This window comes from Paenibacillus sp. BK720 (genome assembly GCF_011761545.1).
Lineage (GTDB): Bacteria > Bacillota > Bacilli > Paenibacillales > Paenibacillaceae > Pristimantibacillus.
On the sequence record NZ_JAASRQ010000005.1, the window covers coordinates 591,378 to 632,157 of the forward strand.

Below are 40,780 nucleotides of genomic sequence, written 5' to 3' on the forward strand. Positions count from 1 at the left end.
GGCGTAATAATACTCATAACTTTTTGAGCCGTTATGCCCCTGGCGATAAGAACAATCGAGCTGAGGCGGACCTCATGGGATCTTTCGAAGAAGTCGAACATATCCTCGATTCCTTTCCTTGCAGCCGCTTCTCCGATTACGACAAGCTGGATATGGCCGAAAAAGAGCCGTCTCGGGACCTTCCGCGATGCTTTGCGAAGCGCCCCGAACAGGGATTTATCCTGACTGCTGTAGGTCACGATGGGAAGAGCCCCCATGCCGGCCTGAGATACTCCTTGCGTAGATAAAGCCCCGGCATTCACGATTTGAAAGGATACGGAGTATTGATCCGAGTTCGGCACCGCATCCACGCCCATTCCAAGCACGATGGACATCTCCGTTAGCTCTCTGCTGTTCCAACATCCCGCGATCGGCAGGCATGCCGAGATGATCAGCAGCAACATAATGATTCGTTTCACAAGCCCGGTCCTCCTCGACAGTTTTGCAAAAATTCGGTTTAGTTTGGCCCGCGGTTCGACGTGGGCTGGAAGGAGGGTCTCATCCTTTTAAACGACCTGCGGAAGAAAGTATCCTTCAACTCTTCTTTCCTCATCGGGGCAAGCGGCGACAAGTACGGCTCGCCGAAAGACCGTAGTCCGCACATATGGGCGGTTAGCAGGATAGTGAACATTACGATGCCGAAAAAACCGAGGAAAGCGGAAAAAAACATCACCGCAAACCGTAATAGCCGGATAGACAAGGCGGCATTAAAGGCAGGCGTCGTAAAGCTTGATATACCCGTAAGCGCAACAACGATAACCATCGCGGAGGATACGATTCCGGCCTGCACAGCTGCTTGACCTAATACTAACGCGCCTACGATCGAAACAGCTTGTCCGATCGCCCGTGGCATCCTGATGCCGGCTTCCCTTAGAATCTCGAACGAGACCTCCATAATGAGAGCTTCGACCAAGGCGGGGAACGGAACGCTTTCGCGCTGCGACGCGAGCGACAGCAGCAACGGTGTCGGGATCATCTCCTGGTGGAAGGTAATCGCCGCAATATAGATGGAGGGGCCAAACATGGAAATAAATAAAGAAACATACCGCAGGAAACGGATTGCGGAGGATACGTCCGCACGGTGATAGTAGTCCTCCGCCGATTGGAAAAACATAAAGAAGGTCGTTGGAGCCACAAGCACAAAAGGGGTTCCGTCTACGAATATGGCAACCCGCCCTTCGAGAATATGAGCCGCTATCGTATCCGGCCTTTCCGTATTAAACATGGTGGGAAAAGGCGTAATGCTCTCTTCCTCGATCAAATTTTCGATATAGCCGGACTCCAGAATGGAATCGTAGTTGATCTTCCGCAGGCGCTTCCTAACCTCGTCAATAACCTCCTGCTTCGCGGTGCCGTTCAAATACATCACCGCGACATCCGTCTTCGTAACGGAACCAATCTTCATGGATTCCAGCCAAAGATTCGGATTCCGGATCCGTCTGCGTACGAGCGCGACGTTGGTGCCGATGCATTCGTTAAACCCTTCCTTTGGCCCGCGAATGACGATTTGGGAAGAGGGCTCCGTAACCGCCCGTACTTCTCCCCCGCGCGTTTCATAGCTAAGAGCTTCGCTGAATCGGTCCACGATCAAAACGGTATCGCCGGATAAAACAGCCAAGATCAGATCGTCCATCGATAAGACAGACTGAACGTTATTAACGGACAGGTCCAGATGCTTCATCTGCTGGAGAAGAGATCCGCTGCGCCGGTTCAAGTCCAAGGTGAGGGAGGCTACGGAATCGAAAAACAAATCATGAACAAGCTGTTTATCGATCAGCCCTTCCATGTAGACGGCTGCTGCCTTTATTTCCGGATTCTCCAGCCGAAATCTTTTGAATACCAGATCGGAGCTTGGACCTAAAGCCGATTTAATCCTTTTTAAATTCGATTCCAGATCCGTATTTACGGGATTAGTCATTATGGCCTGCCCCCCTGAGCTGTCGGAATGTTTTTTTTGCGAGATGCACGAGAAGAAGAAGCAAAGGCAGGGCAACCGTGACGATAAAAAGCATCAGCATGGACGAGGTTTGCCCTTCGCTCACGTGCTCTGGAAAGCTCCAGGCCGAGAAGATAGACATAAACAACACCACAATCCCGACGGGAGCAGCCAGCTTGGCGAGCGTATGAATCCGGAACAGATCGCCCCAGATGGCCATGACGGCATAGCTGTACAAGCTCATTTTGAAAAATACGCATATAATGAGCGTCAGCATGACAATCGCATCCAGCCTCTGCAAAAAATTCGCGATATTGACTACCGAAATCATGGTTAAGAGAGAAAAAGTAGAGCGGATATAAATGCTGTCTCCAAGAACGAGGAGCTGTACGGCCTGCGTCAGAGACAATACGAACCCGCTGAACAATATCGCGACCATTCCTGTTTTGCCGGCCTTTTTCTTATCCTTAAGGTGGGGCAGGACGGTTGAAAAGGCGAATAACTCGCCAAACGGGAATAATAAAATGGAGGGATACGCCGTTTTAAAGGCATTTTTCCAGCTCCCCCCGTTAATCGGAAAGATGTTGGAAAACTCAACTTCCCCTGAGAAAAAGACGGCCAGGAGACCGAAAATTCCAAGGATAATGATCACATACACGTAGACCTGGGCCAGGCGGCAAATGACTTCGATTCCTTTGCCAAGCACATAAATCATGACAAGGGCCATAGTTGCATTAATGATAAACAAAGGAGTCTCGTCGTACGCGGACGCAATTAACAGGTCGCCGGCTTCCCGAAGATTGCGGGAGGCATTATATATAAAATAGGCAAGAATAAAAAGGCTGATCGGCCAGGCAAGAACGGGACCAACGATCTTTCGGATATAAGCGCTGACGATAAGTTCGGGATATTGCTGATGGAGATACCGGTAGACCGAGTAGAGCAGAAGAGCGCCCGGAATCGCCAGAAGAACGGATAACCATGTCGCATGGTTGGAAGCAAGTCCGATATGGACAACGATCGCGGTTCCGAATTCGAATAAAATCATAAGGGCCATTAGCTGTCTGGAGCTTACGGTTTGTTGGTTTCCCTGCATGCGGAGTCCTCCCGGAATCTTTCCGCTAATTATTTCCATGCGGGTACCGGAATATGTAAACCGAGCAGACTTTGCCGGGATTGCAAACGTTGCGCTTATCCATTACAATACTGAATAAACGTTCAGTATCGAAATCGGGAGCTCAAGCGGGGTGAAGCAGCGTGAACAAGAAGCAGCAGCAAACCGAGCAGACAAAGAAGAAAATAGCGGATGCGGCGCGGAATTTGTTCGTGCAGAAGGGTTATAAAGCGACCTCCATCGAAGACATCGTCAAAGCGACGGGCTGCAGCGCGGGCAATATTTATTACCATTTCAAAAACAAGGAAGGGCTGTTCCTGCATCTAATCGAGGATTGGAACACGGAGTGGGAAGAGACCTGGCTGGCAAAGGAGCCGCAGTACAAGACCACTATCGATAAGCTGTACGGCATGGCCGAGCATCTGGCGCATGATCAGCTGAATCATCCGCTGACCAAAGCCGTTGACGAGTTCTTCAACAACGCGGAGAAAAATCCGGAGGTCGAAGAGCGCATTAACGAGATGGTTAAAGGTTATATTGACTTTAACCGGGATTTGCTGCAGCGGGGAATCGACAGCGGCGAATTCCAATCCTCGAATGTGACCGGCCTTGCGATTATTTTGGACAGTCTGATGTACGGCCTGAATCAGCACACGCGAACAATGGAACGGGAGGAAGCTTTGGCGGCTTACCGGCTGGCTATGGACGTGTTTTTGCACGGCATTGCCACGCCGGCCCGCTAGGCCTTTTTTTTCGCAATGATCTAGAATGAATATTCAGTATTCGAACAGCTTAGAAATCGGGGGAATCATAAGATGACTTTATTGCTTAAAAATCGGGGTGCTTTGCTTATCCTGATGTTTAATTTATTGCTAGTTTTCACGGGGATCGGGCTTGTTATCCCGATTATGCCGAAGTTTATGGAGACGCTTGGCATAACGGGAGGTATTGTTGGCCTGCTCGTGGCGGCGTTCTCGCTGACGCAGCTCCTGTTCTCGCCGCTTGCCGGGCGGTTGTCCGACAAATTCGGCAGGAAAAGGATGATCGTGTTCGGCATGCTTGTGTTCGCCTTCTCCGAAGCTTTGTTTGGGGTCGCGGAATCCTCGGTCTTATTGTTCGTATCCAGGCTGCTTGGGGGCATTAGCGCCGCTATGATTATGCCGGCCGTTATGGCTTACGCGGCGGACATTACGACCAAGGAAGAGCGGGCCTCGGGCATGGGCTTTATTAATGCGGCCATTACGACCGGCTTTATCATTGGTCCCGGCATCGGCGGCTATATTGCCGAATTTGGCATCCGGGCGCCGTTCTACGCAGCCGGGGCAGCAGGCGTACTGGCAGCCGTGATCAATTTGATTATCCTTCCGGAGTCTAAGCCCGTACAAGAGGAGCTAGCGGAAACTTCGGTGCCCGGGAAGGAAAAGCGCGGATTCGTTACACAGCTTCGTTATTCGTATCGCGAGCCTTATTTCCTGGCATTGATTATCGTCTTTGTCATGTCGTTTGGACTGGCGAACTTCGAAACGGTATTCGGATTGTTCGTCGATCATAAATTCGGCTATGGGCCTAAGGATATCGCCTTTATTATTACGTTTGGGTCCATTGCGGGCGCAGTCGTTCAGGTTACGATCTTCAGCTGGATTCTGAGGACGTTCGGCGAGCGGCGGGTCATCTCCGTTTGTCTTCTGTTTGCCGGATTGTTTATCGTCCTGACGCTTTTTGTTCACCAGTTCTGGATGGTGTTTGCGGTAACGTTTATTATCTTCCTGGCGATTGATATCCTGCGCCCGGCGATCAGCACGCAAATGTCGATGGTTGCGAAGGATCAGCAAGGTTACGTGGCCGGTCTGAACTCGGCGTTTACGAGCCTTGGCAATATTGCCGGACCAATCATCGCCGGATTCCTGTTCGATGCCAATATTAATTACCCTTATACGCTAGCTTGCGTCGTTCTGCTTCTATGCTTCGCGTTGACGCTAAGCGATAGAAAACGCAGCCTGCAAGGCGCGAGAACTTAACAGGAAAGAGGCTCGATTCGCTGATGTCGGTTTTTTTAAAACCGGTGTCAGCTTTTTTAATTTAACCCCGTTATCAAAAAAAATAGGAACTTATCCCAAAAAAAGAGGCGCTTACCCCCAATTAAGTAAGCGTTTACAATTTAGGTGTCGACAAGTTCAGCCGAGAGGGGGAAAGCTTACCGTTTCAAGCTTCGCAAGCATCCGCCGTCAGTCGCAATCAATTCATTGGGATGAATAGGATGGTGTCAGCATGGACAGTTCGAAGGGGATAAAAAGAAGAAAGACGGCTTCCTTATTGTTAGCCGGAACCTTGATGTTCAGCGGCGTTCTGCAGGTGATGCCGAGCAAAGCCTCGGCGGATTCGATTGCTTTTAACACGCAGTCGGGAGGCATCTTCGACGGAATGCCTTTGTTTGACGGGGTGCCTTCTCACCTGGACGCTTTCGTGGATACTTATTTTAACTATGTGGGCCTAGAAGGCGCCGCGTTATATGCAACGGGCATCCGCGATAACTACACGTTTGTGATGGACGATAATCCGATCAAGGGCAAGACGGTGCCGGGCGGCATTGCGGCCGCGGATAACGTATACGGCGTATCGACCGATTTTCCCGCTCTCGTTGGCCTTGGCCAATCGTGGAACAAGGGGCTGCTGACGCAAGTCGGGCAGGTGATGGGCAGCGAGAAAATCAGCCAGAACAACGTCAAGCAGGGCACGGCCAATATTCATAACGGTTCGAATGCCTCCAAGCCGATCGCATTTACCGCCTTGTCGGATTTGCGGATTAACCCGTTGAACGGGCGTTTCCCGGAAGGGTACGGGGAAGACCCGTATCTGTCGGCAACGATGATCGACAATATGGCGGCGGGGCTGTCCGGCACGGACCAGAACGAAAGCGACAACGGCTTCTGGATCCGGGCTATCGTAGGGACGAAGCACTTCTCCATGTACAATGCGGAATGGTTCCGGCAGTCCTCCAGCACCGCGGCGGGAGCAAGGGCCATCTACGAATACCAGACCCCGTCCGCGTTCAAAGGGCTGGAGTCCGGCTCCGTATCGGGTATTATGACTTCCTTCGGGCGCACAAACGGCATTCCGAATATTATTTCTCCTTATATGATTCTGGGCGACAAGGTTGCGCGGTACGGCATGTATTCGTCGCCGGACTTTAACGGGGAGCAGCATCTGTACAACGCAAGCTTCGGCAATGGCTACGATACGCAGTATACGCTTGACCGCAAGCATGCGCTGGCGCTTATGGTGCTGGGTCATTCGGAATCCGTCCGCGCCTCCGGTACCGACAAGACGGATGTCGTGACGCTTGCCAACGCGGTCAAAGAGGGGCTGTACGGCATCACGCTGCAGGATGTGCGGGACGCGGGCAGACCGCTTGTGAATCAGCTGGTCCGCGCGGGGATATTTAACGAAACGGGCGCAAACGGCATCCCGAAATATTATCCGTTTGCGAGCCAGGCGAAGGATGTATCGTCCAATCTTACGAGCTTCAACACCCAGGCGCATCAGGAAGTAGCTTTGCAGGCCGCGCGCGAGACGGTTGTTCTGCTCAAAAATACGGACGGCGCGCTGCCGCTCGATAAAACGAAAAAAGCGGCGGTTGTTGGGGCATACGCGGATATGCGCATGAAAGCCCAGTATTCGGCGAGCACGCCAAGCCTTCCGACTGCCGGCAAAACGCCGTTGTTCGCGATCCTGAGCACGATCGGCGCTTCCAAGGTGCAGTTCAATACCGGCGGCGAGGTTATCGCGCTGAAGTCGAAGGCTAACGGCAAATACGTGACTGCCGGAACGGCGGCAGGGGCTCAATTAACGGCGGACTATTCGACATCTGATAATACGTTCACCAACGCTCAGCTGTTCGAGGTCTATGATTGGGGCCAGCAGGCGGCAAGCCTTCTCTCCAAGGAGAACAGCCGCTGGGTTACCGCGCCAACAACGAACAATGCGGCGGTTGGCAATACGGCAACGGCAAACCTGCTGCTGACGGGCTCGGACTGGTCCAACCCGACGTCGGTCAGCAATAACAGCACGATTCCGGCTAAGCTGCGCATCGAAGGCAATTCGGACAATTCCGTCTCGATTATCTCCGGCGGATTGGCGTTTCAGACCGGCGTATACAGCGGCCGGTATGTGACTACTGCGGCGGACGGCAAGATGGCTACGGGGGCTGCGGCAATCGGAAATCCCGCGAATTACAATTCCCGCGGCACGGACGCCAAGTTCGAGAAAACAACGGTCAAGGAAGCCGGCGCGGATGCGGCAGCTTTGGCGGACACGCAGGATTATGCTCTCGTCTTTATTGGCGCGCATCCAAGCAACAGCGCGGCGGAAGGCAATGACCGCGCGGATCTTTACCTGGGCGCCAATGATTACAAGCTGGTCAAAAATGTTGCCGCGGCTTTCGCGGCCAAGAACAAGAAAACAATCGTTGTTCTGCTCGCCAGCTCGCCGGTCATCATGGAAGAAATTCAGAACGACCCTAACGTATCGGCGATTGTGGAACAGCCATATTCCGGCGAATTCGACGCGCAAGGTCTTACCGATGTGCTGTATGGCGACTACGCGCCAACCGGCAGATTGACGTCTACCTGGTATGCGGATATGTCGGCATTGCCTGCAATCGATAAATACTCGATTCCGGAAGGCAGCGCCACAACGCTTAGCCAGATCGATCCGCGTTACACCGTGGATATGTCGAATGCCGATCCGGTAGAAACGAAGCTGACGTATATGTATACTTCGGCGCCCGTTACCTATCCGTTCGGTTACGGTTTAGGCTATGCGGACTTTACGTACAAGGATTTCTCGGCTCCATCCAGCGCAAGCAGCGCTTCTCCGTTTAACGTATCCGTAGAGATTACTAACGAAGGCAGCATCGCAACTTCCGAGGTCGTGCAGCTGTACGCCCGGAAAAACGGCTCTGCTTACGGAGCCGAAGCTCCTCAGAAGAAGCTTGTCGGCTACGAGAAAGTATCCCTTACGGCAGGCGAGCACAAGGTCGTTACCCTAACCGTCGATCCTAAGGATCTAGCGATCTGGGATGTGAACAAAGGCGATTACATCGTTGAGGACGGCTCATATTCCCTGATGGTAGGCCATTCTTCGGACGATATTCGCTTTACGGGCAATATCACAATCGTGGGCGATCAGCTTGCATCGCTTTCGGCCGTAAGCAAGTTCAACGTCTTTGACCATGCGTTCGCGTCCAGCCATGTGGCGTATTCCGAAGCTTCCAAAGCACGGACGGTGGCTAGCCTTAGCGAAGATAAGATCGCCGGCGAATACTACACCGTTAATTCGAAGCAGCAGGGAGCATGGGTAGCTCTGCCTAAGACCGATTTTACGGGCGCCCAAAAGCTGGTTGCCAGCGTTGCGAGCAACAGCAGCGGCGGTCATATTACGCTTCGCGCGGATTCGCCGGCGAATGAGCCTTTTGCAACCATTGAAGTTCCGGTCACCTCCGTATCCGCGTATACCATGCCAACTGCGGCGGATCAAACGGTACGCGAGCTTGGCTTTGCGGAGGTGGAAGCGGCGATAGATAACGCCCCGGCCGGTCTCCATACGGTTTATGTAGTGTTTGATTCGCCGGATATCCGGATTGATACGCTGCAGGTCACAGAGAACGAGTTGACCATCAGCTCCCCGGCAGCGAATGCGGTGCTTCCAAGTGCGGAGGTAGGAGCTCCTTATGAACAGTCGTTGAATCTAAGCGCAATTGGCGGAACCAAGCCTTACGCATGGAGCGTAACCGGGCTGCCTGAAGGACTTTCCTTCGATCCTGCTACGGGCAAAATTACGGGTACGCCGGCGGAAGGAAGCGATAATGCCAGCCCGTATACCGTTACGATTACGGTAACCGATGCAAATAATACGGCAATTGCGGTGACCAACACCCTGGCCGTTCATCATGCGGGTGTCCTTACGGCATCCATTGCGGGGGCGAGTCAGGTCTATTCCAATGCTCCGTTCAGCCTGACGGTTGGATTAAACCATGTATCCGTTCCGCTGCTGGCACAGGATATCCGGATCAGCTACGATTCCAGCGCTATAGAATTCCTCAACGCGGAATCGCTGGTAGAGGGAGTCAGCATTGTTGGCACAAATACGGATGAACCAGGCATCGTGCGCATCCTGGCCGTCAGCGAAGGACCGGATCACGCGGTGACGGCTGCCGGCGACGTAATCAAGCTTAATATGAAAGCCAAGCAGGTATCGGGCAATAGGGCGGCGGTGTTTGCTATCGCCAGCGCGGAATTCTCCGATGCCGCAACCGAGATTGCGGCTGAAGCCGGCGATGCCTTAAGCGTTCAAATCCTGTACGTGAATACGCAAGCCTTGCTCGATATCATCACCGAAGCGCAAGCGTTCCACGATGCGGCGGTTGAAGGTACGGCTGTTGGCCAGTATCCTGCAGGATCCAAAGCCACCCTGCAAGCTGCCATTGACGCAGCGGCAGCCGTTGCCGCCGGAGCGCCAACCGAGCAGCAGGTGCAAGACGCGGCAGCGGCGCTTCATACGGCGCTTCAAGCATTCAAGCAGCTTGTCGTTACGCAGGTTGTCGGCGACGTCAACGGCGACAACAGAATCAGCGTGCTTGACCTTGCTCAAGTATCCGTCAATTACGGTAAAACCTCGCAATCCGCGGACTGGAGCTCCATTAAGCGGATGGACCTCAATAATGACGGCGTTATCGATATTTCCGATCTTGCTATCATTGCGCAAAAAATTCTGCAAGCTTAATTAAAAATCATAGGCAAGCAGGAGGAGGGAAAGTCCCTTCTCCTGCTTTTATGGGGGAGAAGAAAGATGCTGCGGAAATGGTTCCTCTCGACGTTGGTAGTAGGAATGTTGCTTGCCGGTTTGCCGGCTGCTTTAGTGTCTGCCGCTGCGGCTTCTTACGAAATTAGCGCCGACCAGACAAGCGTTGGCGTGAATAAGGCGTTAACCGTAACGGTAAAAGCGAGCGAGCTGAAAGACGTGTACGGTTACGAGATTGTTCTTTCTTACGATACAACGAAGCTTTCCTTACAATCCGCCAATAACCTGCTGCCCAAAAACAATGCAGCGGAACAAAACGGCTTTGCCATCTCTCCGATTAAATCCGGCAACAAAGTGACGTTCGCTTATACGAAAGTGGGCTCCGCTGCGGGCTCGGAAGGGTCGCAAGCGCTGGCCGCGTTTACCTTTGGCAGCCTTGCGGCGGGAAAAGCAACCGTCAAGATTGAATCGGTTAAGCTTGTCCGCACGGATCTGACCTCGGAGAAGCAAACGCCCGATAAAACGGTTCAGATTTACGTTTTGAATGCGAACAGGGAATTTAAGGACGTCGCGGCAGGCTTCTGGGCGAAGGATGCCATTACGCGGGCTGCCCAAATGGGCTTTGCCAACGGCTATCCGGACGGAACGTTTAAACCGCTCAAGCAGGTTACCCGGGCGGAGTTTGTTACGATGCTGGCGCGAGCTTTGGAACTGCCGGAAGCGGAGCGGCAGGGCACCGATTTTAAAGATAACGAAAGAATAGGCAATTGGGCGAAGCCTTCCATTGCAAGCGGAGTTGCCGCGGGTTGGATCAAGGGCTTCGAGGACGGTACCTTCCGTCCGGATCTTCCGATTACGCGGGCCGAAATGACGGTTATCGTCGCTCGCGCGCTTAAGCTGGACACGGCGCAGGCGCAGGCCGGGCAGCTGTCGTTCGCGGATGCGGCGAGCATCCCTTCATGGGCGAAGGATGCCGTAGCCGCGGCCGTGAAAGCAGGCCTCGTTAACGGCAGGGGCGGCAACAAATTCGTTCCCGCGGATTCCGCCAACCGTGCGGAAGCGGTAACGTTGATCTTACGAATGGCGGATTAGTCATTCAAATATAACCAAGCCATCATTGAAAACAATGGGGCGCTTTGGCACAATGACGATAGTGACTTGCGGGAAGAAGGCGTCTTTCATGAAGAGAATGGTCAGGATAGTAAAGAGTAAAGCGTTTATTGTCATTGCGCTTGTAATCGTGCTCGTTTTTCTAAACAATACAACGTATTTCGCAAAATCGTCTGGCGGCGAGCCTTTGCTGCTTGCTCACCGCGGAATGGCGCAGACCTTTACCATGGAAGACATTCAGAATGATACTTGTACGGCGGAGCGGATCTACAAGCCGGAATACCCGTACCTGGAAAATACGATTGCGTCGATGGAAGCCGCTTTCGAAGCCGGTGCGGATATCGTCGAGTTCGACGTACATATCACAAAGGATGACCAGTTTGCCGTGTTTCACGACTGGACTCTGGATTGCCGTACGAACGCCACAGGCGTTACCCGGGACTATACGATGGAACAATTAAAGCAGCTTGATATCGGTTACGGTTATACGGCCGACGGCGGAAAAACGCATCCTTTCCGGGGAAAAGGAGTTGGCCAAATGCCTTCGTTAACGGAGGTGCTGGAGCATTTTCCGTCTCAATCCTTTCTTATTGACGTAAAAAGCAATGATCCCGATGAAGGCCGGCTGCTGGCGCAATATTTGGGAAAGCTCCCGGAGGACCGCAGAAGCAATCTGGCTGTCTATGGCGGGGATGAGCCGATTGCAGCTTTGAAGAAAGAGCTTCCGGGTATGAGGGTTATGTCGAAGGCCACCATGAAGAAATGCCTGATTCCTTATCTCGCCGTTGGATGGACCGGGTATGTGCCTTCGGCATGCAGCCATACGGAAGTGCATATTCCCGAGAAGATTGCCCCCTTCTTGTGGGGATGGCCGGACAGGTTTTTGGATCGCATGGCAAAAGCGGATAATCGCGTCGTGATCGTTGGCGGCGACGGCAGCGAATTTTCCAGCGGCTTTGATACGGTGGAAGATTTAAAACGCCTGCCCGAGGAATATTCGGGCGTCATCTGGACGAACCGGATTGACCGGATTGCTCCCCGATATAACCGGTAACGGGGGAGGATTAAACAGCTTTGCTCTTTCGTTGAGCAGGGCTGTTTCTTTTTATGAATAAATCCGATTAATAAGGTTGGAAAAAGGAGAACAAGTTGAGCCCGGCTACATATGCTGATAGCAAGCAACACATTGTGGCAGCACGAGAGGGGCATGCGTACAGATGGGCAGAGAGTTTACAGCGCTGTTTGACGAATGGTCGGAATCTTACGATCGGACGGTTGCCGGGGAAGATGTGGAATATCGGGAGGTATTTGCGGGCTATGACCGCATCCTTGAAGCGGTAGCGGAGAGGGTTAGCGGAACGATTGTAGAGTTTGGGGTAGGCACGGGCAATTTGACGGAGAAATTGCTCAAGCGGAGCGATAAGGTGTACGGCATCGAGCCCTCGGAAGGCATGCGCCGGGAGGTGTCGAAGCGCGGACTGCCCATCCGGCTTCTGGACGGCGATTTTCTGGAGTTTCCTGAATTGCCGGAGCGAATCGACGCGATTGTCAGCACCTATGCTTTTCACCATTTGACGGATGCGGAAAAGGACCAAGCGATTGCCCTCTACAGCCAATTGCTTGCACCCGGCGGGCGCGTGGTGTTTGCGGATACATCCTTTGCCAATGCGGAGGAGCGTCACGAGATTGAACAATCTGCCCTTGAAGCGGGCTTCCCAAATTTATATAACGATTTGCGCACGGAGTATTATACCTCTCTCGATGTCTTGAATAAGCTGTTTACGAATCACGGTTTTACGGTCGGCTTCACCCGGCTCAACCGTTATGTCTGGCTGCTGGAAGCGGTCAAGCTGGCCTGAACGAATTGCACCTCTAGACGGGAACAGCAGAGGAGAGATGCTTGCATGGCTATTTACCGCAATGTCCGTGAGCTGATCGGAAATACACCCATTGTTGAACTGACGCGTTTCCCGTTACCCGCAGGGGTCCGGTTATTTGCCAAGCTGGAGCTGATGAATCCCGGAGGGAGCGTGAAGGACCGGTTAGGTCTGGCGCTGCTGCGCGATGCGGCTGAGCGGGGCGAGCTGAAGCCCGGAGGAACCATTATCGAACCAACGGCAGGCAATACGGGGATTGGGCTGGCGTTAGCCGCCGTTGGCACGGACTATAAAGTGATATTTGTCGTACCCGAAAAATTCAGCATCGAGAAGCAGACGCTGATGCGCGCGCTTGGAGCGAAGGTCGTCAATACCCCAACCGAAGAGGGAATGCTTGGGGCGATCCGCAAAGCGGAGGAGCTCGTATTGTCTATTCCGGGAGCGTATTCACCGGCGCAATTCTCGAATCCGGCGAACCCTTCCGCGTATTACGACACGCTTGGTCCGGAGCTGTGGCAGGAGCTGGACGGGAGAGTGGATGTTTTTGTGGCGGGAGCGGGAACGGGCGGAACGTTTATGGGAACGGCGCGGTATTTGAAGGAGCGGAGTCAGACCGTAAAGACGGCTATCGTCGAACCGGAAGGCTCGATATTGGCTGGCGGCAAGTCCGGGCCGCACCGGACCGAAGGCATCGGCGTGGAGAAGCTGGCTCCGTTTATGGACCCTTCCTATTTCGATGCGATCCACACCGTTACCGACGACATTGCGTTTGCGCGGGTGAAGGAGCTGGCAAGGCTGGAAGGCCTGCTTGTCGGCAGCTCCTCCGGCGCGGCGCTTGAAGCTGCTCTCAGAGAAGCGCAGCTTGCGCCATCGGGAAGCAACATCGTGACGATATTCCCGGACGGAAGCGAGCGTTATCTGAGCAAGCAGATTTACGGGGAATAGAGGAGGCGGCTTGACGTTGAAGCGATTAACGAAGCTGATTCACGGCGGAACGTCGGTTGATCCGCATACCGGCGCGGTTAACGTTCCGATCTATCAGACGAGTACGTATAAGCAGGAGGACGTCGGCGTTCACCGCGGTTATGAATATTCCCGCACGGGCAATCCGACAAGGCATGCGCTGGAGGAGCTGATCAAGGAGCTTGAGGGCGGAGCGCGGGGACTTGCGTTCAGCTCCGGCATGGCGGCGATTCATACGGTGCTGTCGCGTCTGGGCAGCGGGGATCATCTGCTTGTGACCGACGATGTGTATGGCGGGACGTTCCGGATTGTTACCCGGGTGCTTGCGCGTCTTGGCATTGAGGCCACCTTTGTGGACACGGCAGATTTGGATGCGCTGGAGCAGGCGGTACGGCCAAATACAAAGGCCTTGCTCGTCGAGACGCCGACCAATCCGCTCCTGAAGCTGACGGATATCTCGGCGGTCTCTGGCTGGGCGAAGTCGCACGGGTTAATGTTTATTGTAGACAATACGTTTGGCACGCCTTATTGGCAGACGCCGCTTGCGTTAGGCGCGGATGTCGTTGTACATTCGGCGACCAAATATTTGGGCGGGCATAGCGACGTTGTTGCGGGGCTGGTCGTTACGGCAGACGAGAAGCTGGGCGAGGAGCTGCATTATATTCAGAATGCCGTTGGCGGCGTGCTTGGCCCGCATGATTCCTGGCTTCTTATCCGCGGCATGAAGACGCTGGGGCTGCGAATGGAAGCCCATGAAAACAATGCCCGCGAGATTGCAAGCTTTCTTGCCGAGCATCCGGCTGTTCGAAAGGTCTACTACCCGGGCTTGCCGGACCATCCGCAGCATGAGCTGGCGAAGCGTCAGGCGCTTGGCTTCGGCGGGATGATCTCGTTTGACGTGGGAAGCACCGGGAAGGTAGCGGAGGTGCTGCGAAAGGTTCGATACTTTACGCTAGCCGAAAGCCTTGGCGCCGTAGAAAGCCTGATCTCGGTTCCGGCCCGGATGACGCATGCGTCCATTCCGAAGGAACGGAGAGAGCTGCTTGGCATTACCGACGGGTTGATCCGCATCTCGGTCGGCATCGAAGATCGCGAGGATCTGATCTCCGATTTGACCCAGAGCCTGGAAGGCTAGCGAAGCCGGTTTAGTTCCTATCGTACCACGCCTTAAGCCGGTCGCGGCACGAAACTTTCCTCTATATCGACGTTGTGTCCGACATGTTCCGAACCCGTAGCTAACTAGAGTCCGTCTTATATCGTTCTTAACGATGCCGTACATCGTTAAGCACTCCCCCGAATAGGTAAAACCAAAAGAAGAGGCTGTGCAGATCTTACCTGCACAGCCTCTTTGGCTATATCGGCCACCTCCCACAAGGATTTTCTTGGTTATTGTTCTTTATTTGACAGGTTAAAGGCAAACGAAGTGTTTGTATGTTCTGGAGAAATGCTAATGTTCGCTTTTGCTCGGGGATTCCTACTATGATAACTCTAGTTGAAAGGAATCCCCGAGCAACGGCGATCGGAAGAACATACAAACACGCAGTTTGCTCTTTAACCTAGGTAAGCTCAAATAAATACAATCCAAAAAATCCTGACACCCCACCTAAAAAAATGCGCCGTGATAAACGTCCCAAATTTCGTTTACAATGAAGGAAACATCTTATCGGGCCGATCGGCGGCCAAGGAGCCAAAGCGGATGCGATCCTTTTCCTTATCCTCGCTTCTAAGGCAGTACCGTCCCCGCAGACTTCGCACCCGAATTCTGCTGGCCGTAGTGTTATTGTCGGTGCCGCCGCTAATCATTCTTGGATATATTTCCTTTAATATTTCGAAAAATACGATCGTGCATAACCATTTGGACAATAACAAGCATAATCTGCAGGCGGCAAGCGAAGTGGCGGATCTCTTATTTCGCAACGTCATTAACATGCACCGGCTTATACTGGCGAATGATCAGCTTCGCGAGGAGCTGAAGGCAAGCGCGGCGGACGAAAGCCATGTGCTGGATATCCGGACCGCCAACCGCCTGCAAAATCTCGTTGTGCGCAATCTGATCGATACCCGTCATATCGACTCGATCTGCTTGTTTGACAAAGGCTTTCATTCCGTCTGCTACGGCAGCGTTGAAGCCAACGCGGGCATCTATGACGATGAGACAAGCCGGTCGGTGATCGGACAGACGGATTGGTACAAGCGTGCGGAAGCAGCTAACGGAAGAGAAGTATTTTTCAGCTATAACGTCCTTCAGTCCATTCATTCGGGGACTGCCGGGGCCTCGTTCTCCAGCGTAAAGCTGCTTCGTGATCCGGCGAGCTTCCGCGTCATCGGGCTGCTTATTATTAATTTGAAGAAAACGATATTCGAGCAGGCGATGGGGGATGACGGGGATTTTATCGTGCTGGATACGACAGGCAAGCTGTCCCGCAGCGTCTATGCCCAGAATGCTTCGATTGAGGAGATGATCGACCGCGAGGTTGGCGAGGAGGGCGTCCTGCGCGAGCTGCATCAGCATGGCTATTTGACGGTTGGTTACCGGAATGCGACAACCAATTGGACCTTTCTCCATATCGTCAAAACAAACGTGCTGCTGCAGGATTCAAACCGGATCGGCACGGTAACGATGCTTATTGCGGGCTTTATCGCGCTAATCGCGATTATTCTGTCCATGTTCGTATCGGGAAGCATTACCCGGCCGCTGCTGCAGCTGAAAAAAATGATGGTGGACTGGTCCAAGGGCTCGGGCGCCTCGGTTCAGGTTATTTCCTTCGAAGAGGATGAGGTCGGGGCGATTGGCGAAACGTTCCGCAAAATCTCATCCGAAAACAAACAGCTGAATGAAAGGCTTATTCATTCGCAGCTAAAGGAGAGGGAAGCGGAGCTTCGGACGCTGCAGGCGCAGATTAAGCCGCATTTTCTCTATAACACGCTGGATTCGATCTATTGGATGGCTATTCTGCAGAACAACACGGATATCGCGAAGATGACGGTCGCCCTGTCGGAGAGCTTCAAGATCAGCCTGAACAAAGGGAAGGAAACGATTCCGGTGTTCAAGGAGCTTCAGCATATCGAGCATTACATGACGATACAAAATCTCCGCTATAAGTCGCGGTTCCAATATATCGTGGATGTCGAGCAAGGACTGATGAGCATCGAGATTCTGAAGCTAATCCTGCAGCCGCTTGTCGAGAACGCCATCTACCACGGCCTGGAGCCGAAGGTTGGAGAAGGAACGATCCGGCTGACGGGCAGAATGGAGGACGGAACGGCCGTCTTCACCGTGGAGGACGACGGCGTGGGGATGGAGGATATCCAGGCTACGGAGACCGGGTACGGGCTTGTCAACGTCAGGGAACGCATCATGCTTTATTACGGTCACAGAAGCTCGTTAACGGTTCGGAGCGAACCGGGGAAAGGAACAATCGTCGAGATCCGGTTCCGGCCAAATGAAATCAGAGAGGGTTGAGAGTCATGTTAAAAGCCGTTATTTTCGACGATGAATATATCGTTACTAAGGGGCTTCAAATGATGGTTGACTGGTCCCGTTACGGCATTGAGCTGGCTGGCACAGCCGCCGACGGTCTCTCCGCTCTTCAGATGGTCCGCGAGCTTCAGCCCGATATCGTGATGACGGATATCCGCATGCCCGGCTTAACCGGCTTGCAGCTGATCGAAGAGATCGCGAAGGAAATGCCGGATACCGCGTGCATCGTGTTCAGCGGCTTTAACGAGTTCGAATATATCCGCAAGGCGTTAAAGCTTGGCGTTATTGATTATTTGGATAAGCCCATCACGCTTGAAAAAATCGACGAGGCGATCGGACGGACCATTGCCCGCATCGGCCATCAGCAGGAGCATACGCAGCTGAAAACCCAAGTGGCCGCCAATAAAGAAGCTTTGCTGGAGAAGGCAACGCTTGATTTGCTGCTGCTTGGCGCGGATGCGATTCCCGCCTGGAGATCCGCTTATGGCGAAGCGGAGGCTAGGCAGGTCATCGGGATTACGATTCTTGCCGCTACAGGCAAGCCGGATCCGCTTCTCGAAGATCACCCGTCCTATCGCATGGTTTCTTTTCCGTACGGGAAGGAATGGGTAATGGCGGTCTTTCATAGCAAGCTGCCCGCGGATGAATTATGGGAGCAGCTGACGGTCCTCTCCCCGCAAATGCAGGAGACGGTTGGCTCCGGACAAACGTATGCCGATCTGTCGGAAGCGGGGGCAAGCCTGAAGGAAGCCGTCCGGGCCCTTCGTTACGCGGTATTTCTGGAGGAGAAGGGCTGGACCCGGTTTGAGCCTGCCGAAGAAAGCCTGCCGAAGGGCCTTAATGAGCGGGAGGAAGAGATCGTCTTCTTCATGAGAACGGGCAATAAGGAAGGGCTGCTTCGCCAGTTGGAGGAATACAAGCATTGGACGGAAGCGGAGCGGTTAAGTCCTGAGCTGGTTGAACAAGAGGTGCTGAAGCTTGCTTATATCGGGTACCAGGTGGCCATGGAAGCGGGCGGAGAAGCGCGGACGCTTGTCCCGCACCGGGAGCTCGGCGAGATGTCGTCAAGAGACCGGATGTTCGAATGGCTGCGGGAGCAGATGGAGCTGCTTCATAACTTTATGAGGGAAGACAAGCAACGGGCGAAGCATAATGCGGTGGAGAAGGCGCTGGCTTTTATCGAAAAGCATTACCTGGAGTCGTTCACCCTGCAGGAGGTGGCCGAGCATGTCGGCATGAATGCCACTTATCTCAGTCTGCTGTTCAAGGAAAAGGTTGGAACCTCGTATATCAAATATGTTACGAAGCTGCGGATGGAGCAGGCGAAGATGCTGCTGCACAAAGGCATGCTTGTCAACGATGTGAGCAAGAAGGTAGGCTATTATAATTACAGGCATTTCACGGAGCTGTTCAAGAAATATGCGGGCGTAACGCCGGGGCAATTCCGTGAAGGACATGTCGGCGGCAAAACGCATGAGCAAGCGCAGGAGGTGGAGGAACATGAATAGGCCGGCTGCGGCAATGGGCCTAATAACCGCCTTATGCGTATTTCTCGTTTCCTGCACGAGCGGCGGCTCTTACGGATCCAATGGGGATGAGCAAATCGCGGATCCTACCCGGGTTATTCATTACGTATCGTCGGATCTCGAAGAGCAGCAGCCCCGGATTATCAGCGAGCAGGCCCGCGAATACGAGAAGAACCATCCCACCATTAAATACGAATTCGAGAACGTCAACACCTCGGACCTCGTTCAGAAAATCCAGCTTCTTGCGGCAAGCAACGATCTGCCGGAGGTCTTCTCCTACGAGTCGGGCAGACCGCTTGAGCAGCTGGCGGATAACGGATTTATTCTGGATATCGAGAAGGTGTTCCGCGAGCTTGGCCTGCAAAACGAATTAAACCCGGCAGCCGTGAAGCTGCTCAAGTCGATGGTCCGTGACAAAGGACTGTACGCTCTGCCGCTAGAGATCAACATTGAGGGCTTCTGGTACAACAAAGCGCTGTTCGCCAAGTATGGTCTGGCGGTTCCGGAGACCTGGGATGATCTTCTGCACGCAGCGGACGTATTTCAGTCGCATGGCATACAGCCCTTCTCGCTGGCGGGCGGCAACAAATGGCCGATCACCCGGCTTATTAACAGCTATGTGATCCGGGTGTACGGCTACGATGCGATGCAGCGGGTAGCCCGCAGGGAGCTGAAGGTAACGGACCCGGGTTTTGTTAAAGCGGCCGATACGATTCAGCAGATGGCCCAGCGTGGTTACTTCGGCAGACATGTGAATACAACCGAGACGGACGAAGCGACAACGATGTTCCTTGAAGGGAAAACCGCCATGTATTACACGGGAAGCTGGAGCCTCAGGGACTTTAACAGCACGATCCGAAACAAGATCGGAACGGAAGCCATCGGTTTGTTTAACATTCCATTGGTGAAGGGCGGAGTGGGAACGAAGGATGACTGGCTGATGAACGCGGGGCTGACCACTTCTTTATCGGCGGCAGCGTATGACGATACGATGAAGGATTGGCTGAAGGCGGTGTTTACCGGGTACGGGGACAAAGCGATGCAGGAATACGGCGTTATCTCCGGCTTTAACGTGCAGAACATGCCCGAAGATGTGCCTAAGCTGACGCAAATGGCGCAGGAGACGATCGACAGCGTCAAGAACGGCGCTTTATGGTTCGAGGCTTTATTTGATGCCGATACGCAGACGGTAGCCTGGAATAACGCCCAGCTGCTGATCGCAAGCAAGGATTACACCGGCAGGATGTATATGCAGGATTTGCAGGCGGCATTAGACAAGCAGCAATAGACGGGAACGGAAAATCCCGCACACCTGATCTTGGTTTGCGGGATTTGTTTGCGTTTGTCAGCCTTTGACCGCGCCGGCCGTCATGCCTGCAACGATTCTTTTGTTGAAGAAGATAAACAGGATCAGCGGCGGAAGAGAGATCAGAATAATGTCCGCGAACAGCAGATTCCAGGACGTATTGTACATGCTGGTGAAGTTGTACAGGGTCAGCTGGATGGTGGCGTTTTTGGCTCCCGGGAAGAAGTACAGCGGATTCACGAAATCGTTGTAAATGCCGACCGACGACAGCACGATAACCGTCGAGGTTACCGGCATAAGAAGCGGCAGAATCATCTGGAAAAACATCCGCATGCTGCCGCAGCCGTCCACGATAGCCGCTTCGTCAATTTCCCTCGGGATCGTCGCCATAAAGCTGCGGTACAGCATAACGGCGAACGAAATGCCAAGCGCAACCTCAACCAGGACGATCCCGGACATCGTCTTGAACAAACGGATGGAATCCAGCACCCAGATCGTTGGCACAACGGCGGGCGGAATCATAAGGCCGGCCAGCACGAGAAATTGAATAATGCCGGACCAGCGGTCATTGCGGCGCTGCAGCACATAGCCGGTCATCGCGCTGACTACAACAAGAATAGCGATCGACAGCAGGGTGATAAGCGTACTGTTCACGAAGGAGCGGATCACCATATGGTCCTGCGCGATAAGAACTTCCTTGTAGTTCGACCATTGAAGGGACGTTGGCCAGCTTAGATCAAGCTGAGCGGCGTCCGTTTTGTTTTTCAGCGAGTTGACAATGACAAAACAGAACGGGACCCAGAAAATAACGACGGACAAGACAATCGCGATACCCTCGAAAACGATTCGTTTCGTGCCTTTCAGCTTCATTACAGATCAACCTCCCTTTTGGACAGAATCTTAAGCAGAGGGAAGGCCAGCAGGGATACGCCGATAAAGAGAATCACGTTGCCCGCCGTCGAGAGGCCATAGAAGCCGCCTTGATATTGTTTATAAATAATAGAAGCGATCAAGTCCGTGCTGAAGCCCGGCCCGCCTTTGGTCATCGCCCATACGAGGTCGAAGGAGCGCAGGCCCCCGATGAAGGCGAGAATAATAACCGAGTTCATCGCGGGAGCCACAAGCGGATTCGTAATATGCTTGAACCGGTCCCAGGCGTTGCCGCCGTCGATCTGGAGCGCTTCGTAATAGTCTTCGGGAATGGACATAATGCCCGCGATAAAAATAACCGTAGCCATGCCAACGCCCTTCCACACGTCAACGAATGCGACGGACAAAAGAGCGATACTCGTGTCGCCAAGCCAATCGGGGCCAACAATGCCAGCAAGCGCCAGGCTTTTATTAATGAGGCCTTGTGTCGGATGCATCATGCTGCTGAACGCGATGCCTACCGCAATGGTAGAGAGCAGCGTCGGGAAGAAAACAACGGAACGGAGATAGCCTTTGATTCGGAGACCGGATGTCAGCGCGACCCCCAGCAAAAGCCCGAATACGACCTTGAGGCCGCAGGTTACAACCGCGTAGATCAAGGTGTTGCGGAAGCCGATATTAAGCGACGATTCCGAGAAAAACGTCTTATAGTTGTCCAGGCCGATGAAATCCCAGTCCACCAGATCCCATCTCGTCATACTGAAGAAGAAGGACATGATGGTAGGCAAGAGGAACAGCACGAAATAAATAATACCCGCGGGCAATAAAAACTTGTACGTATAAAACCTTTTGGAAGCCTTTGTTAGGGAAGCCTTCTGCATGGTGAATCTCTCCCATCTTACTTTCTTTGCAAAAAGCCCTGTCCTGCCTGAAGAAGCAGGGCAGGGCTGCTATGACTGCCTACCACATCAGAAAATGTAAGTATTTCGAGCTCGAAATACTCATTTTCTGATTGGCGATAAAACTACCATTGAAACGCGGTCGCTCATCTTCGGATGACTTCGATATAAGGTTTTATCACCAGCCTGCGATGCCAAGCTGCTTCGCTTGCTTCTCGACGTCTTTGTCGTACGCCTTGGCATTGTCCTCCGGCGATTTCATGCCTGCGCCAACTTCAACCGTCAGCTGCGGCAGGCTTGGTCCTTTGAGCGGGGACAGGAACTCGAGGGCCGGTGCGTTGTTGCCATTATCGAAGTACGGCATCATTTCTTTTACGCCTGCGTAAGCATCATCCGGCAGCGTTGCGCCCTTGATCACGTAAGGACCTTCCGGTTTTGCTTTTGTTGCCAGGAGAGCCATGCCCTCAGGCGAAGCGAAGAAGTTGATCCATTTTTTCGCGGCTTCCACGTTTTTGCCATCCTTGTAGATCGCGATTCCGGCTGGCATCCATACGGTCAGAGCCGTTTTGTCCGCGCTGTCGGCAGGCTGGGCGAATACGCCGATATCGTCGATTTTATCCGGATACGTTGCAAAGATGTTCGAGAGAGCGAAGGTCAGCATCGGGTACTGAACGCCTGTGCCGTCAACGAGCATTTTGAGCGCCTGGTCATACGTGGTGGCGAGGTAATCCTTGTTCATGTAATCCTTCATCTCGGCCAGCTTCTGGAAGCTGCGCAGAGCGGCAGGCGTATCGGCGAACTTCGCTTTGTTATTGGTGAAATCGTCGGCAAACGTTGGAGCATCGCCCTGTACGTTGGCGTAGTCGGCCAGCACGATCAGCTGAGAGGTCCAGCTGTCCTTGTAGGAGCCGATAACCGCCGTTTTGCCTGCCGCTTTAATTTTCTCGTTGTTGGCTTTCAGCTCATCCCAAGTTTTCGGAACGGATAAGCCTAGCTCCGCATAGACCTTCTTGTTGTAAAGCCAAGCTCCTGCCTGCGATGCGCCGCTTGGGGCCGCATAGGTTTTGCCGTCCACGCTGACGGTTGGCAGGAAGGAATCCATTACATTTTGCATAAACGGTTCGCTTGTCAGATCAATGAAATATTTCTCGGGCTGCAGCGCTTTGAACAAAGAGCCGGAGTTGTAGAAGCTCAGGTCATCCATTTCGCCGGTTGCGAGTCTTGTTTTCACGAGGTTGTCGCCTTCGTCGCCGCCCGGGCGGAGGTCGAATTCGGTCTTGATGTTGTATCGTTTCTCGATTTCGTCGGCTACCGCTTTAATACCCTCCGTAGAAGTCTGGTTGTCGATCATCAGCTTCAGCGTGACCGGCTTCTCGTAGCGTTCGGATGAGGCATCGCTTGTTGCCGCCGGCGATTCGGCTGCCGCGGTCTGGCTTGCTTCCGGGGATTTGCTTGCATTGGCGTTCGCAGCGTTGCCGTTATTATTGTTGCTGCCGCATGCCGTCAAAGCGGATGTAAGAAGCACGGCTCCTGTCAGGGCCAGCATTGTTTTCTTTTTAGATTGTGCCATTCAGATATACCCTCCTTGTTATGTTCGAGCGTAATGAATCGGTTTCGTTTCTCGCTAGCGGTTCGGGTTTCCGGAGCCCTGTGGACCTAAGTGTAAAGGCTTTCACGAGTGCTTGATAAGCGCTGCTTTTTTTGGCTCTTGTCGGATTTTTTTTGACAGTGCAAGAGTGGCGCGGGGTTTCAGGGGGCGATCCAAATTAATCGTACGCGGGACCCAAAAAACGCTGACGTCTATAAACGGAGCATCTAAAAAAAACGGATGCCTATCCAAAAAGGCCGTCCTTGTAGGAAGCAATGTAAGCGCATACGATTGTAAGTATAAGAAGATAAGGCAGCAGGATACGGGAGGGGTTTAGAGATGTTAATCAATCAAACGATGGTCGATAAAGCGGAATCGTTAATACCTGAATTAATGACAAGCGTGGTTGAGCCTAGGTCGGTTGTTGAGATTGTGGCAGACGAGGAGGCTTTTCAAGGGTGGCGGGTTATGCAGGCAGAGGATCAGGCGTGGAAGGAGCGGATGCTCGGGAAAGGAGACAGCTTTATTCTCGACTTTGGCGATCACCTTGTTGGTTACGTAAGCTTGAAGATAAAGCCCGTCGGCAGTCCGCCGGACGCACCGTTAAAGCTGAAGCTGACGATTGGGGAGATGCCTTGCGAGATTGCGGAGCCTTTTGAGTCGTACGACGGCTGGCTGAGCAGCTCCTGGCTGCAGGAGGAGACCGTTTTTATCGATGTGCTTCCTGCGGAGATCAAGCTTCCAAGACGGTATACGTTCCGTTATATCAAGGTGGATGTTCTGGATACTTCGAAAAAGTATAACGTGTCATTCGAGCGGGTGGAATGCACGGCGGTTACGTCCGGCGATGCCGCCCGCGTTGCGCCGCTGCCGGATAGCGTATCCGGTGAATGGGCGGAGATGGACCGGATCGCGCTTAAGACGCTGCAGGATTGCATGCAGACCGTTTTTGAGGACGGGCCCAAGCGGGACCGCAGGCTGTGGATTGGCGATTTAAGGCTGCAGGCGCAGGCGAATTATTTGACGTTTAACAACCATGACCTGGTGAAACGCTGTTTGTATCTGTTTGCCGGGATGAGGCTCCCGGACGGTGCGGTTGGAGCCTGTGTCTTTGAGAAGCCGCATGCCCATGCGGACGATACGCGATTGTACGATTACGCGCTGTTTTTTGCGGCTTGCTTGTACGACTATTATGAGGCTACCGGGGATAAGGAGACGCTTGAGGAGCTGTGGCCGATTGCGTTGGAACAGCTGGAGATCGGCGTGGAGAGGCTGGATGAGCGGGGGATCGTGCGGGATGACGAGACCTGGTGGAGCTTTATCGACTGGCATCCGGAGCTGAACAAGCAGGCGCCGTCCCAAGGCGTGCTCATCTATTGCTTGAAGCGGGGGCTGGAGCTGGCCCGCATTCTAGGTTTGGCTGACAAGCAGCAGTATATCGAAGAACAGATTGCGCGAACGGCTGAGGCAGCTGTTACCCAACTATGGGATGCGGACGCCGGTTTCTTCGTCAGCGGCACCGATCGCCAGATTTCTTGGGCATCGCAGATCTGGCTCGTGCTTGCGGACGTATTGCCGGCGGAGGAGAACGCCGCGTTGTTGGAACGCCTGTTTGCGGAGCAGCCCGCGATCGGGATGACAACGCCGTACATGTATCATCATTTGATCGAGGCCTTGTTCTCGGTTGGCAGCAGGGAGAAGGCTATTCAGCAGATGCAGACATATTGGGGAGAAATGATCAAGGATGGCGCGGATACGTTCTGGGAGCTGTACAATCCGCAAGACAAGAAGCTGTCGCCGTACGGCAGCAACCTGATCAACAGCTACTGCCATGCATGGAGCTGCACGCCAACTTATTTTGTTCGGAAGTATCTGATTTAGTTGAACCGAGATCGACTTATCAGCACCAAATTGAGAAAGACCGCTTCGCGGCCGGGCACAGGATGCCCGGAGCGAAGCGGTCTTTCTATTATTTAAACGGTATGGTCACGGTAGACTGCTGACCGTTGGAGCTGCTCGCATTGACGCGGAGCGAAGATGCCCCGTTGCCAATCGCGCTCCACACCTTGATCGTGACGGTGCCATTGTTCATGTTCGCGAAGGAGCCGGTTGCCGAGGTTGGACCGCCGCCCTGCGTAAAGTCCTCCCATCCTGTTACGTCATTGGTCGCGAAGTAGCCGTAGGTTTCCACTCTTGTTGCGCTTCCGTTGCCGTTAAAGTCATAGGTGACCTGTACTTGAACGCCATTGCCGACGTTCGTTCCGGAATCCAAGAACAGGTGGAAGGCGGTTGCTTTCGTCGAGTCGTAGGTGCCGTTAATGCCCGTTACGGTATACGTGCTGGCGCTATGCGGGTTACCGTCGTAGTTCGCTCCGCCCGCACTCGCAATCGCATCGCTTGCTGCCGCCGTTCCTGCCGTAAAGCTTAGGCTGGAGCCCGATTTCACATAAAGCACATTGCTCGAAAGCGATGTTCCCGCAACGGTATAGCTCGCCGCATTGCTGGTTCCGGAGGAGGTCGTAACCGTTACGTTATAGCTTCCTGCTGCAAGACCCGAAGGAACGGTGGCCGTAATCGATGTGTTTGACCAGCTTGCAACGGTTGCGTTAACCGAACCGAATTTAAGCGTTGATGTGCCCTGCGAAGCTCCAAATCCGCTGCCGGTTACGGTGACGGTGCTTCCCGCTGAGCCGGAGGAAGGACTCACGCTGGTGATCGAAGGTCCGCTTGGCGTAACCACCGTTCCAAGGGAGGAGGCAACCGAGCCGGCAGGCACGCTCAAAGTAGCTCCGTCCGAGAATGTAACCGTAATGGCTGAAGTTCCCGGATTGTATGCGACGTAGTTGCGGGTTGTGCCTCTTTTGAATACGCCGTAGGTTGGCACATTGGCCGTTACGGAAGTATCCACCTGGCCAAGCGCCTGCATGTTGTACAGGAAACTGTACGTATGCGCTTTGGTCTCGCCGTCCTCCGGCGTGTAGTTCGGATTCGAGTTAAACAGGCTGATTGCGCCGTTCGCATCATAGAGCGCTTGGTATTCCCAGAATATATCCGGCCACATGTTCCAGGCATTGCCTCCGCGTTCGGAGGCTGTCTGAGCCAGGAAGGCAGCGGAATAGGATGGCTTGTAGCCTAGATACGCGGAAGCGGCGGTTACCGGCAAAATATTAATGCCGCGGATTGCCTGCACATCCGCCGAGAACCAGGTTGCATAGACGGACTTGCCGCCCCAGATCATCGAGGAATAGTTATGGTTATATCCGCTCTTGAAGTTGGTTCCATCGATATTAAACCAATATTCGTTCACCGCGTTAACCTCGGTCGTGTACAGGTAGATCCCCGCATCCCGGATTGCCGTATTGCCCGTAGCCTGCCCCCACAGGATCATTGCGGACCAGGCGTTAATCGCTTCGGAGGACGATTCCTGATTATTGCCGTCCGCGAATTCCGAGTTGCCCGACGCCCAGGAATGGCCGGCATACGGATCGAAGTTGCGCAAGTAAGGGAAGCTCGTGTCGGAGCGGTCCCAGTTGGCGAAGTCTTTGATCAGCATATTCACCATGCCCCCGTAGTTACCGCTTGAAGCCCAGCTTGGATTGTTGCGGGCGACCTCTGCCGCTGCGCGAACCCAATAGCCATAGTGGAAATGATGGTCATTCAAGGAATCATTCGAACCGTAGCTGGCCGGATAGCCAATTAGGGTACCCCAGTTGCTGTTGTAGTAGAACAGGTTATTGGTTTTCGTTCCGGCCGTCAAATTGCTGCTCAGCGTTGTTTCCAGATAGTTCTCGAAATTCGTGGCGGCTGCCGTATTGCCGGCCTGCTGGGCGATGGGGAGCAGGTTGGCGATCCGGCCCAAATATTTGCCAAGCCAATACGTATCGGTAGCCCCGACAGTGTGGTTCGCTTCGGTTCGCACGGACTCGATATAGTTGTTCAAGGCTGCGTTGCTATAGCTGCCAACGGCAGGCAGGTAAGGGAGAATGCCCTGATACGTAAGCGATGTTGCAAAGGAGGATCCGGCTACCGTCTTCATCGTTCCTCTCACGCTGTCGTAGGCGTACGGGAGCAGCGAAGTTGATGTATTTTTCCACTGGCTGGGATAAAGCGCCATAATCGTTCCCGTCTGCGTGCCTTCCATAGCTTGCGTTGTCACAGAGTAGGTAGTTGACACCTTGCTGGTCGAAGAGTTGTAGGAGTAGTTCGACGTTGTATTGGTTACAAAGGAGTAAGCGTATTGCTTGTAGGCATTTAGAGTAGCCGTCGTGTTATCCGGAAGAACGGCGATGGAGAAGTAGCTTTTGCCGTTCAACGAGTTGGTAAGCGTAGAGGTTCCGATGCCGGTCCAGGTGGAGCCGGTAGGTCCAAATAACCCGTAGTGATGACCGTTAACCGTGACGCCCAGAACGCTGCTTGAAGCGGTGCCGGACCAGACGGTTGGAGCGGAAGGGAAGGTGAGCTTAGGCAGGCCGCCGGAGTATGTACCGTAAATAAACGGCAGGCCGTGTCCGGTTGTGATCCGCATCGTTCCGCCGCTGCTGAACAGCATCGATACCGTCCAGTCGGAGAAGGCATCTACCTTAGCGTCCGGGAAGTTCGATTGGGCGGAATGGCCAAGGGTAAAATCGTTGACGTACGCGCCAAACATGGCGTCCGCGCTGCCCGATTGCACCGGATAGCCGATGCCTAATCCGTCTGCCTTGGCCTGAACGGCAAGCGGGTGAGGGAACATCACGTCCGAGTAAGCCTTCCAGGCAAGCGAGCTCCACCAGTCATTGGTTGGCATGGCGCCGGTCACGTTAGAGGTTTTGTAGATGGTTGCCGGAGGTCCGGTCTGTCCTGCAGGCAGGCTGTTCGTATAGCTTCCCGCGCCTACCGCAATCGTAGCGGCTGCTGCCGGCGAAGTAAACGAGCCTAGTATAGTGAATGCAAATAATGCGGTTAATACCATCAGCTTGGTCCATTTCATATCCTTCTTCATTAAGCTCCTCCTCAAAAAAAAGATGTTTATGCGCTCTTCCACGCTGCCTGGATTTTGTGCCCGGACCTCCCGGTCAGGCAACACCGCCTCCCTTCGTAGGATAAGGACGACAAAAAAAGAAGACCTATTCTCCATAATCCAGTGATTGCGGAACCGTCTTCTGTCGTTTTACAGCTGCGATAGATTCTGTTTGGATGTCTTAGGTGAGGGGTTAAGGAAATGATTGCTGCGTTTGAAGCGAAAAAAAAGAGGAGTGAGGTGATAACTTTTTCGAAATGTTTTCGTAATTTCATCTTGATTATGGTCCCGATGAATTCGTTTGTAAAGAGGGAAGTGGGCGTTTTTACAAAAATAGGGCTTAAATCCTGTTTTATCAACGAAAGTTTTCGTAAAATCAAAAACACAAAACGGCGGTATTTCCGAAAAATAACAGGTGTGGTAGGATGAATGAAAGAAGAGAAGAAGGGCAGACCTGCCCACGGAAGCGAGAGATTGCAGTGAAAATAACGATTAAGACCATCGCCGAGCTGGCGGGAGTCTCCGTCTCGACCGTCTCCAAGATCGTAAACAATTACGATGATGTCGGCACCGAAACGAGAGAGCGCGTGCTGCGGATTATGGAGGAGCACGGCTATACGGCCTCCAATGCGGCCAAGGTTCCGAAACGTAAGTCCCAGCTGGTCGGAGTTGTCTACGCGGGTAAAATCAATGCCGAGTTTAATCATCTTTTCTTTGTGGATGTGATCAATGCCTTCAAGAAAAGAATCGGCCTGCTCGGCTACGACCTGCTCTTCTTCTCGAATGAGAGACTCGAAGATTCGGAAGGGGACTACTTGTCCCGCTGCCGCAATTATCAGGTGGACGGATGCATCCTTATTTCCGGCGACGAGATTGACTCCGGCATTGGGGAGCTGGACCAGAGCGATATTCCGTGCATCGGAATCGACCTGGAGCTGACCGGCAACCGGTCCGGCTACGTTATGTCGGACAACAGCCAGATATCGAACCGGGCGGTGGAGCATTTTTACCTCCAGGGGTATAAGGAATTCGGCTTTATCGGCTGCTCGGGGACAAGCCTGATCTCACGGTTCCGGGAGCAGTCGTACAGGGAGGCCTTGCAGCGTTACGGGTTGCCGGTCATGGAGCCGTTCTTTCGTAACGGGAGCGATTTCTTCGAGCATTCCGGTTACGAAGCGATGACAGCAATGATTGAAGCGGGGCAGGTACCGCGCGCGGTATTCGCGGCTTCCGATCTGCTGGCGATCGGAGCGATTCGGGCCATCAGAGAAAAGGGGCTGAGCGTCCCGGGAGATGTTGCGGTTATCGGCTGCGACGATATCGAAGCATGCCAGTACGTCACTCCTCCGCTAACCACCGTCAGGCAGGATAAGGAGAAAATTGGCCTTCTGGCAGCACTTATGCTATACGATCTGATGAACGGCCAGCTGCAGTCGAGCTCGGTTATGGTTGCGCCGGAGCTGATCGTGCGGCAGAGCTGCGGCGCGGCAGGTTCATGAAACAAGAGCTGTCTCAAGGCCGGTCGTAACCGGAACCCTGAGACAGCTCTTTTGTCAGCGGCGGCGAAGGGCCGTCGCGTTAATGACGCCGTACCGGAACAGCAGCTTGCTGCCCAGCCAGCCAACAATGCGGTCGGTCAGGAAGCCCATCAGTCCAAGGCTGATCAACCCGACAAAGATCCAGTCCGTGCGGAAGTAAAGCCTGGAGTTCCAGATAAGGAAGCCTACGCCTTCGTTGGCTGCGATCATCTCCGCGCCTATGATCGCCATGTAAGAGGTACCCATGGCAAGCCGAATGCCGGTGAAGATATAAGGCGTGGTAGCGGGAATGACGACATGGAGCAAAATTTGCCATTCGGAGGCCCCCATACTGCGGGCCGAGCGGATCCGGTCCTCTTCAATAGCGAGCACGCCCGTTAACGTATTGATAATGACGATAAATAGAGTCGCGTACATAATGAGGGCAATCTTGGACTGCTCGCCAATGCCGAACCATACGAGGAACAGCGTAATAAACGCAATAGGAGGGATAAACCTTACAAAGTTCAGGAACGGCTCCGCAAAAACGCGGATCGCGGTTACTTTGCCAATGGTCAGTCCTATCGGAATGGCAAGAAGGCTGCCAAGCGCCCAACCGGCGAATACCCGGTAGAAGCTGATGCCGATATATTTCATTAATGAGCCGTCGCTTAGCAGCTCCTGCGCTCCTTGCCAGGTAGCGGCAGGGCCGGGAATAATCTCCGGACCGTAAATCCATGCTCCAATCTGCCACACGATGAAGGTGATGACCCACAGAAGAGGAATCGTTACCCATTTCCTGCTTAGAAGCTTCACGGATACATGCCTCCTTCCAGCTCGGCGTCAAAATGGGACTGGATATGGCGCTGAAGCTCGTTCAGTTCGGGGGAAGCAGGGTCGCGCGGATAGCCGAGCGGAACCTGATAGACGCTGGAGATCTTGGCATTAGGTCCGGTAGACATAACGGCGATCCGTTGTCCCAGCAGCAGCGCTTCCTGAATATCGTGGGTGACGAAAATAACCGTCTTGCCGGTTTCCCGCCAGATCTGGCTTAATTCCTTCTGCATAATCCGTCTTGTCATCGCGTCCAGCGCGCCAAACGGTTCATCCATCAGCAGAATCGCCGGATCGTTGGCTAATACGCGGGCAAGCTGAACGCGCTGCTTCATGCCGCCGGACAATTCGCGCGGGAATTTATTTTCATGGCCGTACAATCCGACAAGCCGGATATAACGGTCCGATATTTCCTTGCGCTGGTCCTTCGGCATCTTTTTCATTTTCAGGCCGAACTCAACGTTCTGCCGGACCGTCAGCCAAGGGAAGAGGGAGGAGTCCGCCTGCTGGAAGACTACCGCTCTTTCCTTGCCGGGCTTGTCGACTTCATCGTTCCCGACGCGCAGGCTGCCTCCGGTCTTGGAGACAAAGCCCGCGATCATATTCAGCAGCGTGGATTTGCCGCAGCCGCTTGGGCCGAGCAGAACGAAGAACTCTCCGCCCTTCACGATCAGATCGATATCTTTGATAATGTAATGAACGGAGCCGCCCGAGCCTGGCTTAACCTCCGAGTAACTCTTGTTGAGCCGCTCGATCGTAATCGTATTTGGAGATGGACTCGTATTCAACATTTGTCATCTCTCCTTATTTCTTATAGGTGAACTGATCGGGTAACGCCTGCTGCACGCTGTCGAGGCTCAGCTTATCGGCCAGGTTGAAGTCGTTTTGAATAATGCCGGCTCCTACCATATAGTTCTTCTGGTTCGTCAGGCTGTCGAAGGATTGCTGGGTGAAGCCAACGGTCCAGTTGTTTGTCGGCAAATCCCGGATGGTTGCTTCCTTCGGCTGCTTGGTCTCCTTAAACAGGATGTCGGCCGTTTCGTCCGGATTCGCCGCAATGTACTTGGAGGTCTCATCCAAGGCCTTCAGGAAGTTGGCAATCGCCTGCGGATGATCCTTGATCAAGGAATTAGGAGCGATAATCGTGCCGCCGATCCGCACCGATGTTTTAGACATATCGGTCAGCTCATGAACGCCTTCAATGGCTTTGAATTTATCGATCAGCGTAGCGCCTATGACCCAGCTGGCGTCAATTTCGCCTTTCTTGAGGGCGACGTAAGCTTCGTCGAAGCCGCCTTGCCCGATCTCCTTCGTGTCGGCTGCGGCTACGCCGTTATCCTTCAGATATACATCCCACAAATAAGGGAGGAACGTACCGCGAAGGGTGCTCAGCTTTTTGCCCTTCAAGTCGGCAGGAGACTGGATTTCGTCACGGACAAACAGCTTCCACTGGGCAGCCGATGCCTCGGTGTCCGTGCCAGTCGCGGCAATAATCGAAAAATCGCCTTTACTTACCGCATTCAGTGAAGGGAAGTCCGCGCCCCAGCCGATATCCGCCTGCTTGATGAACAAGGAGTTAATGCCTTCGGCAGGCGTAGCGAAGGTGATGATGTCGGCATCAATGCCGTATTTCTCGAAGAAGCCTTTGCTCTTTGCCACGCGGAATACCGGGTTGGTCGAGGTATCGGCGATTTTGATCTTAATCGGGTCAGCCGCCGCTTCAGTTTGCTTGTTGCTTGCGGCGTTAGTCGCAGCTGCTGCCGGCTTATTATCCTTGCCGCCGCATGCGGAAAGGGTGAAGGTAACGGCCAGAACCGTTGCGAGAATACCGAACTTTTTCATCTAACTTCGCCTCAGCTTTCTTCTTCGGAATCGGCCGTGCTTGGGTTTTCTTCGATCGTCGCGACGCAGAACGCGCCATCGCCGTACTCTCCGGTACCTACGACCTCCACTACCGAGCTCGTTCCTCTGGCGGCGGCGCCCGGCACGCGATAATCCGCGACGTCGAGCGGAATAATCGCTTCTTCCGCCGGCTTCTCGAGCTGAGGAACCCACTCGTAAGGGACGCGGTAAGCGCGGTAGACCATATTGGCATTGATTTTGTTCTTGTAAGGAGAGATGTACTCCCATACCAGCTCATGCTCGCGGGTGACTTCGAAAATTCGGCCGTCGGCGCCTTCGGTAATCAGCGTATTGCCGTTTGGCAGGCGCTGCGCCGAGCTGATGTACGGGCTGTAGAAACGATAAGAATCGAGCGGTGCCATAAAACCGGCTTCCGTTGGCGTATACTGCCATTCAATCTCGAGAGTGACCGGATTGATTTCCAGAATGCGGGAATGGTCGCGGACGGCATTTTTGATGCCGTATGGAGACGCAGGATTCGGAAGACCGTAGCCGCCCCAGCCGCCGTTATCGAATACTAACAGATTGCCTTCGCCAGGCAGGCCTTGCGGAATGATATGGGCGTGATGCTGGCCGATAATCCAGCCCAGATGCTTGACTTCCGGCTTCGAATAGTCCGGTCCAAGCTGCCAGACGATTTTGCCGGTTTGGCGGTCCGTAATGGCGATAATATTGGATTCCCGGGCGTCCCAGATAATGTTGTCCGGGTGGAAGCGCTCGTCGCCGGCATCGTAAAATTTGTTCGGCCCAACCCAAGACGCGGAGTTGATATGCATCCAGTCGCCGCCCGTATTGCCGCCGAAGTGACGGCCGTTCGGATCGCGGAACAGCACGTTTTTCGCCGCCTCGTCAAAGCCAAGCTCTTCGAAATGATCGCTTACCGCCCATTGCCACAGGATATTGCCTTCCCAGTCCACCTCGAGAATTACGTCGTCGAGCAGCAGCTTATCGGAGATTTCCGGCTTGGTCACGTTGCGGTGAGCAAGGATGAGGGTGCGTCCGCCGTTCGCTCGCGGCTCCTGTCCCGGAGCATAATAGCCTACCGGATTGCCTTCGCGCTGGTAATCATGATGCGCGCGCGCCATCCACTCCGGCTCGCAGCCCGGATCCTCTATGTATTCGAGGCGGTTGAATTTCCATACGATATTGCCGTTCCAGTCCACCTGCACCAGATCGGCTTCGTCCTGGAAGCCGTATTTCGGATCGCGTTCCTTCGTGCTGCCTACCACGTAACCGCCCGGCAGAATTTTGTTCGGGAAGCCGCGCAGACCTTTCCACAAATGAACCTCTTTGCCGCTCATATCAATCAGCAGGGCGCCTACGTTGGCTGCTTGGAAAATCGTGTAGCCGCTCCATGCTTTCTCAGGCAAATATACCGTTGCTCCGGTTGGATAAATAGTGGGATGTCCCATGTTCAACACTCCTTAAACGAAATAGTTTAATAATTCAGGAAATAATTTTGATTCGGTTGCGCGGCAGGCGGCTTTTGTGGTTTTTCAGCCGTTTTCTGCTCCGCTTTTTGCACATCGTATTCCTTGACCATTGCCATGTAACGCTCGGAGAAGCCTTCCAGATTGGCGTAAATACGCTCGAAAATTTCCTTCTGGCAGGCGAGCTCTTCCTCGTTAAAGCTGCCGAAGAGGAGATTTACTCCGCGTTTGCCAAGCTCGGGGTACCTGCTCAGCAGCTGCCGGCCTTCCTCCGTAATGTCCAGCCATACGTTCCTGCGATCGCCTTGCAGACGCTGCCGCTCCGCGAAGCCCTTCGCTTCCAGCTTGTCGCAGAGCGCCGTGATGGCGCCGGAGGTCAGATCAAGCTGCTCCGCCAGGTCTCCAAGCTTTTGCGCGCCGCTGAGCTGAATGCTCCGGAGAATAAGGAAGCCGGGCAGGGCAATGTCCTCCACGGAGATTTTGTCGCGTTCCTTAACGAATCTGCGTACCATCCTCCTGAACAGCCAATCATTTTCTTCCATTGGGGATATGAAATCTGCCATGTTTTGCTCTCGTTACCTCCTAAAAAATGTCCGCCAAAGTGCCTGATATAGACAAAAAAGGCCGCAACATACGCCCTGTGTTCAGGTACGTCAGTTGTGGCCTTTGGTTATCCAATCGGCTTTATGAAATTAGTTCAACGCTAAAAGAATGAACGTTGAAGGATTATGGATTGATATTAACCCCATAATTCCGACAAGTCAAGTGGTATTTAAAAATAATTTTTACGTCTTATGCATTTCCCTGAATTGAAGCGGCGTCATGCCTTCCTGGTCCCGAAAGCATTTGCTGAAATAGCTGGTTTGGGAAAAACCGGTTTCGAGCGCGATAAGCTTGACCGATAAACGGGTTGAAGCAAGGAGCTGCTTCGCCCGGAGTATGCGTGCTTCGGTCAGGAAGTCGGAGAACGACTTGCCAAAGGTTTTATTAAACTTCCGGCTGAAATAATGGGAGCTGTAACCGGCAATCGCTGCGGCCTGCTCCAGGGTAAAGGGCTGATTGCAGTGGGCGCGTATATAATTGGCAGCCGCCCGGATTTTGTCCGCAGCCTGATGGACGGACACGTTAACCTGACTGGCGGTCGTCTGAATTCTGGCGAGCAGCTCGTACAGCGTAGATGCAGCCGCGTATTCGTCATCTACTTCATAGCTTCTGCCAAGCTTGAGGAGGCGCTCCATCAAGGCTTCCACAGGAGCAAGATCAGGCAAATGAAAGAGCCAAGGTTCATCAAGACCTTTTCCATCCAGAAGCTCCTCCAGCCTTGCGCCATAAAAATGCACCCAACGGATATTCCAAGGATTTAGGGTATCCGAATGGTACGTTTGTCTAAGTCCAGGTCCGTACAGAAAACCTTGTCCCTGCGTCAGCTCGTAGGTCATGCTGTCCGTGTGCAGATAACCTTTGCCATCCAGTACGATATGCAAATTGTAATAACGGTCCAGGTTGTTTTCGGTTGTGGCGAATTCCCGGTTGACGGCATGCTCCGGGAAATCGCCGTAGCCGCCGATGAAGTCAGGGAAGCAAATATGACGGGGGAAAATCGGCTTCGGAAGGAAGATATGTTCTTTCATAAAACACCTCGTTGCAACGCAATATTTTTATACGTTATGTTAAAACGCAGTTAAATACGGCATAGAGATTAGGTTTAGATGACAATATATTAATACATATCGCATCTTTTTGTCATATCCTTCTGCTTGGGCCTCCACTAGAATGTAAGGTAGATGCAAGATAAGCTAAGGAGGATGGCCGCTATGGCAAAATCGATCCAAATGGACGAGTTAACATTAGGGGTATGTTATTATCCGGAGCATTGGCCGGAGGGGCTGTGGGAGGACGATTTCCGACGCATGCGGGAGATGAATATCTCGGTGATCCGGATGGCGGAATTTTCTTGGGCTATGCTCGAGCCTCAGGAAGGCGTATTTGATTTCGGCTTCTTCACGCGGGTAATGGATTTGGCGCACCGGTACGGACTGAGAGTTATTCTGGGTACGCCTACCGCAACGCCTCCGGCTTGGCTGACGCATAAATACCCCGAGGTGCTGAATGCAACTAAGGAAGGCTTGCCGATCAAACACGGCATGCGCCGCCATTACAATTATTCCAGCAAGAAATACCGAGAGCTTTCGGCGCGGATCGTGCGCAATATGGTGAACGCTTACAAGGACCATCCTGCGGTTATTGGGTGGCAGATCGATAACGAATTTAACTGCGAGAAAAACGTGTTTTACGCCGAAGCCGACCATGCCGCATTCCGAGTGTGGCTCAAAGAGAAGTATGAGACGTTGGACAATCTCAATAAAGCTTGGGGCACGGTATTCTGGAGCCAGACCTATACGGATTGGGAGCAGCTTCACCTGTCGCAGACCGAGTCTCCAAACCCCCATCTGGCTCTCGACGAGAAGCGGTTTATTTCGGATAACGTTATCTCATATGCCAAGCTGCAAGTTGATATTATCCGCGAGCTGGCGCCGCAGCATTGGGTAACGACTAACGGATTGTTCGGCCATCTCGACAATCATAAGATGACGGATGATCTGCTCGATTTCTTCTCGTATGATTCTTACCCGCAATTCAGCACCATTTTCTACGATAAAGATGAAATCAAGCCGCTGCAGGACCGACAATCGAGCATTAACTTGACGAATGTCAGATCCATATCCCCCAACTTCTGCGTCATGGAGCAGCAATCCGGACCTGGCGGCTGGGTCGACCGGATTGAGATGGGAACGCCAAGACCGGGACAAATCCGTTTATGGTCGTATCAATCCGTGCTTCACGGGACCGATCTGCTTGTCTATTTCCGCTGGCGGACGGCAACCTTTGGCACCGAAATTTATTGGCATGGCATCAATGACTACCACAACCAGCCGAACCGGAGAGTCCGGGAGGTGGCGCAGGTAGGCGGCGAGTTCGCGAAGATCGGCTCCCTGATCGCAGGGACGGCGTATCAAGCGGAAGTTGCTTTTATCCAGGATTACAACAACAACTGGGATGCGGAAATGGACGTATGGCATGGCCCTCTGCAGTGGCAGAGCATGCGATCCTGGTTCAAGCAGCTGCAATACCGTCATATTCCGGCAGACTCCGTTTTCTTGCGTTCCAATACGACTCTCGAGGATTTAGCCAAGTACAAAGTTATCGTCTATCCGCATTCGGCGATTATGACCGATGAGACGGCCGAGCTGCTGACCCGCTATGTGGAGCAAGGCGGCAAGCTGTTCCTGGGTGCCCGCACGGGGTACAAGGATATAAACGGGCAATGCTACATGCGTCCATTCCCGGGTCCGGTTGCCGGACTATGCGGCATTACGGTTGAGGACTTTACGCTAATCAAGGGAAAAGTATATGCGGCGGAGCTGCGATGGGAAGGCCGATTGTCCGAAGGCACGAAGGCGATGGGCTTCAACGAGGTGCTTAGCGTTCAGAACCCGGAAGCGGAAGTTATCGCCCGATATTCCTCGGAATATTATCGAGGGGAGCCGGCCTTAACCCGCCGGAGCGTTGGGGAAGGTCAAGTCTGGTACTTAGGAGCTGCCTACAGCGAACCGGTAGTCGACGGTATTCTGGATGAGCTTGGTTTAAGCTCGCCTCTCGCGGACCGGATCACCGCGCCGGCCGAAGTCGAGATCGGCATTCGCGCTTCGGATGCTGCCTCTTACGCCTTCCTGCTGAACTATTCGGATAAGCCGGTAACGGTTCAAGTGAAGCAGCGCGCAACAGACCTTCTGACGGGAACGGCACTGGAAAACGATGCAGAGATGCCGGCATACGGCGTTATGATATTGGAGCTTTAATGTGGAAAGCCCCCGCGGGAATGCCTGCGGGGGCTTTGTATAAACAAAAAGCCTGCGGCAATCAGCCGCAGGCAACAATAGAGAATATATAAAGGGGGGTCTTGTCCCTTATTATAGTAGCCGAAAATGAAAGGAACCTGAGCGGAATATTACAGGGAGATTACAAGTCATTTTAATAGATTCTGTTGTTTATAATTAATTTAATTGGTGTGAGAAAATAAAGTTTTTTAATTGATAGGGAATATTTAATTGTCTGTGAAATTAAAGTTCTTTAATACTGCTTGTAGGAGGAAGTTTCCTACGCTCAAGGGTTAGATTGAGCTGTCCGAGAACTGGAACATCTACATACCACCGGGAGTCGCATAAACTGCGACTTTTTATTTTTATGTATGATCTTGGATATCGTTTTTTCTATACAATCGCTGTAGAATTGCACGAATTATTAAGCTAACGGGCAGGATAACGCAGAAATTGGATGAACCAGAACCTTCCATTTTGTGATAAAATGCAAATATTATTTCAGGCACAAAAGGGGCGGTAAAGAGAGATGCAACTACTCGAAATTTCAGAGCAGCACCTATCTAAAGTACATTTTATTTACAACTATTACGTAACACATACGACCGTTTCTTTTCACACAGAAGAACTAACATTAGATCAAATTCGGAACAATGTAATGAATGGGAATAATCGTTATAAGACGTATGTCATTGAAGAACAGGATTCAGTCATAGGATATGCTCTGCTTACCCAACATAAAAATAAACAAGCATATGATGTAACTGCTGAAGTAACGATTTACATAGACCCTAACCATCTTGGTAATGGAATTGGGTCAAAAGCAATTTCGTTTCTAGAATTAAAAGCTAAAGAGTTAGGTTTCCATGTACTTGTAGCAACGATATGTACTGAAAATGAACGCAGTATTCGGTTGTTTGAACGACTAGGTTACGAAAAATGTGCTCACTTTAAGGAAGTAGGTTATAAATTCAACAGAAGATTGGATATCGCCAGCTACCAAAAAATAATTGGGTAGAGTGTCAAGGGGTTAAACTACCCCGAAAATTACTCTTAGCTCAGACCTAAATATGGCAACACGAAACTAAGCCCAGCTTTTATGTTTTTTTAAAAACTGTGCTTCTTCGATATTATGTGAGACTAGGACGGTTAAGAGGCCTCTGAGGTAGAAAGAGCAACCTGAAAACCAAGACTCTCAAGCCTGCGAACAGCTTGCTTCATAATGGCTTCTTGCTGTCGCTGTTCAAAGTAATGACTGCCTAAATCTCTGTAGTCCTCATTGCGTGTGAGAAGGTAATAAACAATAGCCATGATGGAGTGGGCGACAGCTACAGCTGCTCGGTGCCGGCCTTTACGTGCGGCGATGCGCCGGTACTGAGCTCCCAAGTAATTGTCGGATCTTCATACGGAGTGGGCGACTTCAATAAGTGCCGCTCGAAGATACTTGTTGCCTTTACGGGTTTTCGAGGATTTTCGTTTTCCGGCACTTTCATTTTGCCCTGGCACAAGACCAGCCCATGAGCAGAGATGAGCGGCAGAAGGGAAGCGAGAACCAACATCGGTTCCAACCTCAGCCAAGATTTGTTCCGCAGTACGTCGGCCAATTCCCGGGATGGTATCTAATCGCTCAATGTCTTGCTGAAAAGGGTCGAGCCGTTTGGCTACCTCCGTGTCCAGCTCAAGGATTTGTTCATTCAGAAAGTCGACATGAGTAAGCATCGTTTTCAGCATGATCCGCTGGTGTGCACTCATATTACCCCGTAAGGCTAATTCTAGCTCTTCTTTCTTTTTCTTTAAGGTTCGTCTTGCGAAGGCAGCCAGCTTTTCCGGATCTTCTTCACCCTCGATCATGGCACCCATCATATCGCGGCTGCTCACGCCCATAATGTCGGAGACAACAGCGGCGAGCTTAATATTAGCGCCTTCCAGAACCTTCTGGACTCGGTTGTGTTCACGGGATCGTTCCTGAATCAGGCTGCGCCGGTAACGGACTAATTCGCGAAGTTCGCGTTGGTTACGGTCAGGAATATAACTCGGCTTTAGTAGCCCGTGACGCAGCAAGTTGCATATCCACTCTGCATCTTTCACGTCCGTCTTCCTGCCAGGGACCGCCTTAATATGCTGGGCGTTAACGACAAGAAACTGAATCTCCTCGGCTTCAAGCAGATTGACGATGGGTTTCCAGTAGACCCCGGTACTCTCCATGGCCACATGTGTACAGCGATGCTGCTTGATCCAGTCGATCAAGTCAAGCAAGAAAACCGTGTGCGTACGAAACGTCTTAATCTCCTTTCCTTCGGGAGTCACGATGCAAGCGGTAATGGACTTCTTGTGAACATCCAAACCGCAAGCGCGCTCGATGAGGACATCCATAACATTCACCTTTCTACGGCAATTAGAATTGAGGACTGGGCAACAACCAGAAAAGGATTAATCTACCCCGCGTGCTTCCAAAAAGGAGCGACATACCGTGGTGCACCATGATCGTTGGAGTCAGACTAACGGGTGGGTTCGCAACACCATAGCTTAACGACCTTCCTCACCAGCCGTAAGAATAGTATAGAACGCGGCAGCAAAATTTTCATTATTCTGTGGTGCCCCGAGAGGGGCATGGATGGCTAAACAATCCTGTAGAGCTTAAGAAATGAGCTTTGTAAAAAAAGGAGCGCCTCGGTATGATGGGTTTGTCGACAACACATCAGGGAGGCGCTCT

At 52.8% G+C, this 40,780-nt stretch carries 28 protein-coding genes and 1 pseudogene (1 of these 29 running past the window's edge); 15 read left to right on the plus strand and 14 right to left on the minus strand.

Going from position 1 to position 40,780, the window contains the following annotated elements:
* The 3 genes in view from FHT67_RS21660 to FHT67_RS21670 are tightly spaced (at most 38 nt apart) and all read right to left on the minus strand, a layout consistent with a single transcriptional unit that may run on beyond the window.
* Positions 1 to 458, minus strand: partial view of a Ger(x)C family spore germination protein gene (locus tag FHT67_RS21660; protein WP_167201293.1) — the start only. The gene continues 760 nt to the left of window position 1, outside the view; only the first 458 of its 1,218 coding nucleotides appear in the window; it begins with the start codon at positions 456 to 458; the stop codon falls past the left edge of the window.
* Between the two features lie 38 nt (positions 459 to 496).
* Positions 497 to 1,957, minus strand: a complete 1,461-nt coding sequence (locus FHT67_RS21665) for a spore germination protein (RefSeq protein WP_167201294.1) — start codon at positions 1,955 to 1,957, stop codon at positions 497 to 499.
* Positions 1,950 to 3,071, minus strand: a complete 1,122-nt coding sequence (locus FHT67_RS21670; protein WP_132310444.1) for a GerAB/ArcD/ProY family transporter — start codon at positions 3,069 to 3,071, stop codon at positions 1,950 to 1,952. The genes FHT67_RS21665 and FHT67_RS21670 overlap by 8 nt, the downstream gene beginning before the upstream one ends.
* Before the next feature lie 161 nt (positions 3,072 to 3,232).
* On the opposite strand from FHT67_RS21670, the gene FHT67_RS21675 reads away from it, so the two are divergent.
* The 11 genes from FHT67_RS21675 (at position 3,233) to FHT67_RS21725 (ending at position 20,132) form a co-directional block, all read left to right on the plus strand.
* A complete protein-coding gene (locus FHT67_RS21675) occupies positions 3,233 to 3,832 on the plus strand; it encodes a TetR/AcrR family transcriptional regulator (protein ID WP_132310442.1) in 600 nt (199 codons plus the stop codon).
* Between the two features lie 72 nt (positions 3,833 to 3,904).
* On the plus strand, positions 3,905 to 5,107 hold the full coding sequence (locus FHT67_RS21680) for an MFS transporter (protein WP_132310440.1): 1,203 nt from the start codon (positions 3,905 to 3,907) through the stop codon (positions 5,105 to 5,107).
* 250 nt (positions 5,108 to 5,357) lie between these two features.
* Positions 5,358 to 9,869 carry a glycoside hydrolase family 3 C-terminal domain-containing protein gene (locus FHT67_RS21685; RefSeq protein ID WP_167201295.1) on the plus strand — a complete coding sequence of 1,504 codons (4,512 nt, stop codon included), beginning with the start codon at positions 5,358 to 5,360 and terminating at the stop codon, positions 9,867 to 9,869.
* Between the two features lie 66 nt (positions 9,870 to 9,935).
* The gene (locus FHT67_RS21690) at positions 9,936 to 10,979 is read left to right on the plus strand and encodes an S-layer homology domain-containing protein (protein WP_167201296.1); all 1,044 of its coding nucleotides are present in this window, start codon (positions 9,936 to 9,938) and stop codon (positions 10,977 to 10,979) included.
* A gap of 88 nt (positions 10,980 to 11,067) precedes the next feature.
* A complete protein-coding gene (locus FHT67_RS21695; protein WP_132310434.1) occupies positions 11,068 to 12,051 on the plus strand; it encodes a glycerophosphodiester phosphodiesterase family protein in 984 nt (327 codons plus the stop codon).
* Between the two features lie 163 nt (positions 12,052 to 12,214).
* Positions 12,215 to 12,856, plus strand: a complete 642-nt coding sequence (locus FHT67_RS21700) for a class I SAM-dependent DNA methyltransferase (RefSeq protein ID WP_132310432.1) — start codon at positions 12,215 to 12,217, stop codon at positions 12,854 to 12,856.
* A 45-nt stretch (positions 12,857 to 12,901) separates the two neighbouring features.
* The gene (locus FHT67_RS21705; protein WP_167201297.1) at positions 12,902 to 13,819 is read left to right on the plus strand and encodes a PLP-dependent cysteine synthase family protein; all 918 of its coding nucleotides are present in this window, start codon (positions 12,902 to 12,904) and stop codon (positions 13,817 to 13,819) included.
* A 16-nt stretch (positions 13,820 to 13,835) separates the two neighbouring features.
* Positions 13,836 to 14,972 carry a bifunctional cystathionine gamma-lyase/homocysteine desulfhydrase gene (locus tag FHT67_RS21710; RefSeq protein ID WP_167201298.1) on the plus strand — a complete coding sequence of 379 codons (1,137 nt, stop codon included), beginning with the start codon at positions 13,836 to 13,838 and terminating at the stop codon, positions 14,970 to 14,972.
* A gap of 561 nt (positions 14,973 to 15,533) precedes the next feature.
* The gene (locus FHT67_RS21715) at positions 15,534 to 17,300 is read left to right on the plus strand and encodes a sensor histidine kinase (RefSeq protein WP_167201299.1); all 1,767 of its coding nucleotides are present in this window, start codon (positions 15,534 to 15,536) and stop codon (positions 17,298 to 17,300) included.
* A gap of 5 nt (positions 17,301 to 17,305) precedes the next feature.
* Positions 17,306 to 18,826 carry a response regulator transcription factor gene (locus tag FHT67_RS21720; protein ID WP_167201300.1) on the plus strand — a complete coding sequence of 507 codons (1,521 nt, stop codon included), beginning with the start codon at positions 17,306 to 17,308 and terminating at the stop codon, positions 18,824 to 18,826.
* Positions 18,819 to 20,132: an ABC transporter substrate-binding protein gene (locus FHT67_RS21725; RefSeq protein WP_167201301.1), complete on the plus strand. Its 1,314-nt coding sequence runs from the start codon at positions 18,819 to 18,821 to the stop codon at positions 20,130 to 20,132. Before FHT67_RS21720 ends, FHT67_RS21725 begins: the two co-directional genes overlap by 8 nt.
* A gap of 57 nt (positions 20,133 to 20,189) precedes the next feature.
* On the opposite strand, the gene FHT67_RS21730 is transcribed toward FHT67_RS21725, so the two are convergent.
* The 3 genes from FHT67_RS21730 to FHT67_RS21740 all read right to left on the minus strand — a co-directional run bounded on the left by FHT67_RS21730 (position 20,190) and on the right by FHT67_RS21740 (position 23,489).
* Positions 20,190 to 21,020 (minus strand): carbohydrate ABC transporter permease, encoded by an 831-nt coding sequence (locus FHT67_RS21730; RefSeq protein WP_167201302.1) that lies wholly within the window; start codon positions 21,018 to 21,020, stop codon positions 20,190 to 20,192.
* Positions 21,020 to 21,901, minus strand: a complete 882-nt coding sequence (locus tag FHT67_RS21735; protein WP_167201303.1) for a carbohydrate ABC transporter permease — start codon at positions 21,899 to 21,901, stop codon at positions 21,020 to 21,022. Before FHT67_RS21735 ends, FHT67_RS21730 begins: the two co-directional genes overlap by 1 nt.
* 196 nt (positions 21,902 to 22,097) lie before the next feature.
* A complete protein-coding gene (locus FHT67_RS21740) occupies positions 22,098 to 23,489 on the minus strand; it encodes an ABC transporter substrate-binding protein (protein ID WP_132310416.1) in 1,392 nt (463 codons plus the stop codon).
* Between the two features lie 357 nt (positions 23,490 to 23,846).
* Between FHT67_RS21740 and FHT67_RS21745 the strand changes: the two genes are divergently transcribed.
* Positions 23,847 to 25,388 (plus strand): alpha-L-rhamnosidase-related protein, encoded by a 1,542-nt coding sequence (locus FHT67_RS21745; protein WP_167201304.1) that lies wholly within the window; start codon positions 23,847 to 23,849, stop codon positions 25,386 to 25,388.
* Between the two features lie 88 nt (positions 25,389 to 25,476).
* On the opposite strand, the gene FHT67_RS21750 is transcribed toward FHT67_RS21745, so the two are convergent.
* A complete protein-coding gene (locus tag FHT67_RS21750) occupies positions 25,477 to 28,488 on the minus strand; it encodes a glycosyl hydrolase (RefSeq protein ID WP_167201305.1) in 3,012 nt (1,003 codons plus the stop codon).
* Positions 28,489 to 28,991: 503 nt separating this feature from the next.
* On the opposite strand from FHT67_RS21750, the gene FHT67_RS21755 reads away from it, so the two are divergent.
* Positions 28,992 to 30,005: a LacI family DNA-binding transcriptional regulator gene (locus tag FHT67_RS21755; RefSeq protein WP_347880116.1), complete on the plus strand. Its 1,014-nt coding sequence runs from the start codon at positions 28,992 to 28,994 to the stop codon at positions 30,003 to 30,005.
* Positions 30,006 to 30,059: 54 nt separating this feature from the next.
* On the opposite strand, the gene FHT67_RS21760 is transcribed toward FHT67_RS21755, so the two are convergent.
* From FHT67_RS21760 to FHT67_RS21785, 6 genes are all read right to left on the minus strand, one after another.
* Positions 30,060 to 30,839 (minus strand): ABC transporter permease, encoded by a 780-nt coding sequence (locus FHT67_RS21760; protein WP_132310408.1) that lies wholly within the window; start codon positions 30,837 to 30,839, stop codon positions 30,060 to 30,062.
* Complete coding sequence (locus FHT67_RS21765; RefSeq protein WP_167201306.1) at positions 30,836 to 31,648, minus strand: ABC transporter ATP-binding protein; 813 nt, start codon at positions 31,646 to 31,648, stop codon at positions 30,836 to 30,838. Before FHT67_RS21765 ends, FHT67_RS21760 begins: the two co-directional genes overlap by 4 nt.
* A gap of 13 nt (positions 31,649 to 31,661) precedes the next feature.
* Positions 31,662 to 32,699: an ABC transporter substrate-binding protein gene (locus tag FHT67_RS21770; protein ID WP_167201307.1), complete on the minus strand. Its 1,038-nt coding sequence runs from the start codon at positions 32,697 to 32,699 to the stop codon at positions 31,662 to 31,664.
* Positions 32,700 to 32,710: 11 nt separating this feature from the next.
* On the minus strand, positions 32,711 to 34,171 hold the full coding sequence (locus tag FHT67_RS21775; protein WP_167201308.1) for an aryl-sulfate sulfotransferase: 1,461 nt from the start codon (positions 34,169 to 34,171) through the stop codon (positions 32,711 to 32,713).
* A gap of 26 nt (positions 34,172 to 34,197) precedes the next feature.
* Positions 34,198 to 34,731, minus strand: a complete 534-nt coding sequence (locus FHT67_RS21780) for a MarR family winged helix-turn-helix transcriptional regulator (RefSeq protein ID WP_243867360.1) — start codon at positions 34,729 to 34,731, stop codon at positions 34,198 to 34,200.
* 243 nt (positions 34,732 to 34,974) lie between these two features.
* The gene (locus tag FHT67_RS21785; RefSeq protein WP_167201310.1) at positions 34,975 to 35,820 is read right to left on the minus strand and encodes a helix-turn-helix domain-containing protein; all 846 of its coding nucleotides are present in this window, start codon (positions 35,818 to 35,820) and stop codon (positions 34,975 to 34,977) included.
* A gap of 183 nt (positions 35,821 to 36,003) precedes the next feature.
* On the opposite strand from FHT67_RS21785, the gene FHT67_RS21790 reads away from it, so the two are divergent.
* Positions 36,004 to 38,049, plus strand: coding sequence for a beta-galactosidase (locus tag FHT67_RS21790; protein ID WP_167201311.1), 2,046 nt, complete (start codon positions 36,004 to 36,006; stop codon positions 38,047 to 38,049).
* 547 nt (positions 38,050 to 38,596) lie between these two features.
* Entirely contained in the window at positions 38,597 to 39,085 is a 489-nt protein-coding gene (locus FHT67_RS21795) for a GNAT family N-acetyltransferase (protein WP_132313666.1), read from the plus strand.
* Positions 39,086 to 39,216: 131 nt separating this feature from the next.
* Here the strand turns inward: FHT67_RS21795 and FHT67_RS21800 are convergent.
* Positions 39,217 to 40,440 (minus strand): annotated as a pseudogene (locus FHT67_RS21800) (IS110 family RNA-guided transposase).
* Positions 40,441 to 40,780: the final 340 nt, after the last annotated feature.

Excerpts from the sequence above, each read along its gene's own strand:
- FHT67_RS21745 (WP_167201304.1), top strand. The coding sequence starts at position 23,847 with ATGTTAATCAATCAAACGATGGTCGATAAAGCGGAATCGTTAATACCT.
- FHT67_RS21670 (WP_132310444.1), bottom strand. The coding sequence starts at position 3,071 with ATGCAGGGAAACCAACAAACCGTAAGCTCCAGACAGCTAATGGCCCTT.
- FHT67_RS21790 (WP_167201311.1), top strand. The coding sequence starts at position 36,004 with ATGGCAAAATCGATCCAAATGGACGAGTTAACATTAGGGGTATGTTAT.
- FHT67_RS21720 (WP_167201300.1), top strand. The coding sequence starts at position 17,306 with ATGTTAAAAGCCGTTATTTTCGACGATGAATATATCGTTACTAAGGGG.
- FHT67_RS21770 (WP_167201307.1), bottom strand. The coding sequence starts at position 32,699 with ATGAAAAAGTTCGGTATTCTCGCAACGGTTCTGGCCGTTACCTTCACC.
- FHT67_RS21765 (WP_167201306.1), bottom strand. The coding sequence starts at position 31,648 with ATGTTGAATACGAGTCCATCTCCAAATACGATTACGATCGAGCGGCTC.
- FHT67_RS21690 (WP_167201296.1), top strand. The coding sequence starts at position 9,936 with ATGCTGCGGAAATGGTTCCTCTCGACGTTGGTAGTAGGAATGTTGCTT.
- FHT67_RS21700 (WP_132310432.1), top strand. The coding sequence starts at position 12,215 with ATGGGCAGAGAGTTTACAGCGCTGTTTGACGAATGGTCGGAATCTTAC.
- FHT67_RS21685 (WP_167201295.1), top strand. The coding sequence starts at position 5,358 with ATGGACAGTTCGAAGGGGATAAAAAGAAGAAAGACGGCTTCCTTATTG.
- FHT67_RS21715 (WP_167201299.1), top strand. The coding sequence starts at position 15,534 with ATGCGATCCTTTTCCTTATCCTCGCTTCTAAGGCAGTACCGTCCCCGC.
- FHT67_RS21785 (WP_167201310.1), bottom strand. The coding sequence starts at position 35,820 with ATGAAAGAACATATCTTCCTTCCGAAGCCGATTTTCCCCCGTCATATT.
- FHT67_RS21705 (WP_167201297.1), top strand. The coding sequence starts at position 12,902 with ATGGCTATTTACCGCAATGTCCGTGAGCTGATCGGAAATACACCCATT.
- FHT67_RS21735 (WP_167201303.1), bottom strand. The coding sequence starts at position 21,901 with ATGCAGAAGGCTTCCCTAACAAAGGCTTCCAAAAGGTTTTATACGTAC.
- FHT67_RS21665 (WP_167201294.1), bottom strand. The coding sequence starts at position 1,957 with ATGACTAATCCCGTAAATACGGATCTGGAATCGAATTTAAAAAGGATT.
- FHT67_RS21795 (WP_132313666.1), top strand. The coding sequence starts at position 38,597 with ATGCAACTACTCGAAATTTCAGAGCAGCACCTATCTAAAGTACATTTT.
- FHT67_RS21740 (WP_132310416.1), bottom strand. The coding sequence starts at position 23,489 with ATGGCACAATCTAAAAAGAAAACAATGCTGGCCCTGACAGGAGCCGTG.
- FHT67_RS21730 (WP_167201302.1), bottom strand. The coding sequence starts at position 21,020 with ATGAAGCTGAAAGGCACGAAACGAATCGTTTTCGAGGGTATCGCGATT.
- FHT67_RS21780 (WP_243867360.1), bottom strand. The coding sequence starts at position 34,731 with ATGGAAGAAAATGATTGGCTGTTCAGGAGGATGGTACGCAGATTCGTT.
- FHT67_RS21775 (WP_167201308.1), bottom strand. The coding sequence starts at position 34,171 with ATGGGACATCCCACTATTTATCCAACCGGAGCAACGGTATATTTGCCT.
- FHT67_RS21680 (WP_132310440.1), top strand. The coding sequence starts at position 3,905 with ATGACTTTATTGCTTAAAAATCGGGGTGCTTTGCTTATCCTGATGTTT.
- FHT67_RS21695 (WP_132310434.1), top strand. The coding sequence starts at position 11,068 with ATGAAGAGAATGGTCAGGATAGTAAAGAGTAAAGCGTTTATTGTCATT.
- FHT67_RS21750 (WP_167201305.1), bottom strand. The coding sequence starts at position 28,488 with ATGAAGAAGGATATGAAATGGACCAAGCTGATGGTATTAACCGCATTA.
- FHT67_RS21725 (WP_167201301.1), top strand. The coding sequence starts at position 18,819 with ATGAATAGGCCGGCTGCGGCAATGGGCCTAATAACCGCCTTATGCGTA.